General features: G+C 70.6%; 46 protein-coding genes and 1 pseudogene (2 of these 47 running past the window's edge). 17 read left to right on the plus strand and 30 right to left on the minus strand.

Annotated elements, in window-relative coordinates:
- The 3 genes from ABEA24_RS33920 to ABEA24_RS33930 all read left to right on the plus strand — a co-directional run.
- A protein-coding gene (locus ABEA24_RS33920) for an SDR family NAD(P)-dependent oxidoreductase (RefSeq protein ID WP_345435965.1) crosses the window boundary here: on the plus strand, positions 1 to 4399 show its 3' portion. 2576 nt of this gene lie to the left of the window's left edge; the window shows 4399 of its 6975 coding nt (coding positions 2577-6975); its start codon lies beyond the left edge, outside the window; it ends in the stop codon at positions 4397 to 4399.
- A 3-nt stretch (positions 4400 to 4402) separates the two neighbouring features.
- Positions 4403 to 5716, plus strand: coding sequence for a crotonyl-CoA carboxylase/reductase (ccrA, locus tag ABEA24_RS33925; protein ID WP_345435967.1), 1314 nt, complete (start codon positions 4403 to 4405; stop codon positions 5714 to 5716).
- A gap of 207 nt (positions 5717 to 5923) precedes the next feature.
- Entirely contained in the window at positions 5924 to 6397 is a 474-nt protein-coding gene (locus tag ABEA24_RS33930) for a carboxymuconolactone decarboxylase family protein (protein WP_345435969.1), read from the plus strand.
- A gap of 105 nt (positions 6398 to 6502) precedes the next feature.
- Here ABEA24_RS33930 and ABEA24_RS33935 read toward each other — a convergent pair whose 3' ends face one another.
- The 8 genes from ABEA24_RS33935 to ABEA24_RS33970 all read right to left on the minus strand — a co-directional run bounded on the left by ABEA24_RS33935 (position 6503) and on the right by ABEA24_RS33970 (position 13712).
- Complete coding sequence (locus ABEA24_RS33935; RefSeq protein ID WP_345435971.1) at positions 6503 to 7237, minus strand: NIPSNAP family protein; 735 nt, start codon at positions 7235 to 7237, stop codon at positions 6503 to 6505.
- A gap of 64 nt (positions 7238 to 7301) precedes the next feature.
- A complete protein-coding gene (locus ABEA24_RS33940; protein ID WP_345435973.1) occupies positions 7302 to 7733 on the minus strand; it encodes an Rrf2 family transcriptional regulator in 432 nt (143 codons plus the stop codon).
- 49 nt (positions 7734 to 7782) lie between these two features.
- On the minus strand, positions 7783 to 8622 hold the full coding sequence (locus tag ABEA24_RS33945; RefSeq protein ID WP_345435975.1) for an NAD(P)H-binding protein: 840 nt from the start codon (positions 8620 to 8622) through the stop codon (positions 7783 to 7785).
- Between the two features lie 13 nt (positions 8623 to 8635).
- Entirely contained in the window at positions 8636 to 9262 is a 627-nt protein-coding gene (locus tag ABEA24_RS33950; protein WP_345435977.1) for a TetR/AcrR family transcriptional regulator, read from the minus strand.
- Positions 9263 to 9340: 78 nt separating this feature from the next.
- A complete protein-coding gene (locus ABEA24_RS33955; RefSeq protein WP_345435979.1) occupies positions 9341 to 10924 on the minus strand; it encodes an ATP-binding protein in 1584 nt (527 codons plus the stop codon).
- A 33-nt stretch (positions 10925 to 10957) separates the two neighbouring features.
- On the minus strand, positions 10958 to 11809 hold the full coding sequence (locus tag ABEA24_RS33960; protein WP_345435981.1) for a DUF4097 family beta strand repeat-containing protein: 852 nt from the start codon (positions 11807 to 11809) through the stop codon (positions 10958 to 10960).
- Positions 11806 to 12456 (minus strand): response regulator, encoded by a 651-nt coding sequence (locus ABEA24_RS33965; RefSeq protein WP_345435983.1) that lies wholly within the window; start codon positions 12454 to 12456, stop codon positions 11806 to 11808. Before ABEA24_RS33965 ends, ABEA24_RS33960 begins: the two co-directional genes overlap by 4 nt.
- Positions 12444 to 13712: a sensor histidine kinase gene (locus ABEA24_RS33970; protein ID WP_345435985.1), complete on the minus strand. Its 1269-nt coding sequence runs from the start codon at positions 13710 to 13712 to the stop codon at positions 12444 to 12446. Before ABEA24_RS33970 ends, ABEA24_RS33965 begins: the two co-directional genes overlap by 13 nt.
- Before the next feature lie 112 nt (positions 13713 to 13824).
- On the opposite strand from ABEA24_RS33970, the gene ABEA24_RS33975 reads away from it, so the two are divergent.
- The gene (locus ABEA24_RS33975; RefSeq protein ID WP_345435987.1) at positions 13825 to 14310 is read left to right on the plus strand and encodes a hypothetical protein; all 486 of its coding nucleotides are present in this window, start codon (positions 13825 to 13827) and stop codon (positions 14308 to 14310) included.
- Positions 14311 to 14324: 14 nt separating this feature from the next.
- Here the strand turns inward: ABEA24_RS33975 and ABEA24_RS33980 are convergent, their stop codons facing one another.
- Positions 14325 to 14783 carry a winged helix-turn-helix transcriptional regulator gene (locus ABEA24_RS33980; RefSeq protein WP_345435989.1) on the minus strand — a complete coding sequence of 153 codons (459 nt, stop codon included), beginning with the start codon at positions 14781 to 14783 and terminating at the stop codon, positions 14325 to 14327.
- An 84-nt stretch (positions 14784 to 14867) separates the two neighbouring features.
- Between ABEA24_RS33980 and ABEA24_RS33985 the strand changes: the two genes are divergently transcribed.
- On the plus strand, positions 14868 to 16064 hold the full coding sequence (locus ABEA24_RS33985; protein WP_345435991.1) for an MFS transporter: 1197 nt from the start codon (positions 14868 to 14870) through the stop codon (positions 16062 to 16064).
- Here ABEA24_RS33985 and ABEA24_RS33990 read toward each other — a convergent pair.
- Positions 16048 to 17271, minus strand: coding sequence for a PucR family transcriptional regulator (locus ABEA24_RS33990; RefSeq protein ID WP_345435993.1), 1224 nt, complete (start codon positions 17269 to 17271; stop codon positions 16048 to 16050). The genes ABEA24_RS33985 and ABEA24_RS33990 overlap by 17 nt on opposite strands.
- A 181-nt stretch (positions 17272 to 17452) precedes the next feature.
- Between ABEA24_RS33990 and qcrB the strand changes: the two genes are divergently transcribed.
- A complete protein-coding gene (gene qcrB, locus ABEA24_RS33995; RefSeq protein WP_345435995.1) occupies positions 17453 to 19138 on the plus strand; it encodes a cytochrome bc1 complex cytochrome b subunit in 1686 nt (561 codons plus the stop codon).
- A 15-nt stretch (positions 19139 to 19153) separates the two neighbouring features.
- Here qcrB and ABEA24_RS34000 read toward each other — a convergent pair whose 3' ends face one another.
- Positions 19154 to 21325, minus strand: a complete 2172-nt coding sequence (locus ABEA24_RS34000) for a WD40 repeat domain-containing serine/threonine protein kinase (RefSeq protein WP_345435997.1) — start codon at positions 21323 to 21325, stop codon at positions 19154 to 19156.
- A 124-nt stretch (positions 21326 to 21449) separates the two neighbouring features.
- Here ABEA24_RS34000 and ABEA24_RS34005 point away from each other — a divergent pair, with 124 nt between their 5' ends.
- Positions 21450 to 22175, plus strand: a complete 726-nt coding sequence (locus ABEA24_RS34005) for a SecDF P1 head subdomain-containing protein (RefSeq protein ID WP_345435999.1) — start codon at positions 21450 to 21452, stop codon at positions 22173 to 22175.
- A 33-nt stretch (positions 22176 to 22208) separates the two neighbouring features.
- On the opposite strand, the gene ABEA24_RS34010 is transcribed toward ABEA24_RS34005, so the two are convergent.
- From ABEA24_RS34010 to ABEA24_RS34020, 3 genes are all read right to left on the minus strand, one after another.
- A complete protein-coding gene (locus tag ABEA24_RS34010) occupies positions 22209 to 23603 on the minus strand; it encodes a WD40 repeat domain-containing protein (RefSeq protein ID WP_345436002.1) in 1395 nt (464 codons plus the stop codon).
- Positions 23604 to 23731: 128 nt separating this feature from the next.
- On the minus strand, positions 23732 to 25048 hold the full coding sequence (locus ABEA24_RS34015; protein ID WP_345436004.1) for a dihydrolipoyl dehydrogenase family protein: 1317 nt from the start codon (positions 25046 to 25048) through the stop codon (positions 23732 to 23734).
- Between the two features lie 14 nt (positions 25049 to 25062).
- Complete coding sequence (locus ABEA24_RS34020; protein ID WP_345436006.1) at positions 25063 to 25893, minus strand: trypsin-like serine peptidase; 831 nt, start codon at positions 25891 to 25893, stop codon at positions 25063 to 25065.
- Positions 25894 to 26200: 307 nt separating this feature from the next.
- On the opposite strand from ABEA24_RS34020, the gene ABEA24_RS34025 reads away from it, so the two are divergent.
- The gene (locus ABEA24_RS34025) at positions 26201 to 30208 is read left to right on the plus strand and encodes a choice-of-anchor D domain-containing protein (protein ID WP_345436008.1); all 4008 of its coding nucleotides are present in this window, start codon (positions 26201 to 26203) and stop codon (positions 30206 to 30208) included.
- 8 nt (positions 30209 to 30216) lie between these two features.
- Here ABEA24_RS34025 and ABEA24_RS34030 read toward each other — a convergent pair whose 3' ends face one another.
- Positions 30217 to 30897 carry a C39 family peptidase gene (locus ABEA24_RS34030; protein WP_345436011.1) on the minus strand — a complete coding sequence of 227 codons (681 nt, stop codon included), beginning with the start codon at positions 30895 to 30897 and terminating at the stop codon, positions 30217 to 30219.
- Positions 30898 to 31224: 327 nt separating this feature from the next.
- Here ABEA24_RS34030 and ABEA24_RS34035 point away from each other — a divergent pair, with 327 nt between their 5' ends.
- Positions 31225 to 32127, plus strand: a complete 903-nt coding sequence (locus ABEA24_RS34035) for a S1 family peptidase (RefSeq protein WP_345436013.1) — start codon at positions 31225 to 31227, stop codon at positions 32125 to 32127.
- A gap of 69 nt (positions 32128 to 32196) precedes the next feature.
- On the opposite strand, the gene ABEA24_RS34040 is transcribed toward ABEA24_RS34035, so the two are convergent.
- Complete coding sequence (locus ABEA24_RS34040; protein ID WP_345436015.1) at positions 32197 to 32991, minus strand: alpha/beta fold hydrolase; 795 nt, start codon at positions 32989 to 32991, stop codon at positions 32197 to 32199.
- A 133-nt stretch (positions 32992 to 33124) separates the two neighbouring features.
- Here ABEA24_RS34040 and ABEA24_RS34045 point away from each other — a divergent pair, with 133 nt between their 5' ends.
- The gene (locus tag ABEA24_RS34045) at positions 33125 to 34006 is read left to right on the plus strand and encodes a helix-turn-helix domain-containing protein (RefSeq protein ID WP_345436017.1); all 882 of its coding nucleotides are present in this window, start codon (positions 33125 to 33127) and stop codon (positions 34004 to 34006) included.
- A gap of 1 nt (position 34007) precedes the next feature.
- Here ABEA24_RS34045 and ABEA24_RS34050 read toward each other — a convergent pair whose 3' ends face one another.
- From ABEA24_RS34050 to ABEA24_RS34075, 6 genes are all read right to left on the minus strand, one after another.
- Positions 34008 to 34640 carry a sulfotransferase family protein gene (locus ABEA24_RS34050; protein WP_345436019.1) on the minus strand — a complete coding sequence of 211 codons (633 nt, stop codon included), beginning with the start codon at positions 34638 to 34640 and terminating at the stop codon, positions 34008 to 34010.
- A gap of 172 nt (positions 34641 to 34812) precedes the next feature.
- Positions 34813 to 35736, minus strand: coding sequence for a GNAT family N-acetyltransferase (locus ABEA24_RS34055; RefSeq protein WP_345436021.1), 924 nt, complete (start codon positions 35734 to 35736; stop codon positions 34813 to 34815).
- Between the two features lie 303 nt (positions 35737 to 36039).
- The gene (locus ABEA24_RS34060) at positions 36040 to 36894 is read right to left on the minus strand and encodes an SDR family NAD(P)-dependent oxidoreductase (RefSeq protein ID WP_345436023.1); all 855 of its coding nucleotides are present in this window, start codon (positions 36892 to 36894) and stop codon (positions 36040 to 36042) included.
- Positions 36891 to 37634, minus strand: a complete 744-nt coding sequence (locus tag ABEA24_RS34065; RefSeq protein WP_345436025.1) for an SDR family oxidoreductase — start codon at positions 37632 to 37634, stop codon at positions 36891 to 36893. Before ABEA24_RS34065 ends, ABEA24_RS34060 begins: the two co-directional genes overlap by 4 nt.
- A 26-nt stretch (positions 37635 to 37660) precedes the next feature.
- Positions 37661 to 38023: a nuclear transport factor 2 family protein gene (locus tag ABEA24_RS34070; protein WP_345436027.1), complete on the minus strand. Its 363-nt coding sequence runs from the start codon at positions 38021 to 38023 to the stop codon at positions 37661 to 37663.
- Between the two features lie 28 nt (positions 38024 to 38051).
- Positions 38052 to 39248: an MFS transporter gene (locus ABEA24_RS34075; protein ID WP_345436029.1), complete on the minus strand. Its 1197-nt coding sequence runs from the start codon at positions 39246 to 39248 to the stop codon at positions 38052 to 38054.
- A gap of 313 nt (positions 39249 to 39561) precedes the next feature.
- Between ABEA24_RS34075 and ABEA24_RS34080 the strand changes: the two genes are divergently transcribed.
- The gene (locus ABEA24_RS34080) at positions 39562 to 40167 is read left to right on the plus strand and encodes a response regulator transcription factor (RefSeq protein ID WP_345436031.1); all 606 of its coding nucleotides are present in this window, start codon (positions 39562 to 39564) and stop codon (positions 40165 to 40167) included.
- Here ABEA24_RS34080 and ABEA24_RS34085 read toward each other — a convergent pair.
- The 7 genes and pseudogenes from ABEA24_RS34085 to ABEA24_RS53770 form a co-directional block, all read right to left on the minus strand.
- Positions 40093 to 42030, minus strand: a complete 1938-nt coding sequence (locus tag ABEA24_RS34085) for a sensor histidine kinase (RefSeq protein WP_345436033.1) — start codon at positions 42028 to 42030, stop codon at positions 40093 to 40095. The two genes, ABEA24_RS34080 and ABEA24_RS34085, sit on opposite strands and share 75 nt — an antisense overlap.
- Before the next feature lie 117 nt (positions 42031 to 42147).
- Positions 42148 to 42894 carry a poly-gamma-glutamate hydrolase family protein gene (locus tag ABEA24_RS34090; RefSeq protein ID WP_345436035.1) on the minus strand — a complete coding sequence of 249 codons (747 nt, stop codon included), beginning with the start codon at positions 42892 to 42894 and terminating at the stop codon, positions 42148 to 42150.
- 153 nt (positions 42895 to 43047) lie between these two features.
- Positions 43048 to 47097, minus strand: a complete 4050-nt coding sequence (locus tag ABEA24_RS34095; RefSeq protein WP_345436037.1) for a trypsin-like peptidase domain-containing protein — start codon at positions 47095 to 47097, stop codon at positions 43048 to 43050.
- A complete protein-coding gene (locus tag ABEA24_RS34100) occupies positions 47094 to 47414 on the minus strand; it encodes a CU044_2847 family protein (RefSeq protein ID WP_345436039.1) in 321 nt (106 codons plus the stop codon). Before ABEA24_RS34100 ends, ABEA24_RS34095 begins: the two co-directional genes overlap by 4 nt.
- Positions 47415 to 47492: 78 nt before the next feature.
- On the minus strand, positions 47493 to 48215 hold the full coding sequence (locus tag ABEA24_RS34105) for a GNAT family N-acetyltransferase (protein WP_345436041.1): 723 nt from the start codon (positions 48213 to 48215) through the stop codon (positions 47493 to 47495).
- A gap of 151 nt (positions 48216 to 48366) precedes the next feature.
- On the minus strand, positions 48367 to 49020 hold the full coding sequence (locus ABEA24_RS34110) for a sulfotransferase family protein (protein ID WP_345436043.1): 654 nt from the start codon (positions 49018 to 49020) through the stop codon (positions 48367 to 48369).
- 172 nt (positions 49021 to 49192) lie between these two features.
- Positions 49193 to 49786 (minus strand): annotated as a pseudogene (locus ABEA24_RS53770) (DUF6086 family protein); the annotation flags it as partial.
- On the opposite strand from ABEA24_RS53770, the gene ABEA24_RS34115 reads away from it, so the two are divergent.
- The 3 genes from ABEA24_RS34115 to ABEA24_RS34125 all read left to right on the plus strand — a co-directional run bounded on the left by ABEA24_RS34115 (position 49689) and on the right by ABEA24_RS34125 (position 51872).
- Positions 49689 to 49889: a hypothetical protein gene (locus ABEA24_RS34115; protein ID WP_345436045.1), complete on the plus strand. Its 201-nt coding sequence runs from the start codon at positions 49689 to 49691 to the stop codon at positions 49887 to 49889. The pseudogene ABEA24_RS53770 and the gene ABEA24_RS34115 overlap by 98 nt on opposite strands.
- Before the next feature lie 47 nt (positions 49890 to 49936).
- Positions 49937 to 50815: a 2-hydroxyacid dehydrogenase gene (locus ABEA24_RS34120; protein WP_345436233.1), complete on the plus strand. Its 879-nt coding sequence runs from the start codon at positions 49937 to 49939 to the stop codon at positions 50813 to 50815.
- A 94-nt stretch (positions 50816 to 50909) separates the two neighbouring features.
- Positions 50910 to 51872 (plus strand): hypothetical protein, encoded by a 963-nt coding sequence (locus ABEA24_RS34125; RefSeq protein WP_345436047.1) that lies wholly within the window; start codon positions 50910 to 50912, stop codon positions 51870 to 51872.
- A 145-nt stretch (positions 51873 to 52017) separates the two neighbouring features.
- Here ABEA24_RS34125 and ABEA24_RS34130 read toward each other — a convergent pair whose 3' ends face one another.
- Entirely contained in the window at positions 52018 to 52443 is a 426-nt protein-coding gene (locus ABEA24_RS34130; protein ID WP_345436049.1) for a very short patch repair endonuclease, read from the minus strand.
- Between the two features lie 868 nt (positions 52444 to 53311).
- Here ABEA24_RS34130 and ABEA24_RS34135 point away from each other — a divergent pair.
- The 3 genes in view from ABEA24_RS34135 to ABEA24_RS34145 are tightly spaced (at most 29 nt apart) and all read left to right on the plus strand, a layout consistent with a single transcriptional unit that may run on beyond the window.
- Positions 53312 to 55891, plus strand: coding sequence for a Z1 domain-containing protein (locus tag ABEA24_RS34135; RefSeq protein WP_345436051.1), 2580 nt, complete (start codon positions 53312 to 53314; stop codon positions 55889 to 55891).
- The gene (locus ABEA24_RS34140; RefSeq protein ID WP_345436053.1) at positions 55888 to 56901 is read left to right on the plus strand and encodes a PD-(D/E)XK motif protein; all 1014 of its coding nucleotides are present in this window, start codon (positions 55888 to 55890) and stop codon (positions 56899 to 56901) included. Before ABEA24_RS34135 ends, ABEA24_RS34140 begins: the two co-directional genes overlap by 4 nt.
- 29 nt (positions 56902 to 56930) lie before the next feature.
- Positions 56931 to 57671, plus strand: the beginning of a protein-coding gene (locus ABEA24_RS34145; protein WP_345436055.1) for a hypothetical protein. The gene runs 1041 nt beyond the window's last position; 741 of the gene's 1782 nt are visible here — the first part of the coding sequence; the start codon lies at positions 56931 to 56933; its stop codon lies off the right edge, out of view.

The following is a 57671-nucleotide window of genomic DNA, read 5'->3' on the forward strand; positions in this document are numbered from 1 at the left end:
CGTGCCGTTCTACTCAACCGTGCTGGAGAACCCACGCGAGGCCCCGGCGTTCGACGGCGGCTACTGGGCCGCCAACGCCCGCCGGACCGTACGCCTCGCCGACGCGATCGCCGCCGCCGCCGAGGACGGCTTCACGACGTTCGTCGAGGTGAACGCGCATCCTCTGCTCGCCCAGGCGATCGCGGAGACCGCCGACGGCGCGCTCGTCGTCCCGACGCTGCGCCGCCCTCCCCGGCGCTCCAGGCAGGAGCAGCCATCGGAGGTGGACGACACCGTCACCTTCCACGAGGCCCTCGCCACGCTGACCGTCCACGGCCACCTGCCCGCGCCCTCGCCGCCGGGCCGCGTCGTCGACGTTCCCGTCCCGGCGTGGGAGCACCGCCACCACTGGATCGACATCCCGCCGCGCGGCGTGGCCGGCCAGCATCCGCTGCTCGGTGCGCACGTCGAGCTGCCCGGCGAGGACCGGCACGTCTGGAGCGCCGACGTGGGCACGGCGGCGTCGCCGTGGGCGGACCGGCCGTTCGGGCAGCCGCTCCTGCCCGCCGCCGCGTACGCCGAGATCGCGCTGGCCGCGGGTGCCACGACCCTGGGGCCGGACGTGGCCGTCACCGGGCTGCACCTGGACCGGTTCCTGCCGCTCGAGGAGCACACGACCGTAACCACGTCCCTCACGGTCTCCCACGACGAGGCGGAGGTCGTCGACGTGCACGCGCGCACCGCCGCAGGCACCTGGACCCGCCTGGCCTCCGCCACCGTCACGCCGGCCGGCGGCCTTCCGACCGGCGGCCACCCGGCCGAAGCCCGTCCCACCGGCGACGTTCCGATCGGCGGCACTCCGGCAGGGGACATTCCGGCCAACGGACGGTCGGCCGACTCGGCCGAGGACACCGGAGTGGACGCCGAGGTCGAGATCGGACCGGCCGAGGAGGGCAATCGTCACTTCCGGCTCCACCCCGAGGTATTCGGCCGCTGCCTGGCCGCGCTCGCCGACCTGCTGGACCGCGGCGCGTCCGCCACGGACCCGGCCCGGCCCGCCTGGCTGCCGGAGTCGATCGGCACCGTGCGGGTGTACGGGCCGACGCGGCACGGCGGCCGCTGCCTGATCCGGCTCATCTCGACCAGCGACGGCCGTACCGCCGACCTCCGCCTGCTCGGGGAGGCGGGACGGGTCCTGCTCGAGGCCACCGACATCCGGATGCGCCCGTACGGGCGCACCGAGCTGCCCGTACCGCTGACCACGAAGCTGGCCGAGGTCGTCTGGGAGCCCGCCGAAGCGTCACCGACGACGAACGGCGACTCGTTCGCATCGGTCGGCTCGGGTGGCAGAGCCGCCGGTGTACCCCGCGCTGGAGTGTCGCCGGCGTCGCACGGCGTGCCGTTCGCGGGCGCGGCCGGCTCGGGCGATCGGGCCGCTGGCGTACCGCGCGCTGGAGTGTTGCCGGCGTCGGACGGTGTGTCGTTCGCGGACGTGGTCGTGCTGGCTGCCCCGGGCGACCCGGTCGCCGGCGAGCTGCCTGCCGGAGCGGTCCGCGCGATCGACGACTGGACCGCCGCCGAGCAGGTCGCCCGCGACCTCATGGCCTCAGGGGCGGGCGCCCGTACCCTCGGCAACGCGGCCGATGGCGACGGCGCCCCCGGCAGCACGACGGGCGAGGGCACGGCCGGTCATCCGGCGAGAGATGATGCGGCCGGTCACCCGGTGGGTGTGGACGCGATCGAGCGTCCGGTGGGCGATGACGTGAGCGGGGTTCCGGCGCAGGTCGTGGTCCTCGTGCCCGGCGATCTGACCGGTGAGCGGCTCGTGCTCGCGGTGTCCGGTCTGGTCCGCGGGTTGACGAGCGGGTCTGTGCCGCCTCGCCTGTGGCTGGTCACCCGGGGTGCGCTCCGCCCGACGGGCACGGGAGCGGGCGAGCCGGGGCAGGCGTTCGTCGGTGCGATGGTGCGGGTGCTCGGGTTCGAGACGCCGGCCCTGCGCGCCACCCATTTGGACCTCGACGCCACCGGACCGGCGGCCGTGGCCGCCGCGCAGATCGCCGCCGAGCTGCGCGCCCGCCCGGCCGACACCGAGATCGCCCGGCGCGGCGGCGCCCGGTACGTCGCCCGGCTGGCCGCTGCCCACCTCGGCGACGGAGATGCGCGCCCGGTGCAGGCGAGCGCGGGCCGGGCCACCGGGCACCGCCCGCGCAAGGTCGTCCGGCGGGGAGCCGCGTACGTGATCAGCGGTGGCTACGGCGGCCTGGGCCTGGTCACCGCCCGGCTGCTGGCCGAGCGCGGCGCGGGACGGATCGTGTTGTCCGGGCGCAGCGGTCCGCCGCCCGAGGCGGAGAAGGCCATCAGCGAGCTGCGTGAGGGCGGTGTGGAGGTCGAGGTGGTCCTCGGCGACGTCGCCGCGCCCGGCGTGGCCGAGCGGATGGTCGCCGCCGCCGGGGACCGGCTGCGCGGCGTCGTCCACGCCGCGGGCGCGCTCGCCGACCGGATCTTCGCTGACATCGACGCGGCCGACCTGCGCCGGGTCTGGGCCCCGAAGGTCGACGGCGCGTACCGGCTGTACGAGGCGGCGCGCGGGCACGACCTCGACTGGTGGGTCGCCTACTCCTCGGCCGCCGCCCTGCTCGGCTCCCCGGGCCAGGGCGCGTACGCCGCCGCCAACGCCGCGGTCGACGCCTTCGCCGGATTCCTCCGGGAGCAGGGCGTGCTCGCCGTCACGATCAACTGGGGCACCTGGTCGCGGGTCGGCGGAGCGGCGAACCTGACCGGCGGTCCCGCGAGCGGCATCGACCCGATCACCCCGGAGGAGGGCGCGGAGGCCCTCGAAGCGCTGCTCGCCCACGACCGGGCGGCCACCGGCGTGCTCCGTTTCGACCCGGGCCACGCGGTGAGCGCGTTCCCCGAACTCGGCCGCATGCCGTACTTCTCCGCGCTGGTCGGCGCGCTCCCGGAGGTCGCGGACGACTGGCCCGGCCCGGAGGCGCTGCGCGCCCTCGAACCCGATGCCGCCCGCACGCTGGTCCGCGACCGGGTCGCCGAGCGGGTCACCACCGTCCTCGGGTTCCGCCCCGACCCGGCGCAGTCCCTGACCGACCTCGGCCTGGACTCGCTCGTCGCGGTACGCATCAAGAGCGCGCTGGAACACGACTTCGGGCTCACGGTGCCCGCGACGGTGCTGCTGCAGGGCGGCAGCGTCGAGGTGCTGACCACCTGGGCGCTCACCGAGCTCCGCCTCGCCGACCCGGAGCCGCGTCCCGCCCCAGGCGAGCGGGCCTCCGGCACCGCACGACGCCCCGAACGCCCGGCGTTCGCCGAGACCCGCGATGCCTCCGGGCGCCCGGGGTTCGGCGAGACCCGCGACGCTTCCGGGCACCCGGGGTTCGTCGACGCCCGGGACGCCTCCGAGCGGCTCGTCGTCCGCGTCTTCGAACGTGTCCTCGGCGCCGACGGTGTCTCGGCCACCGACGACTTCTTCGCCCTCGGCGGGCGCGAGGACCAGGCACGTACCGTCCTGGAGATCCTCGAACTCGAGGTGGGCCGTCCGATCGACCACGCGGAGCTGTTCACCCGGCCGACGGTCGAACACCTCGCCTCGGTGATCCGTAAGGGCGAGGAGGATGCAGCGCGGCGCATCGTCCGGCCGCTCAGCCCGGCGACACGCGGACGGCCGTTCTTCTGCGCCCACCCGGCCGGCGGGACGACAGGCGTGTACCGGCAGCTGGCCACGCTCGTCGGCGGCCCGTTCTTCGGGCTGGAGCGCTTCGCCGACGCGCCCAGCGTCGAGGAACGCGCGGCCCGCTACGCCGCGCTGATCCGGGAGGCGCAGCCGCAGGGCCCGTACCGGCTCGGCGGCTGGTCGTTCGGCGGTGTGGTGGCGTACGAGACCGCCCGGATCCTCGGCGACGTCGAACTCCTCGCCCTGATCGACGCGGGGATCCCCCGGCGCGTCGACGACACGGCGGAGGCCGCCGCCCGCAGGTACGCCGACTTCGTCGCCTACCTCAACGAGACCTACGGCCTGGGCGTGACGCTCGACCGGGAGGAGCTGCGCCCGCTCGACGAGGAGGCTCAGCTCGCCCTGGTGATGGAGCGCGCCGCGCCGCTCATGGAGACGCTGCCGCCCGCGATCCTGCACCACCAGCTCACCTCGCACGAGGACACGCGGTCCCTGGAGGCGTACCGGCCGGAACCGTACGACGGGCGCGTGGTCCTCTACCGCGCGACCGAGCCGACGCCATGGACCGTACGGGACGCCCGGTACGAGCTCGACGAGACCAACGGCTTCGGCGACCTGTGCCCGCGCCTGGAGGTCGTTCCGATCCGGGGCGCGCACCACCTGAATCTGCTCGACCCACCGGCCGTCCATGCCCTCGCCGGCCATCTGGGGGCGCTCCTCACTGGGAGGTAATCCATGTCCGATCTGCTCGAAGCGGTCCGCGCGGGCGCCGGGCCCGCCGATCTGCTCTCCTGCGAGCTGCCGACGCGGTTCCGCGCCGCGCACACGCTCAAGGACGAGGTGGGCATCTTCGACGGCGAGACGGACAAGGACGTCCGGCGCTCCATCCACGTCGGCGAGGTGGAGATGCCCGAACCGGCCCCGGACGAGGCCGTCGTCGCGGTGATGGCCGCCGCGATCAACTACAACACGATCTGGTCCGCGATCTTCGAGCCGATCCCGACGTTCGCGTTCCTGGAGAAGCTGGGCCGTACGGGCCGGTGGGGCGCGCGGCACGACCAGCCGTACCACGTCCTCGGCTCCGACGCCACCGGCGTCGTCGTCCGGACCGGCGACGGCGTGCACAACTTCAAGGTCGGGGACCGGGTCGTCGTCCACGCCGGCGTCATGGACCACCAGCACCCCGCCAGCCAGGAGGACGCCGTCTCCAGCCCCGCCCTCGCCTGGGGCTTCGAGAACAACTACGGGGCGTTCGGCGAGTTCACCGTCGTCAAGGCCAACCAGCTGATCCGCAAACCCGCCCACCTGACCTGGGAGGAGGCGGCGGCGAACACGCTGTGCGCGGCGACGGCGTACCGGATGCTGGTCGGCGCCCACGGCGCCCGCATGAAGCAGGGCGACGTCGTCCTGGTCTGGGGCGGCACGGGCGGACTCGGCTCGTACGCGGTGCAGCTCGTCAAGAACGGCGGCGGCATCCCGGTCGCCGTGGTCAGCTCCGAGGAGAAGGCCGAACTGGTCCGGCGCCAGGGCTGCGACCACGTCATCAACCGCGCCGAGCTGGGACTCGGCGAGGAGGGGCTGCGCAGCCCGAAGGCGTGGCGGCGGCTCGGCGAGCGGATCCGCGCCCTCACGGGGGAGGACCCGCACATCGTGTTCGAGTACCTGGGCGCGGAGACGTTCGGGGCGTCGGTGTACGTCGCCCGGCGCGGCGGCAAGATCGTCACGTGCGGTTCGTCGACGGGCTATCGGCACGAGTACGACAACCGGTTCCTGTGGATGAACATCAAGAGCATCGTCGGCAGCCACGGGTTCAACTACCACGAGGCCGTCGAGACCAACCGCCTGATCGGCCTCGGCATGATCCACCCGACGCTGTCCACGGTCTACACCTTGGACGGGGCGGGCGAGGCGACCCGCGCGGTGCAGACCAACCAGCACATCGGCAAGGTCGGCCTGCTCGTCAGCGCGGAGAAGGAGGGACTCGGCGTCGAGGATCCGGCCCTGCGCGAGCGCATCGGCGAGGACAAGCTCACCCTCTACCGCCGCTGACCCACCGCCACGCCCCGCCGAGACCCGACTCCGTCTCGGCGGTGGCCGGCTGGCGGCGACGTATGCCCGGCGGCCCGCGGCCGGGCTCTTCTCGACTCGGCCACGTCGGTCGTCTGTTGGTGGCGCAGGTCACACGGGGTGGGATGTCACAAAGAAACGGGTCGGCGTCGTCTCCTGTTCGACAAGTCATCCCAGCAGGAGGCCAGCATGGACGCTCGCTTGAACCTCATCGCCAGCCCGGTCGCGGCCAAGTTCGGGAAGCACATCGTCTCGGCGAGCAAGGCGCTCTCGGACTCGACGCTGCCGGTCGCGACGCAGCACCTGGTGACGCTGCGCGCCAGCCAGATCAACGGCTGCGGCTTCTGCACCGACATGCACACCAAGGACGCCGAGCACGCCGGAGAGACCTCGGTGCGCCTCAACCTGGTCGCGGCCTGGCGGGAGGCCACGGTGTTCACCGATGCCGAGCGCGCCGCGCTGGAGCTGACCGAGCAGGGCACCCGCATCGCGGACGCGGCCGGTGGTGTCACCGACGAGGCCTGGGCGAACGCCGCCAAGCACTTCGACGAGGAGCAGCTCGCCGCCCTGGTGTGCCTCATCGGCCTCATCAACGCGTTCAACCGCATGAACGTCATCGTCAAGCAGCCCGCCGGCGACTACCAGCCCGGCCAGCACGCATAACCCGCGCATAACCAGAGATCTCCTGGCTCCACCTCGAAGAGTCCCAGCAGCCGGCGTGAGGGTTTCTCACGCCGGCGGGGTCTGTCAGCGCGCGGTGGACGGCCGTCAGCGCAGGAGGGAGCGGGCGGTCGGGGTCAGTGTCAGCCGCTGTGGCTCACCCGTGATCGCCGCCGATAGGTGTGGTAGCAGCTGATCGTTCCAGACCCCGGACTGCTCCAGGTGGCGAAGGTGGGCGGTGAGATCGGCACGGTCGGCGAACCGGGCGAACCACACGAAGACGTTCTCGCCGACGCGTACGGGCAGGGCGGTGTAGGTGTTCTCGGCATGCTCGGTCTGCAGGCACGCGAGCGGTGTCGCTCCGGCCTCGGCCAGCACCGGCCGCACGCGGTCCCGGAAGAAGTCCGCGAACTCCTGATCGAACGGCCGGTCGCGGTGGTAGATCGTCGCGACGACGAGCGACGACGGCGTCTCCGTTTGCCCGATCGGGGACCGGGAGACGGCGGGCATCGGAAAGCCGGACTGCTCGTCCACCGGCCGTAGCAGCAGCGCGTCCGACGTGTCGACCATCGTGGCCCTGGCCGCGTCCCGGTGGGCCGCCCACACAGGCCCACCGTAGAAGGCGCGGAGGGCCGCCTCTCGCCTTCGCATGTCCGGGAAACCGCGCAGCCAGACGAATCGATCGGCGGCGTCCACGTCGCGGAACTGGCCCATCAGTTCCATGCCGGTCGCCTCTTGCGATTCGACGAACTCCCGCTCGAAGAGGTCGATCAGGACATCGCGCTTCCCGTCGTGCAACGTGTACTGCCGCAGTTCCACGACGTTGGATCGGGTGCCGTTCATCGGGCTCCATCTGTAACTGGCTTTATTACATTTCGGCCGTGCCGGATCCGGGCGGCGACGACGCTCACGTCACCTGCAAGGTCTCGCGGAGCACGTCGGCGATCGACGTACGGCCGAGCTCGCGTCGCAGGGCCTGCTCGGCGTCCCCGTAGACCGACCCGAGTGCCGGCCGGATGCCCTTGCCGACCGGGCACTCCAGGTTCGGCTCGGTGTGGTGCATTCCGAAGAGCGGCTCCCGCTCGACCGCGTCGTACACCTCGACGAGAGTGATCTCCTCGGGCGGCCGGGCGAGGCTCCATCCGGCCCCGGCGCCGTGGCGTACGCTCACGAGCCCCGCCCTGCGAAGATCCCCCAGGCTGCGCCGGATGACCACCGGATTGGTGTTGACGCTCGCGGCCACCTGGTCCGAGGTCAGCTCATCGCGCCCCTGCCGCTGGGCCAGTGCCATCCACGCCAGAGCGTGAACGGCGATCGTGAGCCTGCTGTTCGCCGCCATCCCACCTCCTGTAATAAGGAAGGTTACAGAAGGGGCGCCGCGTCGGCGATCACCGGAAGTCGTCGGCGTGGTCGCGGGCCCACTGGGCGAAGGTGCGCGCAGGGCGGCCGGTGATCTCCTCGACGATGGTCGAGGTCTGGGCCGGTGTGCCGTTGCAGGCCGCCCACAGGCGCAGGAACGTCTCGACGCCGATCGCGGGCATGGTCTTCCCCATCTCCGCCCGCGCCTCCTCGACGGAGATCACTTCGAAGCGGACGCTACGGCCGATCGCGTCGCCGATCTGTTCGACCTGCCGCCGCAGGGTGAGCGACTCCACGCCGTGCATGGTGTAGGCCCGCTGCCGGTGGCCCGGTTCGGTCAACGCGGTGACGGCGAGAGCGGCCATGTCCTTCTCGTGGATCGGGGCGGTCTGGGCGTCCGGGTACGGGGTGCGTACGACGGCCTGCTCTCGGATCGACCGCTGCCACCACCACAGGGTGTTGGTGGCGAACATCCCCGGGCGGATGAACGTCCAGGCGATGCCCGACCGTTCGAGGGCCTCCTCGACGGTGCGGTGCTGCCGGGCGATCGGGTTCTGCTCGGCGCCGGGGGCCACGACCGACCCCGACGACAGCAGCACCACGTGCCGGACGCCGGCGGCTTGAGCGGCCTCGACGAATCCCTCGATGCCGTCCGGCTTGGTGTAGAGGAACACCTTGTCCACGCCCTCAAGGGCGGCGGGCAGTGTCTCGGGCCGTTCCAGGTCGGCCGCCACGACCTTCATCCGCGGCGGCAGGCCCGCGACGTCGGGGGTCCGGCTCGTCCCGCGTACCTGCTCGCCGGCGGCGAGCAGACCGTCGGCGACGTACCGGCCCACGTTTCCCCGGGCACCGAAGACGACCGTGACCATGTCGAGGACCTTCCTATTCTCCGGCTCCGCCGAGGAGCCTGATCAGTTGACGGTGGAGCCTCTGCCGGGTCTCGGGCGCCATCGGATCGTCGCCCAGGATGTCCCGGACGAACTGCGGCATCGCGATCGGCGCGAAGACCAGGGCGTAGGCGACCAGGAGCGCGAACTCCGGCTCGATCGCGTCGGTGACCTCCCCGGACCGCTGGCGCAGGCGCATCTTCTCCACCGCCCCGGCCAGCTTGGACCGCTGGGCCTCCGCGTAGCGCTCGCCCTCCTCGGCGTCGGTGAACGGGCAGTCGCCCAGCGCCTGCCAGATCACCAGCCGGGCCCAGTCGGGACGGTCGAGCGTCGCGTCGAGGTACGCGGCGATCGACTCCTCGAAGGACGCGTCGGGGGCCGCGATCGACGACTCGACCCGCTGCCACCGGCGGCGCAACTCCTCCAGCAGGCCCTGCTTACCGCCGAAGTAGTACGAGATCAACTGCTGGTTGACGCCCGCCCGCGCGGCGATCCCGGCGGTGCGCGCGCCCGCGTACCCCTTGGCCCCGAACTCGGCCACGGCGGCGTCGAGGATCCGCTCGCGGGTCTGCTCGGCGGCCTTGCCGCGATCCTCCGGCCGCGGCGCCCTCCGTGTCGGCATGATCGAGACGATAGTCAATCAAGTAAATGAATGACAACTCTCAATCGGATGCCTGACGTCGCCCGCACCCTGGCTCACTCAGGCGCGAAGGAGGGTTATATGACGTCCCGTCGGAGTACGCGCGGTGCTGAGGGCGGTGCGATCCGGCAGGGGCGAGGCGTTCGGCCGGCGATCGAAGATGACGAGGGTGCCGGTGTCCAGCCCCAGGCGGTTGAGGTAGCCGTCCAGCTGAGTCAGGCCCACGGGTAGCGGGTCGGGGCGGCCGGGGTGATGGACCTTCAGTTCGACGGCCTCCCACTGCGACGTGGGTTCGCCGTTCGCCTCGATGCAGGGCCAGCGGACGACGACGTCGATACGGCCGCGTCCGACGCCGTACTCGCGGTCGATGCAGCCGCCGCCGTTCACGACGCGGTGGAGGAAACCCAGGAAGACCAGCTGGCAGGCGGCCTCGTGGTAGGTCTCCCGGTTGGACAGGATCTCTCCGTGCAGCTTCCAGAAGACCACGAACTCCTCCAGGAGCCTGTGGAAGTCCAGGCGGCCCTCGCGGGTGACGAAGCTGCGGGGTTCGGCCGTGACGACCGATTCGGTGCTCCCGGCCAGGACCCGGAGGATCACTTCCTGGTAGATGGGATTGGCCACCTGCACGGGTTGGGCCCGTGAGATCAGGCCGAGATCTCGTGCGTAGGACAGGTCTTCGTCGTACGTGGCCTCCAGGTCAGGAAGCTCGCCCGCGATGAGAGGTTCGATGATGCGCTGTATGCGCGGCTCGTGTAGCCGGGCCACCAGGGAGTCCAGGTGCGTGGCCCTGGTGATGATCAGCCGCTCGACCGCCTGGTCCATGTGCGCATCAGTGATCGGTTCCGGCGGCGCGATCCCCATCGCCCGTGTCGTCTCGTCGGCCAGCGCGTTCACCAGCCAAGGCTGGCCCTGGCTCGCCTCGAACGCGCGCTGCACCGCGGTCGGGGTGAACTTCTGCCCGGTGGCCGACGTGTGCTGTTCGTAGAGCTCGGCCACTTCGTCGGCGGTGAAGTCGTCGAGGCGCAGGGACGCGGCCTTGATGTTGAACGGGCTCGAGGTGCCCAGCCGGTTCGGATCGCCGCCCGAAGCGGCCTTGTAGTCGCGTACATCCCGCAACCCGCACAGTACGACCGAATGCGGGAAGGGAGCGGGCCGGGCGGTGTAGCCGTCGCGCAGCTGGCTCAGCACACTGATCAGGCTGTCGCCCCGGAGCGCGTCGATCTCATCGAAGAACAGCACCAGCGGCAGCGGGCACCGGCTGGCCCAGGCGGTCAGGCCGCGCCGCAGCATCGATCCCGGGGAGGTCTCCGGCCACGGATCCGGCGGCATCTGGTCCGCCGGCACGCTGCCGGCGATCACCTCTTCCCGGATCGCCTGCAGCACCATCCGCTCGGCCGCCGCGTAGTCGTCGCCCGCCGCCCTGGCCCGCTCGCACGAGAAGCGCACCGCGAGGTGACGGCCCTCGCGGGTGAGCTGACCGGCCAGCGCCGCGAGAGTGGTCGTCTTCCCCGTCTGACGGGGCGCGTGCACCACGAAGAACCGGCCCTCGTCGATGAGCGCCCGAGCCTGCGGCAATCGCGGCTGCGGCGGCAGCAGGTAGTGCCGGTCAGCCAGGCACGGCCCCGTGGTGTTGAAGTACTTCACGCAGCGTAGGCTATCGGCCACGCTGTGCTGGGTTTAGTGGTTCGTGTAACGCACTTCGGCCGATCCCGAAGAGGTGTGGATCTCGATGCGGCGGTCGGAGGTGTTGTCCTGCAGGCCCGCGGCGATGTCCGGCTTGGCGAACGACGACTCTCCCTCCACCCGGTAGCGCTGCCCCGGCGGCACGCCGATCGAGATGGAGCCGGAGCTCGTTCGCGCCGTGACGTCCCGCGGCGCGGTCCGGAACTCCAGCGTCGTGGCTCCGGACGACAGCCCGACGTCCACCTGGGACGAGTCGAGGGCCGTTCCGTTGATCACCCCCGAGCTGGCACGCGCCCACACGGGCCCCGCCAACCGCTCCATCGACACGACGCCGGAGCTGGTCTGCAGCCGTACGGCGCCCGTGAGCCCCGTGGCGGAGACCGTTCCGGATGAGGACCTCGCCTGCAGCGCGACCTCGGCCGGGACCTGGATGCGGAGCCCGACGCCGCACTCCAGGCTGCTGAACAGGACGCTTCCCTGCCCGCACACGGCCTTGAGCCGGAGGGTGGTGCCGTCCCACGACCGCTCGACGTGCGGCTTGTTCAGCGCCCACTTCAGCGTCTGGTCCACGGTCACCTGCCCGGCGGGCCCGGCGGTGACCTCGACCTCGCCGGCGCCCACTTCCACCTCCAGCGCCGTGATCGGATGAGGACCGGACATGATCCGGCTGTCGTGGGTCTGGCGGATCAGCCGCCCCCACATCTGCACGCCGTTCGGCACGACCACCACGAACGCGGTCAGCGCCGCGACGGTCAGCCAGAGGCCCTTGCGGCGCGGGCGCTGCGGGGGTGCCTCGGCGGCGGGTTCCCGGGTCGGGGTCTCCGCGAGACCAGGGGACGCGCTCATGATCCACCCTCCAAGAACCGGAGTACGGCGAGGACCCGGCGGTGGTCGGCGCTTGCGCCGCCCACGAGGCCGAGCTTGGCGAAGATGTTGTTGATGTGCTTGGCGACGGCGCTCTCGCTGACGACGAGGGCCTCGGCGATGCCGCTGTTCGAGCGCCCTTCGGCCATCAGCGCCAGGACGTCCCGCTCGCGCGGGGTGAGCCCCTCGAGCGGGTCGTTCTGCCGCCGGACGAGCAGCTGGGCGACGACCTCCGGGTCGAGGGCGGTGCCGCCGGAGGCGACACGGCGCAGCGAGTCGAGGAAGGACGAGACGTCGGCGACCCGGTCCTTGAGCAGGTAGCCGATGCCGCTGGTGTTGGCGGCGAGGAGATCCGCGGCGTACCGCTCCTCGACGTACTGCGACAGCAGCAGCACGGCGACGTCCGGCCACTGCCGGCGGATGACCAGGGCCGCCCGTACGCCTTCGTCGGAGTAGCCCGGGGGCATCCGCACGTCCGTGATCACCGCGTCGGGCCGGTGCTTCTCGACCGCTGCGAGCAGGCCGTCGGCATCCCCCGAGGCGTCGGCCACCTCGAACCCCGACGTCTCGAGCAGCTTGATCAACCCGGCCCGGAGCAGGACGGAATCCTCAGCGATCACAATGCGCACGGCAACTCCACGGTGATGACGGTCGGCCCACCGGCCGGACTGGTGATCCGGAACGTACCGTCGACCGACGCGATGCGCTGCCGCAGCCCGTTGATGCCCGTGCCGCCGGCAGGGTCGGCGCCGCCGATCCCGTCGTCGGTGATGGTCATCCGCAGGATGTCCCCCTGGCGGGCCAGCGCCATCTCGACGTGAGAGGCGCGGGCGTGCTTGGTGACGTTGGTGAGGGCCTCGGAGGCCACGAAGTACGCGACGGCCTCCACGGTCGGCGCGGGGCGTACGGGCACGTCGACGCGCAGCTTCACGGGGAGTGGCGCGCGGGCGGCGATGCCCGACAGCGCGGCGTCCAGGCCCCGGTCGTCGAGGACGGCCGGGTGCAGGCCCCGGACGACGTTCCGCAGTTCGGTGAGGGCCTCCTTGGCCTCCGTGTGCGCCTCGGTGATCACCTGCATGGCGTCGTCGGGCACACCGGTGAGGGTCTCCCGGGCCAGCCCGAGGTTCATCGCGAGCGAGACGAGCCGCTGCTGTACGCCGTCGTGCAGGTCGCGCTCGATGCGGCGGCGTTCGGCGTCCGCCGCGTCGACGACGCCGGCCCGCTTCTCGGCGAGATCCTCGACCTGGCGTTCGAGCTCTTCGGCGCGGCTCGGCCCGAGCAGGGCCCGCGCGGCGCGGGCGTCCAGCCGTGTGACCAGCGTGGCCACGGCGGGCGTGACGAGCAGGATCAGGACACCGGACAGGGTCAGGTTGGTGTACAGCCTGTACTGCCCAGGCATCGCGAGCGGGCTGTGCAGCGGCAGGGCCCACCCGTACGCGTAGAGCAGCGCCAGCCCGAAGCCGGCCGCCCACATCACGATGACCAGCAGCCCGCCCAGGACGAGGACCGGACCCACCAGCGCGTGGTAGGCCACCTGCCGCCACGTCGCCGGGGAGCGCAGGAAGGCCCGGACATCGCGCCCGACTGAGGGAGGCGCCGGGAGGTCGACGCCGAGCAGCCCCCAGAACCGGCTCCGCTGGACGGCCGTCAACGGCTTCAGCAGGACGAGCGGCAGCAGGAGGGAGATCCCGAGGCTGATCAGGACCTCTCCCACCGACTCGATGTCGCCCATTACCGTCCAGGACGCCACGACCATCGAGAGCGCCACGGCGTGGACGGGAACGCCGGCCGTGACGAAGGCCGTGTTCCGCCACGCGCCGCGCGACAACGGAAGGTAGTCGGTCCATCGAGGGGAGGCGCGGTGCTGTGAGACCGCTTGTGTCATGAGAGGACCCTATTCGGGCCGGTCTCCGGCACACCATGAAGCAGACTCCCGATCGAGGGTGAAGCCAGTACCACCCCCAAGTCGGAAAGCGGCGTGACTGACGGTGACGTCGTTGATCGCCAAGCTGTTGACCATGGTCACCAGCACGATCAGCCCGCCCGTCGCCCCGGCGAAGCGTCCTCTCCCGAAGCGCCCCACGGCATCCCCGATCCGGACCCGCCCGCGATGGCCGGCCCGGCTGGGGCTCCTGCTCATCGGCGCCGGCCTGGCGTTGGTGCCCTGGCTGTTCGTACTGGCCTCCAGCCTCCCCGCCACCGCGACCGCCGCGCACTGGCCGATCGCCTGGGTGGGGCTGGACACGCTGGAGGCGCTCGCCCTGATCACGACGGGTGTGCTCGTCACCCGGCGTGACTCCCGGGGGTGCCTGACCGCGATGGTCACCGCGACCCTGCTGGCCGTGGACGCGTGGTTCGACGTGTCCACCGCCGCGCCCGGCGCGGACCAGGTCACGGCGGTGGCGATGGCGGCCTGCCTGGAGATCCCACTGGCCGTCCTGTGCACCGTCCTGGCGCTCCGCGTCCTGCCCCGCCACTCGTGACGGCCACACGGTGATCAGGTGTGCCGTCGCACCGAGGTCGTATCGCTTGTCAGTGGCGATCCATTCGCTGCCACGGGCAGGAGGTCGGGCACGCGGGCGCCGTTGCCGTCGACCAGGACCGAGTGCGTCTCGCCCGCCTTGAAGGCGTGGCGTTCGCCCCACTGTCGCAGCGTGACGATCACGGGGAAGAGGTCTTTGCCCGCCTCGGTGAGCGCGTACAGCCTGCGTCTGCCCGAAGGGGCGTCGACCTGGGTGAGCAGGCCGTGGGCGGTGAGCTTGCGGAGTCGGTCGGTGAGGATGTTGCGGGCGATGCCGGTGCGCTGCTGGAAGTCGGTGAACGAGCGGGCGCCGTCCATCGCGTCGCGGATGATGAGCAGGCTCCACCGGTCGCCGACCAGATCGACCGTGCGGGCGACCGGGCAGCTCGGGTCCGTCCACGCGGGGCTCTGTCCGTCGGTTTCGTCGCGCGCCATCACCCCTCCAATGAGTTGCGTAATGAAACCATTCTTGCCTACCCTCCAATCAGTTGCAAACTGCAACCAAATGGAGGTGTGTCCGTGAACTGGAGGACGAGGCTGCTCCTGGCGGTGGTGTGCGGGGTCGCGGTGGCGAGCGTCTACGCCGGGCAGCCGGTACTGGGCCCGATGGGGCGCGACCTGGGCGTTCCGGCCGACTCGCTCGGCTGGTTCGTGGCCACCGGCCAGCTCGGCTATCTGGCGGGACTGGTGCTGCTGGTGCCGTTGGGCGACGTGCTCGACCGCAGGCGCTTGATCGCCGCGCACCTCGTCCTGGTGGCCGCGGGAATGGCGATCACTGCGGCCGCCCCGGTCGCCTGGGTGGCATTCTCCGGACTGGCCGCGGCGGGCGTGTTCGCGGTGGTGGTGCAGACCACCGTCGCGTACGCGGCATCGATCTCTCCGTCTGCCGAGCGCGGGCGCAACCTCGGCATCGTGACCTCAGGCGTGGTGATCGGCATCCTGGGCGCGCGCGTCATCTCGGGAGTCCTCGCAGACCTGTGGGGATGGCGGAGCATCTACCTGACCCTGGCGATCCTCGCCGCCGTCCTCGCGCTGCTCGCCCTCACCCTGCTGCCTGCGGATGTTCGCCCGAACACGGCACGGTACGGGCAGGTCCTTCGGTCCTTCGGCGGGCTGTTCGCCCAGCCGGTGTTCCTCAGCCGCGGGCTGATCGCGTTCTTCCTGTTCGCCTCGTTCGGCACCCTGTGGAGCGGGATTGCCCTGCCGCTGGCCGATGCGCCGTGGCACCTCAGCGAAGCGCGGATCGGGCTTTTCGGCGTCGCCGGGCTGGCCGGAGCTCTCGGTGCCGCCCGGTCCGGAAACTGGGGGGATGCCGGGCACGCGCGCCGGGTCACCGGCATCGCACTCGCACTTCTGCTCGCCTCCTGGGTCGCGATCGGACAGCTCCCGTGGTCGCTGCCGCTGCTGATCCTCGGCGTGATCCTGCTCGACTTCGCCGTTCAAGCCGTGCACGTGAGCAACCAGCACACTCTCACCGCCGCCTACCCCGACCGCACCAGCACCACCATCGGCGCCTACATGGTCTTCTACTCCCTCGGTTCCGCCCTGGGAGCAGCCGCGACCACGGCCCTGTTCGACGCCGCCGGCTGGATCGGCCCCACCATCCTCGGCGCGACGCTCGCGCTCTGCGCACTCGCTCCCTGGGCGTTCAGCGCTCTCATACCGGCTCCCGCGTACTGCCCCGCCACTTGTGATGGCGTCAGCGGCGGAGGGTGATCACCTGGCCTTCGGGTGTTTCGCTCGCTCGCCCGCTGCCGGACAGCAGGGCCCGGGCGCGGAGCACGATCTCCAGCTCGAACCGCAGGTCGGGGTCCTGTAGCCGCTCGCCGAACAGGTCGTCGAGCTGGCGCAGCCGGTAGCGCACCGTCTGCGGGTGGACGTGCAGCCGGACGGCGACCTCGTTGGCGTTGCGTCCCGCCTGCAGCCATGCCAGCAGCGTCTCCGCCAGCCGGTCCTGCTGGCTCTGCCGCAGGTGGGCCAGTGGGGCGAGCTGTCGGGTGGACAGGGCCGCGAGCAGTTCCTCGTCCCGGAAGAGGATCAGGGTGGACATGTGCTCGGCGCACCGTACGACGCTGTCGTCGGCGATGACGCCGCCGCGTACGAGGTCGAGGCCCTGCCGGGCCCAGCGCATCGACCGGGACACCTCCGACAGCCGTACGGTCGGGCCGACGACGGCGACCCAGTCGGTCAGGGCGGCGTCGAGCTGGCGGGCGCGGCCCGGTCCGTCGGGGTCGGGGACGATCAGGCAGGGCTTCGAGCGGCTGAGGTCGGCCAGGATGTCTGGCGGCAGTGCCGGCCGGCCGACGCCCTGCCGGCGTTCGTAGAGGGCGACGGCGGCGACCGTGCGGGGCACGGGCCAGCGGGCGACGCGGGCGAGTTCGATGATGTCCTCGGCGGAGGCGGGCGGCCGGGCGAGGAGCAGGTTGACGAGGCGGCTGCGGCGGCGGGTGAGCTCGCCGGCGACGGCGGCCTCCGCCTGGGCGTAGCCCTCGGCGGCCGCGGCGGCGACCTCGTCCTGGATGAGCATGACGGTCTCGCCGAGTGCGCACAGCAACTGCGCGGACAGCTTGAGGGACTCGGCGTCGGCGGAGATCCGGCGCCAGACGGTCAGCCCGGCGACGCGGATGGCCGTCTGGAGCGTGTCGAGAGGGCGTCCTTCGCGCGCCACGCTGTGGCCGATCCCCCGGAAGAACTCGGCGACGGGTTCGGCGGACGTCTCCTGGTCGGTGACGCGTCTTAACACCTCATCGATGACCCGGTCGACGGCCGAATGGATGACCGCAGCGAAGGCGTCATCCCAGCGGCGGGCGTATTCGGGGATCCGGCGGTGGATCTCCTCGGTCATCTCGTCGGCCAGCCCTCGTCTGACCTCGGCGGCGAGTCGGGGTGGGATGGATGCCCACGGCCGCCCCTCATTCGTCACACGGAACCCTCCCCCCCAGCCCATGGCTGAGATCGAAAGTTACCGTCGCAAGTGACGATTTGCACTAATTGTGCCAAAAGTGGCCAAGCCAACTCCGTTGCGTTACGTACGGGGAAGTACTACAAGTGGTAGAGGACTGATGGCCGAGGCGGTCGGGGGGCCGCCAGAGCGGAGTACGGCGATGGCGACAGCGCCCAGACAACTGTCCAGCGCGGGCCGAGCGGCCGACGAACGCTTCGGCGGCGCGCGTTTCTTGTCCAAAGCGATGCGGAAGGTCTTTCCGGATCACTGGACCTTCCTGCTCGGCGAGATCGCGATGTACTGCTTCTTCATCATCATCGCGACCGGCATCTTCCTGACCTTCTTTTTCAAACCGAGCATGCACGACGTCGTCTACAACGGCCGGTACATGCCGCTGCGCGGCATCACGATGAGCGAGGCGTACGAGTCGACCCTCCGCATCAGCTTCGACGTGCGCGGCGGACTGCTCATGCGGCAGATCCACCACTGGGCGACGATCGTGTTCCTCGCCGCGATCGTCGCGCACATGCTGCGCAACTTCTTCACCGGCGCTTTCCGTAAGCCGCGCGAGGTCAACTGGCTGATCGGCGTGACGCTGTTCATCCTCGTCCTCCTGAACGGCCTGTTCGGCTACTCCCTCCCGGACGACCTGCTGTCCGGCACCGGCATCCGCATCCTCGAAGGCGTCCTGCTGTCCCTGCCGATCGTCGGCACGTACCTGTCGATGTGGATGTTCGGCGGCGAGTTCCCGGGCAACGAGATCATCCCCAGGCTGTTCACGATCCACGTCCTGCTCATCCCGGGCATCCTGCTGGCGCTGCTCCCGCTGCACGCGGTGGTCCTTACCTGGCGGCAGACGCACACGCAGTTCCCCGCCAAGGGCCGGACGAACCGGACCGTCGAGGGCAAGCCGTTCTGGCCGGTCTTCATCGTCAAGACCACGGCGTTCTTCATGTGGGTGTTCGGGTTCGTCGCGCTGCTGTCGACGTTCTTCCAGATCAACCCGATCTGGCTGTTCGGCCCGTACGAACCGGGCAGCATCAGCGCCGGCTCACAGCCCGACTGGTACATGGGATTCCTCGAGGGCTCACTGCGGATCATGCCGGCCTGGGAGATCAACGCTTTCGGGCACACGCTGCCGATGAACGTCATCGTCCCGGCGCTCGTCGTACCGGGCGTCCTGTTCACCGGCCTGGCCATCTACCCGTTCCTCGAACGCTGGATCACCGGCGACCACGAGATCCACCATCTCCTCGACCGGCCCCGCGACGTCCCGGCGCGCGTCGGCATCGGCATGGCCGGCGTCGTCTTCTACGGCGTCCTGTGGCTGGCCGGCGGCAACGACATCATCGCCAAGACGTTCGAGATCCCGCTGTTCACCACCACATGGATCTTCCGGATCGCCGTGATCGTCGGGCCGGTGCTCGCGTTCGTCGTCTCCCGGCGGATCGCCCTCGGCCTGCAGCACCGCGACCGCCACATGCTCGAGCACGGCGTCGAGACCGGCGTCATCAAACGGCTGCCCAACGGCGCGTACGTCGAGGTCGAGCGCCCGGTCGACGAGGAGGAGGCCGCGGTGGCCCTCGCCCGCCGCGTGCCGCCCGCCCGGCAGCTGCGCGAACTGCAAGCCGACGAGCACGGCGTGCTGTCCAAGCAGGCCCGCCGCCCGACCGTCCGCGTCAAGGTCAAGCTCAACCACGTCTTCCGCGACGTCGTCGACCTGCCGGACACCGTGCGGATCCGTACGGACGGCCAGGAGGAGCACCTGGAGATCACTTCGGGCGACGGTCAGCGCGCGGTGGCGCGGCCCACCGCCGGAGAGGGCGGTGCCGGACGCGCGCACTGAAGCCGCCGCGGCGGGTCATTCGCGCCAGGACGCCAGCTTCTTGCCGGATCGGATCTTCCAGAGCACGCCGTCGTCAGTGTTGTCCGCGCCGGCCAGCATGGCGCCGTCCGGGCTGAACGCCAGGTCGTACAGGTCCTGGGTGCCGTCGAACGTCGCGACCTTCTTCTCGGCCGAGACATCCCAGATCTGGATGACAGGGACGCTCGGGGTCCGGTATACGTCGACGGTCGGGACGGCGAGCGTGTCACCGTCCGGGCCGAACGTCAGCGGATCCCCGGACGCGATCACCCGGACGGGCAGCACGTGCTTCTCCCGATGTGAGGCGATGTCCCAGACCTGCAGGCTGTCGTCGAACCTCCGGTCGTCGAACGCGAGGGTCCTGCCGTCCGGGCTGAGCGCGATGGCGTTCGCCTCGGCGCCGGGCCAGGAGGCGACCTGCCTGCCCTTCTCGGTGTCCCACACGAGGACGCCGTTGCTCCTGTCGCCGCCATACCCGCAGGCCACGTAGCCGTTCGGGCTGATGGCCATGCCGAGGCAGCCGTCGTTCCCGTCGGGGACACTGATGGAACCGCCCCGGTAGGCGGAGGTCCGCATGGTCCACCTGCCGATGGTGCCCTTCGAGCCGCCCGCGATCAGCGTCCGGCCGTCGGAGCTGAACCGCAGCACCTTCAGCACGTCGGAGAACCCGGAGAGCGCGTACTTCTCGCCCTTGGCGAAGTCCCAGACCTGCACCTCGTCGGCGTATTGGCGTCCGATCGCGATGCGCCGGCCGTCCGGGCTGAACGCCAGCGCGGAGATCTCCTCCCCCGAGTCCTCAGGCGGACGGAGGGAACGCAGCAGCTTGTGCGACGTGGTTCCGTACAGCCGGACCACCCCGGAGCTTCCACCGAAGGCGATGGTGTCCCCGTCCGGGCTGATCGCCACCGCGTGGAAGCCGGTCGGTGTGTCCGGTGTCGTCGGCGTGGGTTCCGGCGACGTGGCCGGCGGAGAGGCCGGCGCGCTCGGGAGACCGCCGAACGAGTCGGACGCGCTGGGGCCGATACCGCTCGGGCTGCCGCTCGACGAGAAATACGCGCAGGAGTACAGCAGGGCGAAGCCGAGCACGGCGACGACCATCCCGGCCAGGACGCGGCCCGCTCCCTGCGACGGAGCCAGGGCGGGCACGGAGTGGGGCCGTGGACCGTCCGGGCGCACGTAGTGCGGGCGGTTCGGCAGCGCCCCCGGCGGTGCGGCGGGCTTTGGCAGCGGAGCCGGGGCGGGTGCGGGCGTGCTCGAAGCCGTCGCGCCACCGCTTTTGACCTTCCCGGGGCCCGGCGGGAGGATCGCCCGCTTCTCGGACGCCGGTGACGCGCCGTCGTCGTCCTCGCGCAGGATCGCCGCCAGCCGCTCCGCCGTGTCCTCGGCGGTCGGGCGACGGTCCGGATCCTTGATCAGGAGTGCGGCGATCAGTGGTTTGAGCGGCCCGCCGTTGACCAGAGCCGGCGCCTCCTGGGTGAGGAGGGTGAGCAGGACCGTGGCGTGGTCGGGGCCCTGGAAGGGCGGCCTGCCCTCGACGGCGTTGAACAGCACGGCACCGAGCGACCACAGGTCGGCGGCGGGGCTGGCGGCGGCGTTCTCGGCCTGTTCGGGGGCCATGAACGCCGGCGTGCCCAGGACGTCGTCGAAGTCCTCGGCGCGTTCGCCGACCCGCTGGGCGACGCCGAAGTCGGTGAGGACGATCCGCCGGTCCGAGATGAGGATGTTGGCGGGTTTGAGATCCCGGTGCACGATGCCGGCGGCGTGGGCCTCCCGGAGCGCCTCCAGCACGGCCGCGCCGATCTCGGCGACCCGCTGGTACGGCAGGCGCACCTCTTCACGGAGGATGTCGGCGAGCGAACGGCCCTCGAGCAGTTCCATGACGATGGTCGGGGCGCCGTCGGCGTCGATGACGTCGAAGATCGTGACGATGCCGGGATGGTTCAGCCGGGCGGTGGCCCGTGCCTCCCGCAGCGCCAGCGCGCTGAGCTCCGCCCGCTCCCCATCGTCGAGATCGGATGGGAAAAGCACCTGCTTGATGGCGATCTCGCGGTCGAGCAGCTCATCGTGGCCGCGCCAGACCGTGCCCATACCGCCCTGGCCGATGGTCTCGATCAGCCGGTATCGCCCGTTGACGAGCTCCTGCCCACCGTCCGGTGTTCCCTCCACCATGATCGTCAGACGTGCACGGCCTCCATACGGTTCCGTAGGGAAATGCTCTCGCGGTCGGCGGCTCGACCCGCGGTGCTCCGTGGTGTAGGACAAGGGCGAGATCGCATCGTGTCCGGAGGAGACATTGGCCGAGCATCCCGGACCACCGCCGTACGGTACCCCCGAGAACCAGGGCGCCGGGCCGTACGGGCCTCCAGGCCCGGAACCGTACGGGCCACCCGGGTATCCGGGCCCGCAGCCCTACGCTCCGCCGCCGTACGGACCCGGCCCGGGGCAAGGCTTCGCGCCGGGCCCGACCCGGCGCGGCCGTGGTCCGCTCATCGCGGTCGTCGCCGTCGCGGCGCTGGTGCTGCTGATCGGGGCGGGGACGGCGATCCTGCTCCTCACCGGGAACAACAACGACGCGACCCGGGCCTCGGGCGCGCTGAAGACGCCGATCCGGTTCCAGCAGGTGACCGCGGAGTCGCCGGCCCCATGCTCGGGCGGCGGCGTTCCGGACGCCGACGGGCGGACGTGTTACCGGCTCTCTGCCGACGGCACCATGACCGTGACTCGGGTGAAGGTCATCAGGGTGCAGCCCCCGGACGTCGCGCACGGCAGGACGTCATGGGCGCTTCAGCTGGACCTGGAGGGCGCGGACGCCCAGGCGTTCGCGGCGCTGAGCGCCAAGGCCGCCGCGGCGGGGTCGCAGCAGCCCGGCAACAGGATCGCCATCGTGGTCGGGGACAAGGTCGTCTCCGCGCCGGCGGTCGCCCAGGCCATCACCGGCGGCAGCATCGAGATCAGCGGAAGCTTCGACGAACAGGCCGCCAAGAGCCTCTTCCGCCGGCTTACCGGCCGGACGGGCTGAGCCCCGCTCAGGACGGCGCCGCCCACCACCGACTCACCCGTCGGCGGGGCCCATGCCGAAGACGACGAGGCCGGTTCGGCCGCGGCTGAAGCTTCCCTCGTCGACCGGCTCGACGGCGGCGGCCAGCCATCGCCCGTCCGGCGACCAGGCGAGGTCATTGACGTAGGTCGTCAGCTGCCGACCCTTGATGATCTTCTTGTCGGCCATTCGCCACACGCACAGTTCGTGCGGTCGCCCGTCACTGAAATCCTGGTAGGACAGCTTCCGGCTGGCACTTCCCACCGCCAGGTAGGCCCCATCGGGATTCGACGCGATCCGGAACAGGCGTTCGGACGCCTTCATGACCTCGTCGACGACCTCGCCCGTCGCCGGGTCGACGACGTAGAGGTTCTCCTGTGCTCCGAGGAACAGCCGGGATCCGTCCGGGGCGAAGTCCTTGCACTGGATCGGATCCCAGCGACCGGCATGGGAGATCCGCCGGTTCGGTGAGAACTCCGTGGCGTGCAGGTCGTAGCCGCCTTCGCCCGCGTCGTTCGGGCTGATCCGGTAGGCGCCGTCCCGCGATCGGATGTGCCCGTGCTGGAAGGGTGCCTCGACCTCCGTGCGGGTGTCGACGTCGAAGGCCCACTGCGGCAGGTCCTCAGGGTCGTCGATTCGGCTGTACGTCTTGACCGTGAGGATGTGCTCGCCCGGCACCCACATCGTCATGGGCACGAGCCAGTCGGCGCCCGCAGAGGTGTGCACGACCTCGGTCCAGCCGGCGGTGTCGTACACCCAGACCCGCCCCTTGTCGCTGCAGGCCGCCAGGTACTTGCCGTCGTCGGAGAACTCCAGCTGAGTGAGGTGGTCGTACTTCAGGTCGCCGGTGGCCGTCGCGAACGGCTGCACCGTGACCGCGGGTTCGGCCAGGTCGGGGATGTGCGGCGCGTCCTCCGCCGTCCAGGTGTCGGCGTTGAGCCGGAAGAACGCCGTCCCCCAGGCGTCACCCGCGCGGAGCGGCTCCAGCCAGCGCCGATCGGTGACCTGCACGTCGTACTCGAACTGGACCAGCAGGTCTTCGTCCTTCCAGCCCCCGGCGCGTTCGTAGTAGAAGTCGTGCAGCCGTTCCCACTGCGCGGCCGTGGGCGGATGGTTACGGGTGGCGACGCGCTCGGCCCGGGACACGAAGCGGCGTGCGTTGGCGTCGACCCAGCCGAAGTCCAGCACGGTGTCGAGGTCCACCAGTTCGCTGAGCGGTCCGTACCGGTCCGATCCTCGGTGGCCGGACGCCGCCTCCCAGAGCAGGTGGAAGAAGAAGCCGACATCGTCCGGCGCGGGAAGGTACGTCCGAGAGCCCGTGTCGTAATAGACGACGAAGACCTCGAATGTCGCCTGAAGGCGCTCCGCGTCGACGGACAGCACCCGCACGCCGTACATGTCGGTGGACATCGTCGTCTTCCCTCTCAGCGATCGGCGCCCACGGCCGTGAGCGGGGAGGCTACCGCCGGCATCCGGGAACGAGCCAGAGGCCGGCGGTTCAACCGCGGTTGAGCCCGTGGACCCACCCGTACCGGGCGCTACAGGAGCGCCGCTTCGATGGCGCGGTGGAAGGTCGGGTAGGCGTAGATCATGTGCCGGAGGCGCTCGACCGGGACTTCGCCGTGGACCGCGACCGCGAGCGCGCCGAGCACCTCGCCGCCGACCGGTCCGGCCGACGTCGCGCCGACCAGGACGCCGTCGTGCTCGATGAGCTTGAGGAAGCCCTCGGCCTTGTGGATCCAGCCGCGGGTGTTCACGGAGATGTCGGTGTGGTGGACGCGCACGTCCATCCCCTGGTCGCGGGCCTGCTGCTCGGTCAGGCCGACCGCGCCGATCTCCGGGTCGGTGAACGTCACGCGCGGCACGGCGCGGTAGTCGGCGGGCGGCCCGTCCTGGCCGAGGATGTCCCGTACGACGATCCGCGCCTGGTACACCGACATGTGCGTGAACGCGCCCTTGCCGGTGACGTCGCCGAGGGCCCACACGCCGTCGGCGGCGCGCATCCGCCCGTCCGTGTCGACGAACCGGGCGTTCTCGTCCAGGCCGGCGGCCGCGACGCCCAGGGCCTTCAGGTCCGTACGGCGGCCGGTGGCGACGAGTAGCCGCTGGGCCCGCAGGTCGCCGTTGACGACGAACGCGTCGCCGTCGTGGCGGACGTGCTCGACCTTCGCGCCCGTACGGACCTCGATGCCCTCGTTCTCGAAGATCTTCTGCAGCAGTTCGCTGGACTCGGGCTCCTCGAGGGCGAGGAGCCGGGGCAGTGCCTCGACCACGGTCACCCGACTGCCGAAGCGGGAGAACACCTGGGCCAGCTCCACGCCGATCGCCCCGCCGCCCAGCACGATCAGCGACTCGGGGACCTCGGTGGTCTCGATCGCCTCCCGGTTGGTCCAGTACGGGGTGTCGCGCAGGCCGTCGATCGGCGGGATCGCCGGCGCGGTGCCGTTGGAGATGACGATGCCCCTGCGGGCGCGGAACACCTGGTCGCCGACGGTGACCTCGTTCGGGCCGGTGATCCGGCCCTTCCCGCGGACGAGCGTGCCGCCCTTCCCGGTGAACCGGTCGGCCGCGACCTGGTCGTCCCAGTTGTCGGTGGCCTCCCGCACCCGGCGCGCGACCGGCGCCCAGGACGGCCGGACCTCCGCGTCCCCGGCCATGCCCGGGATGCGGCGGCCCTCGGCCAGCAGGTCGGCCGCACGGATCATCATCTTGCTGGGGATGCACCCCCAGTAGGGGCACTCGCCACCGACGAGACGGTCTTCGATGCCCACCACCGCGAGCCCCGCCTCGGCCAGGCTGCCCGCTGCCTCTTCTCCGCCCGGGCCGAGCCCGATGACGATGACGTCGACGTCCATGACCCCATCTTTGCCTACTGGGGTGCGCTCTCCCGGACCGCCTCGTCGTAGAGGTGCTTGACGTCCTCGTCGAAGTAGGAGCTGTAGGAGATGTTGTCCTCCATGCCGCCCTCGTCGCGGCCGCCGATCACGCCGACGACCTTGCCCACCCGGGTGTTCGGGTCGTAGCCGGTGAGCCAGGGGCTGCCGCTGGTGCCGGGGAAGTACCCGTTGCAGGCGAAGCGCAGCTGGTAGGTGTCCTCCTTGGTCGTGGAGTTCACGCAGGTGATCGGCTTGTCGGACCGCATCGGGTAGCCGGTGACCCGTACGACGTTGCGGAAGCCGGCGTCGACGGCGAGCGTGTTGGCGCCGACGACGTCGGCGATGTTCTTGCCGCCGAGGGGTTCGAGCACCGCGAAGCCGACGTCGAGGTCCTCGTCGGAGCCGTTCGCCCAGCGGGTGTCGACGAGCTCCGTCTTGACCTTCCAGATCCCGTACGGGGCCTTGCCGTCGCGGTAGCCGGGGACGAAGACCAGGTCGCTGACGTAGTCGTCGTCCTTACCGCCGTGCAGGCAGTGCGCGGCCGTGATGATCATGTTGTGGTTCGGGCTGTCGACCGTGCTGGCCGTGCAGAAGTGGGTTCCCGAGGTGTCGTGGGAGAACAGCGCTCCGACCCGGCGGCCGTACACCGCGGTCTGGGCGGTCGGCGTGCCCTTCGGCAAGGGCGTCGCCGGTGCCTTGGTGGTCGGCGTTGCGCTGCTGGTCGGGTACGGGCGATCGGCCGGGACCTTGGATGTCGTCCCGCGGGCCGTGCCACAGCCGGCGAGCAGAACGGTCGAGATGACCAACCAGAACAATCTGTGCATCGCACCCCCTGCCGCTTTCTTTCCTTAGGGATAACTCCCGAAACTCTCCGCATCCTGGGCGGTGGCTGTGAGGACCCTGGGTACGGTCCGGCCGCCCGTGCCGATGCCGGACCGTGCCGTGACCCGATCGTTATAGAGGCTATCCGCGCCGATGAACACCCTGGTCCGCGCCTTGGGTGACGGTCACCACACTCGTGCCGTGTCCCAGTCGTGCCCTTTAGTCCGTAACGCCGGTTAAATCTGCTTCGAAGTTGGTTTGTCGAATTATGTGAGGAATGTGCGGGCCGGTAGGGCGTCGCCTCGGGGGATGGGGTTCGGGATGCGGCTCGCCGGTTCACGGGCGGCGCGTACGCTGCTCGCCGCGGTGGTGGCGACGGCCGTGGCCGTCGCGACGGGAACGGCCGTTCCTGCGGCCGGCGACGTGACCACCGTCTCGCGTGATCCACTGCGCACGGGATGGGACTCCGGCGAGCCCGGCCTCGGCCCGGCCGCCGTGGGCTCGTCCGACTTCGGACAGCTGTTCGCGACGCAGCTGGACGGCCAGGTGTACGCCCAGCCGCTGTCGGTCGGCGGCACGCTCATCGCCACCACCGAGCACAACAACGTCTACGGCCTGGATCCCGCGACCGGCGCGATCACGTGGCAGCGCGCCCTCGGGCCGTCGTGGCCCGCGTCGGCCATCACCTGCGGGGACCTGGCCCCGGACCTCGGCAGCACCTCCGCGCCGGTCTACGACCCGGCGACCAAGGCCGTCTACCTCACCACCAAGGTCAACGACGGCCCCGACGTGCAGCACCCGCACTGGTACATGCACGCCCTCGACCCGGCCGACGGCGAGGAGCGGCCCGGCTGGCCCGTGACGATCGCCGGGACCGCGACCAACGACCCGACCGTGGCGTTCGACCCGATGGTCGAGATGCAGCGGCCGGGACTGCTGCTCCTCGACGGCGCGGTGTACGCCGGGTTCGGCGCGCACTGCGACCACGGGCAGTACCGCGGCTACGTCGTCGGCGTGAGCACCGCAGCCGCCAAGGTGACCTCGATGTGGGCGAGCGAGGTGAAGTCCTCGAACAAGGGCGCCGGCATCTGGCAGGCCGGCGGCGGCCTGGTCTCCGACGGGCCCGGGCGCGTGTTCCTCAGCACCGGCAACGGCGTCATGGCCCCGGCCGGCCCGGGGAACCGGCCGCCCGGCACGCTCTCGGAGTCGGTCGTCCGCCTCGACGTCGGCGCGGGCGGCGACCTGTCGGCCGCCGACTTCTTCAGCCCGGCGAACGCCCCCAAGCTCGACACGAACGACACCGACTTCGGCTCCGGCGGCCCGCTCGCCCTGCCCGACTCCTTCGGCACGAGCGCGCACCCGCACGTCCTCGTCCAGCAGGGCAAGGACGGCCGGGTGTTCCTCCTCGACCGCGACGCCCTGGGCGGCCGGTCCCAGGGCCCCGGCGGCACCGACGCGGTCCTCGGCGTCGTCGGCCCGTACCAGGGACAGTGGGGCCACCCGGCCGCCTGGACCGGCGACGACGGCGGATACGTCTACCTGATCGGCAACGGCGGGCCGCTGCGCGCGCTGAAGGCCGGGGCGAGCGGCGACCTGCCCGCCCTCACCCAGGTCGGCACCAGCGCGGAGACCTTCCCGTACACCTCCGGCTCTCCGGTGGTCACCTCGGACGGCGGGAGGGCGGACACCGCGGTCGTCTGGGCGGTGTGGGCCGACGGCCCGAAGGGCGGCAACGCCCAGCTGCGGGCGTACTCGGCCGTGCCCGACGCGCAGGGCCGGCTCAGGCCGCTGTGGTCCGCGCCGATCGGCACGGCGGTGAAGTTCACCGTCCCGGCCACCGACGGCGGCCGGGTCTTCGTCGGCACCCGGGACGGCAAGGTCATCGGGTTCGGCCGCCCGGCCGCCTCCGCGCTCACCGGCAGCCCGGTCGACTTCGGCGCCACCGACGTGGGCGCCGCCGGGGCACGCACGCTCACGCTGACGGCGACCCGCGACCTGACCATCACCGGCGTCTCCACCTCGGCGCCGTTCGGCGTCGCCGCCCCGACGCTGCCGCTGCCGGTGGCCAAGGACGCGACCGTCGACCTGCCCGTGACGTTCGCGCCCACCGGCCCCGGCGCGGCGGGCGGCGTCCTGTGGGCCACCACCGACGCCGGCACGGTCGGCGTCGCGCTGGGCGGCCTGGGCACCCGGCCGGGGCTGAACGCCACCCCGGCCGCCGCGACCTTCAACGACCAGCCCGTCGGCTCCACCGCCACCGTGAACGTCCAGGTCACCAACACCGGCACCGCCGACGAGACGATCTCCTCGGTGACCGGTACGACCGGGCCGTTCACGGCGACCGGCCTGCCCGCGGCGGACACCGTCGTCAAGCCGGGCGGCTCGTTCGTCGTGGCGGTGACGTACGCGCCGACGGCTCCCGGGTCGGACGCCTCCTCGGTCACCGTCGCCTCGACCGCCGGCACCCTCACCGTCCCCGTGACCGGCACGGCGGTGACGGGCGCGGGCAGACTGGTGATCACCCCGGGGAGCGTCGACTTCGGTTCGCTGCCCACCGGCTCGTCCCGCACGCTGAGCTTCGACATCACCAACGCGGGCAACCTGCCGGTCACGGTCCCCAAGGCCAAGGCCCCGATCGGCGACTTCACCAGCAGCGCGCCGCTCGCCGAGGGCACCGTCATCAGCCCCGGCGACGTCGTCCACCAGTCGGTCACGTTCACGCCGGCGAAGCCCGGCCTACAGACCGCGACGTACGACCTGACCGGCGACGCCGGGCAGGGGCTCATGTCGGTCAAGCTGACCGGCACCGGCACGGGGAGCCTCCCCGCGCCGGACGCCGCCACGTGGTCGGTCAACAAGGCCGCGAAGCTCACCGGCGGCGACCTCGTGCTCACCCCGGCGGCCAGGCTGAAGGCCGGGTCGGCGTTCTACCGTCGCGCGGTGCCGACCGAGGGCCTGCACGCCCGCTTCACCGCCAAGCTCGGCCCGGGAACCGGCGGTGAGGGACTGACGTTCGCGCTCCTCGACCCGCGCACCCAGACCCCCGCCTCCGTCGGCAGGACCGGCTCGGGCCTCGGCTTCCTCGGCCTGCGCGGCCTCGCCGTCGCCCTCGCCACGCCCCGGACGTCGGCCGGCTTCACCGGCGTCGCGGTCGGCCCCGGCGGTACGACCCTCACCTACCGGGCCACCGCCAAGGTCCCCCGATCACTGCGCAGCGGCACCCACACGGTCGACGTCACCGTGACCGGCGGCCGCCTCACGGTCGCGGTCGACGGCAAACGGCTTCTCAACGTCGCGCTTCCCGCCGGTTCCCTGCCGGCCACCGCCCTGCCCGGCTTCACCGCCGGAACCGGCACCCGCGCCGACGCCCACACCGTACGCGGCGTCACGATCACCACGGTCGCCGCCAAGGGCGCACCGCTCACCGCCGCGCCCGCGTCGCTCGACTTCGGCGAGGTCCAGGTCGGCCGCACCGGCACGGCGACCGTCACGCTCACCAACCGCGGCGCCCAGCCCGAGACCGTCTCGGCCGTCGCGCCGCCCGACGTCCCGTACACCGTGTCCCTGCCCGCGGTACGCACCACGGTCGCCCCGGGCGCGTCGGTGAGCGTGCCGGTGACGTTCAAACCGGCCGTCGGCGGCACCTTCACGGGCAGCCTCACCGTGACCACCACCAGCGGCAGCACGGTCGTGCCGCTCACCGGAAACGGCGACGACGAGCTGCCGGACCTGACCACCTCCACCTGGGGGTACAGCGGCTACACCACCGTCTCGGGCAGCACCGCCACCCTCACCCAGGACGGCCAGAAGTCGGGCGCGGGAACGTTCGTCAACGCGATCCCGGTCCCGCCGCGCGGGCTGCACGTCACGTTCACCGCCCAGATCGGCGGAGCCCACCCCACCGGCGCCGACGGCCTGACCGTCGCCCTCCTCGACGCGAGCACCGCCACGTCGACCTCGATCGGCGCGGCGGGCGCGGGCCTGGGCGTCGCGGGCCTGCCCGCGGTGTTCGCGGCGCTCGACACGTGGCCGAGCGGGCCCGGCAACGTCGCGGGCGTCGGCACGGCGAAGCCGGGCTCGGCCACGCTGACCTACCTCAAGACGACGACCGCCATCCCGCCCCTGCGCACCGGAACGCACGCGGTCGACGTGCGCGTCACCACGGCGAGCCACATGGTCGTCCAGATCGACGGCAGGCAGGTCCTCGACGTCGCCGTCACCCTGCCGCCCAAGGTGCTGGTCGGCTTCACCGGCGCGGTCGGCGGCAGCACCGACACCCACGCCGTCCTCAACCCGCACGTCACGTACGTCGGCTGAGCGGTGTGTCAGAGGATCCGGTGGATGACGTAGTACATGCCGCCCTTCTGGGAGACGGCGGCGAGCTTCTTGGCGCTGATCACGTGCGTGCCGCCGGTCTTCTTGCCGTTGGTCATCTTCCACGGATCCCAGACGGTGATGGTGCCCTTCGACTTGTTGTAGCCGTAGACGACGATCGCGTGCCCGGTGTTGTTCTTCCAGCCCTTGCCGCTCCAGGGCAGGTCGTCGATCCAGACGCCCAGGACGGTGGCCCGGTGCAGGACGCCGACGTCGTTGGCGACGAGGTTCATCAGCTTCGCCCCGCTGCTGATGTCGTCGCCGGTGCGGTAGGTGCTCGTCTTCGACCTGACGTAGGAGTTGAGCACCGGGATGGCGGTCTTGGCCATGGTGCCCTTGCTGGTGGTCCCCATCTTCTTGGCGAGGGTGGTCTGGCTGACCTTGATGCCGAAGGTGCGGAGGCTGATCGAGCTGGACGTCGGCACGCACCAGGAGTTCTTGCTCTGGTACTGCCCGACGATCTTCACGGTGTAGGCGTTGGGCACGACCGCGGTGGTCGTCGTCTGGGCCGGTGTCTGGGCGCCGGTGCGCTCGACGTGGGTCGCCGGCGTGCCGCCTCCGACGGCCAGGGCGACGGCGGAGGCGGTGGCGACGCCTCCAGCGATCAAGAGGGCGGTAGGTACCTTCTTCACCCGGAATGCTCCTAGCGGGGGTATGTAACTGGTGTCTCGAAGGCACCTTAGTTAACGCTAGTTGCAAAATGTCGGGCTACGAGGCAATGCGATGATCTTCCGCCCGGCCGTCGGAGTCGGCTCGCGCTGAGACGATGATCACACCTGTTCCAAGATCAACTACCGCCTGTCCGAAGCCTGTACCGTCCGGCGACGACGGCCAATGTCAAATGTGTCCACATATCGCCTGACTGGCGCTTGGCCTTACCGCGCCGAAGCGGCGATGGATGAGGACGCCATTGGCCGGGTCATTGACGAACGGACAAAAAGGACAGGAGTCAAACCCGCATGACCTCGGCTTCGAATGCCTCCTCTGGCGGCCGGCGACGGCTGTTCGCCCGCGTGGTGGCGACGGCAGCGGTCCTCGCCGGCGCGCTGGCCACCGCCGGCGCCGCGCAGGCGGCCCCCGCGAGCACTGACCCCTCGCCCAAGATCGTCGGCGGGCAGCCGGCGGACCAGACGTACTCGTTCATGGTCTCGCTGGAGTACCTGCGCAACGGCAACCCGGACTCCCACCGGTGCGGCGGTGCCCTGATCAAGCCGCAGTGGGTCGTCATGGCGGCCCACTGCGTGTCCACGGAGGCCTCGGACACGACCCCGACCCAGCCCATGGACCCGACCATCTTCCACCTTCGGATCGGCTCGAAGGACCGGACCACGGGCGGCACGATCGCGAAGTTCGACAAGATCGTCCTGCACCCCGAGTGGGTCAACTACCCGGACCACACTCCCGGCAAGGACGTCGCGCTCCTGCACCTGACCGCGCCGGTCACCGAGAAGACGGTGCCGATGGCCACCGTCCTCCCCGAACCGGGCACCAAGGTCCGGGAGATCGGCTGGGGGTACACCTCCAACAGCGACATCGGCGACCCGAGCAAGCTGCCGACGATCCTTCAGCAGCTGGACACCACGATCCTTCCGGACGACACCACGAAGTGCCACGTCGACGAGAACGGCAGCGACGCGTACGGCATCGCCGTCGGTGACACCTGCGCGGACAACCCGGAGGGCGTCCGCGGCCCGTGCGGCGGCGACTCCGGCTCCCCGCTGCTGTCGCTGGTCGACCAGCGCTGGATCCTCCAGGGCGTCGACAGCCGCGGGGTGAGCGACACCTGCGGTGGAGCGCCGGACATCTACACCGGCATCGGCTTCTACCGGGACTGGATCAACAGTGTGATCTCCGCGGCCTGACCGAGCGTCGGGCCGAATGAGGTCGGTCGGTGGCCGAGACACACCGACCGACTGCCTCCCCGCACGAGGTCAGCGCGCGAGGTCGGCCGCGAAGCCCTCCAGCGCCGCGGCGACGGCCTCCGGCGCCTCCAATGGCAGCAGGTGCCCGACACCGGGGATCACGTCGAACCGCGCGTGGGGGATCCAGGGCAGCAGATGATCGCGCAGGACCTGAGGCGGCTCGACCCGGTCGTGCTCGCCCGCCAGGACAAGGACGGGCACGTCGATGGCTCCGGCGGCGTCCGTGACGTCCGCCGCGATGCCGTGCAGCGGCCACTCCTGGCACGCGGCGGCGTCGGCCGCCATGCTGTCGCGGACGACGGCCTCCCGCACGGCCGGATCCAGCGGGGTGGCGGTCAGCGCCTGGTCGAGCGCCTGCTCGACGGTTTCCGGCGAGTCGTACGCGTGCGCGAGGAACCGCTGGGACTCGGCGGTCACCGTGGCCGGCGGCCGCGGCGGCGCGGGAGCGAGCAGCACCACCCCGGCCAGTCCGGACGGACGCCGGGCGGCGGCGAGCTGGCTCACCTTGCCTCCCATCGAGTGCCCGACCAGCACGTACCGGTCGAGGCCGAGCCCCTCCACGACGTCGATGACGTCGTCGGCGAGCCGATCGAGCCCGTACGGGCCGGGCAGCGCCCTGGACGAGCTCCAGCCGCGCTGGTCGAAGCGGACGACGTCGCGGTCGGCCGGCAGCCGCTCCACCACCGCGTCCCACGTACGGGCGGACCCGCCCCAGTAGTGCGCGAGGACCAGCGCCGGCCCGCCCTGTCCTCGCCTGGACACGCCGACCGCCCCGCCCGTCACCGCGATTGTGGTTTCCGTCATCTCCGTGGTCTCCTCGATATTGGCGGACCGCCCGCGCCGAACCGTCCCGGCTCGGGCCGACCCGGCTGCTTACTGCAAGATCGCAAGTTCGACGCTACGGTCGTCGTGGGCGGGAAACACGGTCGAAAGGCGCGTGAGTGCTGTGGAAACCGGTCAGCTCCCCGGAGTGCGGCAGCTCCGCTACTCCCCGGCCCCTGGCGCGGGCTTCGGCGTCGAGGTGCTCGGCTTCGAACGCCTGCGCCAGATGGACCCAGGCCGTCGGCGGACCCGCCCGCAGCGCCCGGACTTCCACGTCCTGGCCCTCGTACGGTCGGGCGCGGGACGCCACACCGCCGACTTCATCGACCACGCCCTGCACGAGGGGAGCGTCGTGTGGATCCGGCCCGGCGTCGTCCACCGCTGGACCGACGTCGACGACCTCGACGGCCCGCTGGTGCTGTTCGAGCAGGGCTTCATGCCCGCCGGCCCCGCGGCCCAGGCGGCGGCGGACGTCTTCGCCCCGGCGTGCTGGCAGTTGGACGGGAGCGCCTGGGACCTGAGCGTACGAGCGGCGGACCACCTGGCGTACGAGCACGCTTCAGCCGTGGCCGACCCGCGCCTGGGATCGTCTCCCGTGCTCGCCCACCTGCTCGCGGCGCTCGCGCTGCGCGTGCTCCCCGCCCGGCCGGGCACCTCCGCCGCGGCCGAGGACCGCACGGTCTTCCGCCGCTACCGCGCCGCCGTGGAGCGGCACTTCACCCGGTGGCACCACGTCGCCGACTACGCCCGCGCGCTCGGCTACGGCGTACGGACCCTGACCCGGGCGACCCGCGAGACCGCGGGCGTGGGTGCCAAGCAGTTCCTCGACCAGCGGATCCTGCTGGAGGCCAAGCGCCTCCTCGCCCACACCGACCTGTCCGTCGCGCGCTGCGCCGAGCGCCTCGGCTTCGATGACGCCGCGAACTTCAGCACGTTCTTCCAGCGCCAGGAGGGTCTGTCTCCCAGCCGCTGGCGCTCCGCCCGCAGCGGCCGCTGACCTACTCTTCCTTGCGCAGGCGGTCGGCGATCCGGTCGGCGAACTCCTGCCGGTCGTTGCTGCGGGGGAACGGCTCATCGGGCACCGGCACGCCGAGGAAGTCGCACAGCGGCCCCCAGCCCTGCTTCACCTGGAACTCCAGCAGGCGCTCGGCCGGCACCTCCCGCCGTACCGCGTCGTTGTGCTCGGTGAAGACGGCCATCGCGTGCTCGGCGTCCTCGAACCGGCCACCGAAGGTCCCGTCCCACACCATCCGCCCGACGACGTCCCGGCGCTGAACGCTGAGCGGATCGCCCGCCACGAACGACCGGGCGCGATAGATGCTCTCGTAGGCGCTCTCGTACCAGCTGCGCGGATCGCGGACGGAGAGGATCACCTTCGCCTCGGGATAGTGGCCGACGAGCTGCCGCCAGAACGCCGCCCCCGGCCAGTCGACGGTCGCCCGGAAGTCCCGGTAGACCATGTCCCAGTCCGCGGTGCCGGCCTCCGCGACCCGCGACCACAGATCGAGCTGTTCGGCGTCGTCGATCAGCTCGATCATGTGATGACACGGCCCGTACCCGAGCCGTTCCAGCGCGAGTTTCAACGACATCGTGCCGGTCCGTCCGAATCCGGCCCCGATCACCTCGAGCACGAGCGCGTCCTCTCGTGTGGGAAACCCCCCTTTTTGTGGCAGTAAGGGAGGCGATACGTAAAACGAACGTTCTTCTCCCGATGCTAACCGGATGCGTCGCTTCGTTGATCTTCGGGAGGTGTCTCATTCGTCGGCCGGATCCGGACACTCCGCAAGGACGCGCCGCCGTGGGTCAGTCCCAGGTCATGTTGATCTCACGTTCGAAGTTGACGTATCCGGCGCGCTGGAAGGCGCCGGCCATCGGGGTGTTGCCGAGGTCCGTCGAGGCTCGGATGCGGGGCACGTTCTCCAGGGCGAGGACACGGGTGCCTTCGGCGAGGATGTCGTCGATGTAGCCGTTGCCGCGGTGCTCGGGCAGTACCGCGATGTAGGCGATGATCGGGTTGTAGGCGTTGTGGGCCGGGATCACGAAGCCGACGGGCTCCCCGCCGGGCAGCGTCGCGACGCGCCACCAGTCTCTGGGGCTGGTGTAGCGCGCGAGCTCGTCCTCGTAGTGGCGGGTCGCGGCCTGCTGGGCTGACATGCGGGTCAGGTCGGCGCGGCCGTGAGCGTCCAGCGTCCCTTCCAGGACCGAGACCATGAGGTCGAGCAGCTCCGCGCTGTCGTGAGGGGGCCGGAAGGCCAGGCGGCCGCTCGGCTCGGGAATCGTGGTCCCGGGGCGCCATTCCAGGCGGAACCGCTCGACGAACAACCGGGCGCCGGTGCGCTCCAGGATCGTCATGCGCTCCTGGACGGCCTGGCGGGTGGCGGCGCCGTCGCGCCAGTCGGGCGGGAGGAAGCGGCTGTACTCCGGCTTGGGCGAACCGTCCGGGACGACGGCGGCCATCGCCGTACGCAGGAGCCGCTCGCCGACCTCGACGCGGGAGCGAGCGGGGAGGCCGTCGTCGATGTCCAGGATGTCCAGCAGGAGCGGGGTGTCGCGTCCCGGCCGAGCCCACCAGGCGGTCCTGGCCAGCAGCCGGTCCCCGTCCAGGGCGACCCACATCCACTCGGCCTGTCTGCGGCCGTCGGCGAGGTCGTCCGGCAGTTCCTCGTTGAGGACGTAGGGGAACCGGGAGAAGAGGTCGAGTTCTTCGCGCCCGGTGATCGGGCGCATGGTCACATTGTTCAGTTCCACGGTCGAAGCACGCTCCGGTGAAGGCGCTCGCCCGTCTCCGGGGTCAGAGGTGGTCCGCGCCCCGGGAGGAGGCAAGCGCGGCGATGATGGGGTTCACGGGCTCACGCCTCCTTTCGCTGCCGTATCCCGCGAGCCCTGGTGGCCCGGGATCCAGCGATCACATCTATCGGACCGTGATCCGTGCCTGCAATCCCTTTTCGACGTGCGGCAAGCGGGCGGCCCTGTGGCGTGGCGCGTACAAGGCCGCCCGGCCGGGTGGCCGACCGGGCGGGGCCGGAGAGGTCAGGAAACGGGCAGCGGGAGCGCCGGGAACGGAACACCGGTGAGCCGTTCGCTGACCTCCAGCAGGCGGGCACGAGCCGCCGGATCGTAGGCCTGTGCGTGGGCGCGGGCCTCGCGCTCTCGGTTGAAGTACACCCCGGTGACGTCGGCGAGCGCCGGGTCGGTCACCAGCCGCGCGGTGTTCGCCACGCCCTCCTCGAGCGTGCTCTGCACCGTGAAGAGGTGCGTCACGATCTTGGTGGGCATGTACGACGCGGGGTGCAGCGCGTTGACCGTGACGCCGGTGCCGCGCAGCAGCTCGGCGTGGTCCATGGTGAGCATGACCTGCGCCAGTTTGGCCTGGCAGTAGGCCTGGACCCCGTCCCAGCCGCGTTCGAGCAGGACGTCGTCGAAGTCGAGCGGGGCCTGGCCGGCCGAGCTGACGTTGACGACGCGCGCGGGCGCGGACCGGACCAGCAACGGGGTGAGCAGGCAGCTGACCATGTAGGTGGCCAGGTAGTCGACCTGGAAGGTCAGCTCGTATCCCTCGACGCTCTCGCGGCGGGCCAGCTCGACGCCCATCCCGGCGTTGTTGACCAGGACGTCGAGCCGGCCGCGGGCCGCCACCCGCTCGGCCAGCGACCGCACCTCGGCCAGCGAGGAGAAGTCAGCCTTCTCAAAGGTGAACCGGTCGCCGTTCCCGTCGCCCGTCTCGGCACGCAGCTCGGCCAGGAGCGCGGCGCCCTTGCCCGCGTCGCGGCCGTGCAGGATCAGGGTCGCGCCCTGCGCGGCGAGTTCCCGGGCCAGGGCGCGACCAAGACCGTCGGTGGCACCGGTGACGAGGATGGTCTGCTCACTGAGGCGAGTGGGCGTCATACGACTCCTCCGTTGACGCGGATGTTCTGGCCGGTCACCCAGCTTGCTGCGGGGGAGGCGAGGAAGGCGACGACCTCGGCTATCTCGCCGGGCCTGCCGATACGTCCCATCGCGGTCATCTTCTCGAGGCTCGCGATGAACTCGGCGGGACGGCTGCGGAACTGAGGGGTGTCCGTGGGGCCGGGGGACACGACGTTCACGGTGATGCCCCGGTCCCCGATCTCCTTCGAGAAGACCCGCGAGAACTGCTCCAGCGCGCCCTTCGCGCCGTCGTACAGGCCGTAGCGCGGGAAGAACAGCCCGGTGGTGTGCGAGGAGATGTTGATGACGCGCCCGTCGTCACGCATGTGCCGCGCGGCGAGCCGCATCGCGAAGAACGGCGCCCGGGCGTTGACCCGGAAACTGCGGTCGAACTCGTCCTCGGTGACCTCCGCCATCGGTTTGAGGACGGCGAGGACGGCGTTGTTCACCAGGATGTCGACCCCGCCGAAGCGTTCGGCGGCGATCCGGTAGAGGAGCGCGATCTGCTCGGTGTCGGCGATGTCGGCCGCGACCGCGATCGCCTTGCCGCCCGCCGCCTCGGCGCGCGCGACGACGTCCGCGGCCTCCTCGGCCTGGTGGGGGAGGTGGTCGACGACGACCGAGGCGCCCTCGGCCGCCAGCCGGACGGCGATCGTCGCGCCGAGGCCGGTGGCCGCGCCGGTGATGACGGCGACCTTGCCGTCGAGCGTGGTGCTCATGTGCCGTACTCCGATTCCAATCGAGGTCAGACGACGGGATTGCCGCTGGCCGTGGTCTCCGGGACGTCCTCGCGCAGGTCCCAGTGCTCGACGATCAGCCCGTCGGCGACGCGGAACACATCGATCACGGCGATTCCGCGGTGACCGGGCTGGGCGGTGAACAGGCTGTGGACGAAGACCAGGTCGCCTTCGGCGGCCGTCCGGCGGATGTCGAAGCGCGACTCGGGGAGCTGCTCGTGCAGTCCGCCGATGAAGTCGACCAGCGGCTTGCGGCCGTTCGGCAGGTTCGGGTTGTGCTGGATCAGATCCTCGGCGAGAAACCGCTCGGCCTCCTCGGTGCGGCCCTGGTTCCAGACGAGCTCGATGTAGTCGCGGATCAGCTGTGACATTTCGGTCTTCCTTCGGCGATTCGGTGATTCAGTGGCGGGCGAGCACGGGGATCTCCGTGCCGCTCTTCGGGCGGGTGCCGCGCCGTACGGACGCGACGTGCGCCGCCGCCGCGAGCGCGAGCGGCAGCAGGGCGAGGGCGGACAGCGGCCGGGCGCCGACCTCCGGGAGGAGCCGGCTGCCGAGCAGGCTGCCGAGGCTCATGCCGAGGTAGAGGGCGGAGGCGTTCAGGGCGAGCAGGATGCCGCGCTGCTCGGGGAGCAACTCGACCAGGCGGGCCTGCTGCGGGGCCATGAAGGACGCACTGAAGAACGCCCAGACCCCGAACACCGCAACCGCGACGGCGATCGAGCGGGGCGCGACCGTGAGGCCCGCGAAGGCGACCGCGAACCCGATCAGGGCCACGGCGATCGCCCGGGCGCCGCCGATGCGTTCGTAGATCCGGGAACTGGCGGTGTTGCCGAGCATTCCGACGGCGCCGAAGACGAACAGGACGAGCGAGACCACGGTCTGGCCGGCCCCGAACCGGGCCGCCAGGTACGCGCCGGCCACGCCGTACACGACGAACTGCGCGGTCATGACCAGCAGCGTCGTGGACACGATCGGCAGGGCACCGGCGGTGCGCAGGACCGCGCCGAACACCCGCGCGGTGGGCGCTGGGCCCGCCTCGACGGAGGGGAGCAGCCAGAGCAGCAGCGCCATCGCGACGGCGGTGAGCGCCGCGACCCCGGCGAAGGCCCAGCGCCAGCCGATCGTCCCGCCCGCCGCCGACGCCAGCGGCACGCCGAGCACCGTGGCGGCGGTCATCCCGGCGAAGACCGTGGCCAGAGCCCGGGGCCGTTGTTCCTCGGGAACGACCATCGATCCGGCGGCGGACGCGGCCGGGCCGAAGATCGCGCCGCCGAGGCCGGCGGCCACCCGGGCGGCGGCGAGCACCGTGAAGCTCGGGGCGGCGGCGCTGCCGAGGTCGCCCACGACCAGCAGGGCCAGCCCGAGGAGCAGCGCCCGGCGTCGGCACATCCGGCCCAGCACGATCGAGGCCGCCGGTGCGGCCAGCGCGAACACCAGCGCGAACACGGTGACCAGGGTGCCGACCGTGGCCGACTGGACGTGCAGGTCGGTGGCGATCGGGGCGCTCAGGCCGATGACCGCCAGCGACGCGGTGCCGAGGGCGAAGTACCCGAGCGACAGGGCGAGCAGCGCGGGGGTCGAGGAACGGGTTCGCACAACACTCTCCTTCCAATACGGTGCGGTGCGTATCGCAGCGCGGCATCAACGGAGTCCTGAACCGGGCACTGGCGGCCGAGGCGCTCCAGGACGAGGACTTCACGAAGCCGGTCACCGGGGCCCACATCGCCCGGCGGCGCGACGCGGTCCGCGAGATGCTCGGCCGCGCGGGAACGCGGCGAGATCTCCCATCCCGATCACCGATCCGACGTGCACGATGCTCGCCGACCCGGCAGATGCGGGGACAGTGCGACAGTCACCGGGTTCCTATGCATTTCGCATACCGGTGGATCATTGAGGTGGAGGGAGGCGGATGATCCGAGTACTGATCGCGGAGGACATGCACCTGCTGCGCGAGGCGCTGGTCGAGTTGCTCCGCCTGGAGGACGACATCGACGTCGTGGCGCAGGTCGTCGCCGGCACCCAGATCGTGCCCGCGGCGGAGCAGCACCGGCCCGACGTGGCACTGATCGACATCGACCTGCCCGGGGTGGACGGCGTCACGGCGGCCGCCGCGCTGCGCGAACGCGTGCCCGGCTGCCGGGTCGTGATCGTCACCGCGCTGAGCAAGCCGGGGGAGCTGCGCCGGGCGCTGGACACCGGGGTCGCCGGGTTCGTCCCCAAGGACATCCGTCCCGTCGAGCTGGTCGAGGCGATCCGCACGGTCGCCGCGGGCGGTCAGGCGATCGACCCGGCGCTGGCGCTGGCCGCGCTGCGCGCCCCGGCGAACCCGCTCACCCAGCGGGAGACCGAGGTGCTGCGCCTCTCGGCGACCGGGGCACAGCCCATGGAGATCGCCGAGCGGCTCTTCCTGACGTACGGGACGGTCCGCAACTACCTGACGTCAGCGGTCGCCAAGCTGGGCGCCCGCAACCGTGTGGACGCCGTCCGCATCGCCTCCGAGGCCGGCTGGATCTGATCGGAACTCGGCCACCACCTCGAACGTCCCACCGGGCCCGCGCACCGCGGTCAGTCGGCCGCCGGTGCGCTCGGCCAGCCCGGCCAGCCCCGATCCCCCGCCCCGGCCCCGCTCCGGCCGTGCCCCGTCGTTGACGACCCGCAGCCGTACGACGCCGTTCGCGCAGGCGACGGAGATCGTGCACGTACGGGCGTCGCTGTGCCGCAGGACGTTGGTGACGCTCTCGCGGAGCACGGCGGCCAGCGCGGTGTCGAGGGAGTCCGGAAGCCGCTCCGTCTCCACCCGGGCATCGGTTGCCACGCCCGCGGCCGCCAGCACCTCCAGCGCGGTGTCGATCTCACGGCGCAGCCGCAGCCGGATCCGCCCGTCCGCGATCGAGGCCAGCTCGCCGCGCGCCCTGCCGACGAGCGCGCGGAGTGCCGCCAGCTCGGACCCGGCCTGGGCCGGGTCACGCTCCAGCAGCCGGATCACCAGCTCGCCCCGCAGCGCCACCGCCGACAGGCTGAACCCGAGGACGTCATGCAGGTCACGGGCGATCCGGACGCGTTCCCTGGCGACCGCCTCCCGTGTCAGGTCATGCTTCGCCCGGTCGAGCAGCACCACCAGATCGGCCAGCCGGGTCAGGCTGTAGACCAGCCACGCCAGGATGACGTGCGAGATGACCCCGGTCACGATGGTCGCGTGGGGCGGCACCGGCGGCGGATAGAAGTAGACCGACAGGTGCCCGGCCAGCAGCAATGCGGCGATCGCCCACGAGCGCGGCGGCCGCACGTGGGCCAGGACGGCCCCGGTCGCCAGGCCCCAGACGCCGATGACAGTCCCCAGCCCCAGGTCGAGGTAGGAGCCCGGCAGAGCCGCGGGCACGACCGCCAGCACGATCAGGACCAGCCGGGTCCGGGTCGGCCGCCGCAGCTGCGCCATCTGGAGCGCCACCATCCCGTACAGCAGCGGCACGCCCAAGAGCATCAGCGCGGGATGGCCGTACGCCCCGAAGCCCAGTTCGAACAGCACCTTCGTCGCCTGGAGAAGCAGCACGGCGAGCAGGACGCGGCGGGCGAGCCGCGGTGACTCGATCGGCGTCACCCCCGGCCCACCCGAGGTGCGGTACTCGCTCGCGGTGGCACGGATACCGGCCAGCGTGCCGCGGGCGGCGTCGACGGCCTCTCGCAGGTCGGTCAGTACGGCCTCGGGCTGGCCGGTCCGTACGGGCTCAGGCTGGCCGGTTCGCACGGCCTCGGGCTCGTGCCCGACGGAGCGCGCCGCCCGCTCCAGCCGCTCCGCGATGGACCGCAGATCGCCGCCCACCACCTCGCGCAGTTCGCCGTCCAGCCGCAGCCGTTCGCGCAGCGTCGCCAGCCGGGCCTGCTCGTCGCGGGCGGCGTGCAGACCGCTCACCATGTCCGCGAGCGCGTACAGGCTGAAGAGGATGAGCCCGTCAGTGGCCGTGGCGGCCACCCGCGACTGCGTTATCAGGAGCGATTCGTCCATGAGCAGGCCGCCGACCGCCGTGACGGCCAGGACGAGGATGAACGACGGCCAGGCCGCGCGGGCGGGCAGGAGACAGAGCACCGCGACGGCGACCGGCCACGGCAGCCAGGCCCAGTCCGCGCCGAGGACGAGGAACGGCGCCGCGTAGCTCGCCGCCACGGCCGCGAGCAGGACGTACCGGACCCGAGGCCCCGGGCCGCGCCGGGCCAGCACCGCCACGAGCGCGGGATACGGGGCCATCGTGAGCAGCAGGTTCGGCCACGGGACGCCCTCAGACCTGCCGCTCATCAGGCGGATGGCGAAGAGTAGACCGAGCGCGGTCCACATCATGCCGCGGGCGAGTCTGGGGGGAAGGTCCTCCGGATCCGAGGCCACGCATGCTCCCGAGCCGTACCGGGCGCGTCCGCGCCGGGATCGCAAGCCTAATCGCCGCGATCGCCGGCTCACCTCATGGGCGACTCACAGGCGACGAGGTGGCCTTCCCGGAAAGGCTCAGAGGCCGGCCAGGACGCCGTCGACCGCCTTCACGTAGGCGTAGAACGCCTGCGTCCGGTGTGCCGGATTCGCGATCCAGTCCCGGTCCAGCCGCCCGCCCTTGAAGAACGCCTTCCGCTGCGCCGCGCTGATCTCCAGCTGCACGCCCTTGCCGCGCTGGTTCCGGTTGCAGATGTTCTTCGGGTTCTGGCCCTCGATCTTCGACGCCGGCACCGCCGTCTTGAACCCCTTGGCCTTCAGCGCCTTGATGATCTTGTTGACCAGCGCGGTGTCCCGCCCGCCCACGTACGTCACCGCCTTGTCGCCCTTGGCGGCGTGCCAGGACACGGTGTACTTGGAGGCCTTCACGAGCTTCACCGCCCGCGGCTCGTCGAAGTGGGTCGAGGTGATGTGCAGCTTCGTGTTGCCCGACTTCTTGATCCCCATGAACGAGTAGTAGGCGTCGTGCCCGTAACTCGCGGCGTAGTCGGCGAGCTGTGACGTCGGCGCCTCGATCAGCCCACCGTGGATCGCGATCTGCGCCACCTTCGCCCCGCGCGGCGTCCGCTGCACCCGCGTGTAGTCCCGCCCCTCCTTCTCATGCCGGGCCAGGTCGGCGTAGTTCCGGTACGTGTCGGCCGTGGCCTGCACCGTGCCGGCGACCGGAACCGCATGCGCGACCTTGCCCGCCGCCGCCGGGCCCGAGCCGCACGCCGTCAGCGCCAGCAGACCGGCGGTGCCGAGAACGAGCTGCGTCTTCTTCACTGCTACCTCACTCCACTGGGGGACGAGGCAGCCAAGCGCAGTAAACGATCTTGCGTCAAGCGGGCCAGGTCACCGAGGCCGATCACCGCGCCGAAGCCGCCGGCCGGCCGTGTCCGGTCCGCGGGCCCGATCACGCACTGCGGAGCGGCGGGGTCACGGCCGCCCGACCTTCCCGTCGACGGTTCGGGCGAGGTCGATGGCGAGCAGCCCGGCGGACAACCCCGCCACCAGGAGCCCGGCCGCCTCGGTGACGACGACGGGCAGCTGATGCACCGGGATGACGTGGATGGGCTCCCCGGTCGCCGGATCCCACACCCGGATCACCGCGTCGTCGCCGGAGGAGACGAGCAGCGGCGGTCCACCGTGTACGGCGAGCTCGCACACCGACCAGACCCCGCCGGCGTGCCCCGACAGCGTCCTTACGATTGTGCCGGTCTCCGGGTCCCAGATCCGGACCGCCGCGTCCGCGCCCCCGGACACCAGCACCGGGCGACCGCCCACCCGCAGCGCGCACACCGACCAGGCGCCGCCCCGGTGAGCGGACAGCACCCGGCGCCGCTCGCCCGTACCGGGATCCCACAGGATGAGGGCTCCGTCATTGCCCACCGAGGCGAGCGTCGCACGATCGTCCTGGACGAACGCGCACATCCACCAGACCGTGCTCGTATGGCCGTGCAGTGAGCGGAGCACTTCGCCGGTCGCCGGGTCCCAGAGCCGGATGACCCCCTCGGTCCCGCCGGCGGCGAGCACCATGCGTCCGCCGACGGTGAGCGCGCACGTCGCCCAGAGGGTTCCCGTGCCGCTCCGCAGCTCGCGGAGCCGCTGTCCGGTCGCCGGATCCCAGATCTGGAGACTCGCGTGCGCCCCGGCGGAGGCCACGAGTGCGCGCCCGTCCTCAGCGGGGAACGCGCAGACCGACCAGACCGGCCCCGTGCCGGTCTCCAGCGTCCGTAGCCGGTCCCCGGTGAGCGGATCCCAGAGCTCGACCACGGCCCCGGCCCCTCCGGACGAGGCCAGCAGCGTACGGCCGTCGGGTGCGCGGTACGTGCTCATTGACCACGCCGTGTTGGTGCCGAGCGGGAGTGCGGGCTGTGGCTCCCCGGTGGAGGGGTCGAGCACCTGCAGCGCCGCGGCTCCCGCGCAGGCGAGCAGCGTACGGTCGCCCAGCCTGAAGGGACACACCGCGTAGCCGCCACCGGTGTTGCCGTCGACCACCCGGACCTGCCGCCCCGTCGCCGGATCCCAGATCCGCACCGTCTCGTCGTCCCCGCAGGAGACCAGTAGGGGCGAGCCGTCGGCGGCGGTGAAGACGCACGACGACCACGTCGCTCCGATGTGTCCGGACAGCACCCGCAGCCGCCGCCCACTCGCGGCGTCCCAGATCCGGATGAGGTTCTCGCCCGTGACGGCGAGCATCGTACGGCCGTCGGGCCCGGGGAACGCGCAGACCGACCAGCCCTCCGCCGCGCCGTCCTCCACGGCCGGACCCTGCCGCCCGGTCCAGGGATCCCAGGTCCGCACGCCGTCCGAGCCGCAGGACGTCAGCCGGGGCCGGCCCGCCACGGTGTACGCGCAGACGCCATGGACCGGCCCGGTGTGCCCCTCGAGGACGCGCTCCTGGTCGCCGGTCGCCGGGTCCCAGATCCGTACGGTGGCGTCGGCCCCGGCGGAGGCCAGCAGGGTCCGCCCGTCCTCCGCGGCGTACGAGCACAACTGGTAGACCGAGCCGGCATGCCCTTCCAGCACGCGCTCCTGCCGGCGGGTCGCCGGGTCCCACACGCGCACCAGCTCGTCGGCCCCGGCCGAGGCCAGTAGCGTCCGCCCGTCCGCCGCGGTGAACACCCACAGGTCGAACACGCACCCCGGGTGGCCGTCCAGCACCAGGATCTGCCGGCCGTCGACGGGATCCCAGATCCGGATCACCTCGTCCTCGCCGGCCGAGGCCAGCACGGTCCGGCCGCCCAGGGGCAGCGCGCACACCGACCAGACCCCGCCCGTGTGTCCCTCCCGGGCGGCCCGCTCCCGATGAGTGAGGGTGGCCGCCCACCGGGCCAGATACGGCGCGGGGCCGGAACGGTAGCTGCCGCCCAGCTTCTCCAGCGCCTCCGTGACACTGAACATCGCCGTACGGACGGGCGCCGGGGCGGAGGTGGCGTACGGCGTGCGGGACAGCAGCAGCGCGCGATCGCGGCCGGCCGGCGTACGGGCCTGGTCGGCGAGCGGCGTCAGCCGCCGCAGATCCGCGTGCAGCAGGTAGGCGTCATCGGTGAGCAGCGCGTCGAGCATCCGCGCCTGCGCCGCGTGGTGGGACAGGGAGCGCTGCAGGTAGGGGTGTGCCGAGGCCCAGCCGGTCCGGCGACCGTGTTCGAGGAACGCCCGGGTCAGCTCCCGCTGGTCCTCGACGGCCGGGACGGCCTGCGACCGTTCCTCCTGTAAGGCGGTGTTGAGCGCCTCGTGAAACAGCTGGAAGACGCGGCCGGAGTCCTGGTCGTAGGACTGGATCAGGAAGTCGGCGGCGGACCGAGCGACGAATCCGGACAGTTCTCGCACCGTCGGCAGTACTCCGAACAGCACCTCGACGGCCACGCTCCACAGATCCAGCGGCAGACCCGGGCTCTCCGCGAACGCCAGCGCCGTCAGCAACTGCGCGGCCGTCGCCTCGCCCGCACCGGGCAGCGGCTCCACATAGTCGCGCAGCGCGTCGGCGACGGTACGGGTGTACGTGAGCGCCGCCGGGTCGACGGGGGACCGGTCGTACAGCCCGTGGCTGACGGCCGTCATGCCCGCGATGAGGAAGTTACGCCCGGACAGCTCGGCGATCCGGGCGGCGACCGGACGGGCCACCCGCTCGTCCCGGTACGGGCTGTCGAGGCGGTCACCGGAGCCCAGCAGCCGCAGCGTCGCCAGCGCGTACTCCTCCAGATCCTCCGGTGCGAAGTAGGCCGGGTCGTCCAGGTCGATCAGGGTCACCGCCTCGCCGAGCAGGTAGAGGACGTCGACGTCGCCGACCCGGTGGCGCGAGCCGATGATCACCTGGACGCCCGCTCCCGCGCAGTGCCGCAGCAGCGGGAGCACGACCTGCCGGATGATCGCCTTGGCCTCCGAGGGGCTCGTCGCCTCGTCGACCGCATCGATGATCACGTTGAAGCGACCGGCGCGCTCACCGGCCAGAGCCTCGCGCATCGCGGGGACGAGATCGTGCAGCTGTTCGGGCGGCTCGGCCGACGCCGCCTGGGCGATCTCGACGGCGACCTCCAGCGCGGTCTTGCCCTTGGCGTGCACCGCGCACGCGACCGACCCGACCGCGGCCCGCACCGCGCGGTCGTCCGCGGGCAGCAGCGTCCGGGCGACGGGATCGGCCGTGGTCACGATGCGGGCGAGCACCGCCGACTTCCCCACCCCGGGCGTACCGGTGACCACCAGCACCCGGTGGTCCGTACGCTCCCGGTCCAGCCAGGCGACGATCTCCCGGAGCGCCGCCGTACGGCCCCGGAACCGGTGGGCGCTGTCGTCGTCGACCATCACTCCCCGAGCCCGGGGATGCCAGTGCGCGGTGGTCGCGGGGTCTTCCTCGAGGCTCCACCGGGCGGCGGACGCCGGCCCGTCGCCGGTCGGCGCACGGAGCTTCTCCGCGGGAAAGCACAGGTCCGCCTGGTGCAAAGTGATCGCCTGCCCATCGCCGTCCGGCGAGGCCTTCACAATGATCGCCACGACGCCGCCGCGCTCGGCGGACCACAGGCCCCCGCCGCTGAACCCGGGCCGCAACCGGTAGCGCGACTGGGCGTCCAGCCGGACGAACCCGAACCCCAGAGCAGCGCCGATCACTCCGTCGGCCCAGCCACCGAGCGGGTCGCCGTCGGAGAACCCGAACGCTCCCCAGCTCTTCCCGCACAACGCGTCCGGCTCGGTGAAGTCCAAGGGCGCCGCCGTCACCTCCGGGGGCACGGCCTCGGCGAGCGAAAGGACGGCCAGGTCGTACGTTGGGGCGGACCGGCGGACCTCGGCGACCCGGCGCATCGGCGCTCCGACGGCCTTCGGGAACTCCACCCACAGCGGCCCGTCCGTGACGACATGGGCGCAGGTGAGCAGCCGCCTTTCGTCGATGAGGACCGCCGACCCCAGGACGGTACGGTCCTCCCTGTCGGAGTCGAGGACCGCGCCGACCCACGTCTGCCGAGGGGGATACCGGTCGCCACCGGTCATGCCGAAGTGCCCTCTGGGCCCTTGCTCCGGCTCCACGTCATCTTGACCTGGAAGTTGGACTCACCGGCCGATTTGGCGATCAGCCAGTCCATCGTGCCGCTCACCTTGACGCCGAACGTCACCTCGACCTCATCGGGCCCGCACTCCCGCGCCTTCTCGACCACGACCCGCGCCGCCTCGAAAGCCGGCCGTACCGCGTCCTTCATCTTGCCGACGACGGCGTCGGCGCGGGCGGGCTGGAACCCGTCCGGGGGATCGATCTCGTAGTAAACGATCGTGGAATCGTCCAGCCGATACTTGGCAATTCGCGATGACATCTCTACCGCCGCCTCTTTCGTTCAGGACAGCGTAGAGCGAAGCGTGGCGATTCCACCATCGGAAATGCGGTTAATGGCTCAGTATTCCGGTAGTTCGTGCGCGCGCAGCAATGGAAGGCCGTTCGGTTTCCGGCAGGCGGTGAGCATGGCCCGAAGCTCCGCGTCATCGGAGCGCAGCGGGCCTTCCGTCGACTCGAAGTATTCGACGAGGAACCGCTCGACGATCGACCCGTCGATCGTCCCCTCGGGGCGCCGCGCCGCCTCGTCCGCCGCGAACACCATCAGCATCAGATGCGGGACCCGGCCGAGATCCGGGCTCAGCGCCGGCTGCGCGTACGGCACGGGCAGCGACCGCACGCCCAGCCGTTCGTAGAACCGCACCCGGGCCTCCGGGTCGCCGAGACCGACATCCTTGAAACAGCGGGGATCCTCGACCTCGCCGACGACCAACAGGGGCCGCAGTTCGTCGATCCACTGCCGCAGCGCCGCCTGCAGCACCCGAGATCCCGCCCCCAGGCCCCGGGCCTCGGGGCTGACGACGAGGTAGGTGAGCAGCTGCACGTGACTGCCCGCGAACCACTCGCCGACCGCACCGGCCACCAGCGTCCCATCGCCCGTTAAGCCCGCGAGGACGCGTGCCTTCCCCTTGTGAACACCGTCGACCAGAGTGTCGGCGGAGAACAGCTCTTCCGGGGCGAAGTTGGGTGCGAGCAGCGTCTCGTGGAATTCTCGGAGCGTCCGCTCGTCGCCGATGTTCCGCAGTTCGAGCGATACCCTCGCCGGGGATGCCGAGTCGACCATGGACGCCACCTCCGCCCTCGAACGCTACGCCATCCCGCGATCGTCTGCCGACGGGTCATTAAAAGTCAACACGATGCCCTTTTCTGGTCGCGCCAGATCGGCCCTACTCGCTGCTTATTTAATGACCTCATCGGTGAGGGCAAGGGGCTCCTCACCGTCCCTGCCGCTGGGCGACCCGCTCGGCGAACTCCTGCCGGTCGTTCGTACGGGGGAACGGCTCATCGGGTACGGGCACGCCGAGGAAGCCGCACAACGGCCCCCAGCCCTGACGCACGCGGAACTCCAGCAGACGCTCGCCCGGGACCTCACGCCGTACCGCGTCGTTGTGCTCGATGAACACGGCCTTCGCGTACGCGGCGTCCTCGAACCGCCCACCGAACTCCCCGTCCCACACCACCCGCTGTACGAACCGCCGCCGGTGCACACCGAGCGGATCGTTCGGCCAGAACGACGTGGCACGGTAAATGCTCTCGCGGGCGCTCTCGTACCAGCCCTTCGGGCTGCGGACGGTGAGGATCACCTTGGCCGCGGGGTAGTAGTCGACGAGCCGCCGCCAGTACGCCACCCCCGGCCAGTCGACCGTGGCCCGATAGCCGCGGTAGACCTCGTCCCAGTCCGCGTCGCCATCCTCGACCGCCCGGGACCACCGGTCCAGCTGCTCCGGATTGTCGATGAGCTCGATCATGTGGTGGCACGGCCCGAACCCGAGCCGCTCCAGCGCCAGCTTCAACGACAACGTGCCGGTCCGCCCGAACCCGGCCCCGATCACCTCGAGCACGATGCCCTCCCCCGAGAACCCGCCCAAGCGACTCCCTCTGGGTCATGCCCCACCGAAACTCCCCGAATCGGGCGCCGGCGGCGTCAGCGTGGCATTGCCTGAGCGTGCTGATCGACAAGAGCCGCCCAGCGCTCGATGCCCGGTACCCGGCCACTCGGGACGCTTCGGCGTGGAGCCTCACCTGGATGTCTCGCAGACTCTCGTCTCTCCCGCCGGATACAGATGGTGTCGCGCCACCACGCTGGACGAGCACCAGAGCCGTCGCTATGAAACCCTCCATGAGCGAATGCAGGATCGGATGGTCGGACCGCTCGTAGCGGTGGAGAAGCGCGCTCACGAACGCGGCGAAGGCCGCCAAGTCGATCTCGCACTCGTCGTTCACCATGGGACCGAGTCCGGTCGGCAGCCCTGTCTCCGGCGCGAGTGCCTCCGCCGTCCGTATGAAGAGCTGAGCGACTCCACTCGACGGATTCCAAAGAACGCGATCGTCGACCTGGAAATACTGGCTCATCGCTCTTCCTCGCATTCCCGGCTCCAGCAGAGGAGCGCCGTCTCCAGACGCCACTGGTCGTCTGCGGGCCATCGACCGAAAACAACACCTCACCGCCCATGTCGGCGCGTCGGCCGGATGGGCCGAGCGTACGCAGTGATCGAGGGCGCCGACAGCTGGAGTTCCTCGAGGACCTTCCGGCGGTATGCGGTGCTTCCTCGGCCTCGGCCATGCCATGGGACAGATCGCCGCCCTGGGCGGGGTCGCCGGGACCGAAGTCGTAGGCTGGCTGGACGAAGGCATGGGCCGGAAGGAGGCGGATTTCCTGGTGATGGCCGTGTCGCTCGCCGCCGCCGCGCTGATGCCGTTGCTTCGCGCCAGGCCCGCCCGGGAGGTGACCGCGTGAGCGTCCCACCCGACACGCTCGTGCCCTGGCCGCACGTCGCCGACCTGATGGGCGGCTGGCCGGACGCCCTGACCGTCGAGATCTACGACGGTACGGGCCCGGCCCCGGCGGACGTGTCCGAAGTACGGTTCTACGTGCTGCCGTACGCGAAGGGGTCCGCGACGTTCGAGCCGCTGGGCCGGATGCCGAAGCTCGAGGCGGTGCAGAGTCTCAGCGCCGGCGTCGACAACCTGCTGCCACACGTGCCGCCGGGCGTCACCTTGTGCAACGGCCGGGGCCTGCACGACGCGAGCGTCGCCGAACACGTCCTCGGCCTCATCCTCGCCGCGCAACGCGAACTGCCCCGCTGGGCCCGCGACCAGGACGCGCAGCGCTGGCAGCCGCACTTCACCCGCTCGCTCGCCGGCTCACGGGTACTCCTCCTCGGCTATGGCTCGATCGCCGTCGCCATCGAGGCCCGGCTGCTGCCCTTCGAGACGGAGATACGCCGGGTCGCCAGCCGCGCCCGCCCCGCCGAGTCGGTGCACGGAGTCGACGAACTTCCGGACCTGCTTCCGTACGCGGACATCGTCGTGTCCACCCTGCCGCTGACCGCCGAGACCACCGGCCTCCTCGACGCCCGCCTGCTCGCAGCCCTCCCCGACGACGCGCTCGTCGTGAACGTCGGCCGCGGCGGCACCATCGACACCGCCGCCCTACTGGCCGAGACGAGGTCAGGCCGGCTACGCGCGGCCCTCGACGTCATGGACCCCGAGCCGCCTCCGGCCGGGCATCCCCTGTGGTCGACACCGAACGTACTGATCACCCCGCACGTGGGCGGCGGCTCCGCGACGTTCTATCCGCGCGCCGAACGGCTGATCGCCGAGCAGTTGAGAAGGTTCGCCGCCGGAGAGCCGCTGCTTAACCAGGTCCCCCGGCCGGCCTGACCGCGCGGGTGCCATGGGGACCTTTCGGTCACCGGTCCTCGTGCCATCTGCCATGATCAGGGCCCGTCTGGAATCCATCGAGAGGGCCGCGACTTTGTCGGCATCCGCTGAGTCCCTGATCGCTGACATTCCCGCGTTCGCACCCCACGCCCGCCCGGCCATCCTGCTGAGGCCGACAGAGGGCACGCCCGGTGTCCGGGACAGCTCCGTCGGCGGGCCACTGCTGTGGCCGGAGGACGAGCCGTGGCCGGTATGCCGTGCTCCCCATCTGATGGAGGTGCGGGAGAAGCTCTCGGACGAGGAGCGAGAAGCCTGGCAGCGGATCGACCGCGATATGAAGGAACGGCACCGCCAGAATCCGGGCCGGGCGTACGAGGTCACGGCCGAGGAGGCCCGGATCCAAGACCAGATCATGGCGGGCGCGTCGTCGCTCGACATGATCACCTGGCAGAGGTCCCGCTGGGTGCAGGACACCTCGGGCCCGGGCGTGCCGATGGTGCCCGTTGTTCAGCTGTACTCGCGAGACGTACCAGGAGACCACTGGCCGGCCGGGATGGACGTTCTGCAGGTGCTGTGGTGCCCGAACGACCACAGCGAACTCACCGACCAGGCGTACTACTCCGGCCCTACAGTCGAACTCCGGTATCGGTCATCGTCCGTGGTGGAGACGGCGTTGAACCCTCCCCGGCCGGAACAAGCCGATAATGGCTACCTTCCCGAACCTTGTGCCGTCGGCCCGGTGGAGATCGTCGATCTGCCGGCCGTGGACGAGCTACCCGAAGATCTCTACGGCGAGGGCTGCCGCTGGGCGGACGCACGCGGCATCGAGTTCGACCGCGGCCTGGCCTGTCGCCCTGGCTGGAAAGTCGGAGGCTGGCCCAGCTGGCACCTCACCGACCTCATCCCCATCGACTGCTCCTGCGGCGCACGCATGCGATTGTTCCTGACCATGGACAGCGGTGGCGACCCAGACATCGTCGTCGGCCGCTTCGGCGAACTCCGCATCTTCACCTGCCCAACGGACCCTTCCCACCCGATCCGGCTGAACATCCAGTAACCGGCTTACGCTCTCGCGGGTCTCCTGTTTGCGCGGCGTGTGGGCGATCGACGCTGTCCCCGGCCTGCTCACGCCTCTGTCAGGACTTCTGGCGTCCAATCCCATACCCGGGATCAGACTTCGAGTGCCTCCGTGATCCTTCGGCTTACTGCGAGCCCCGGACGAGTTCCGCGATACGAGCGGCTGCCTCGGTCGGGTCCTCGTGCTCCCACACGCGGAGCACCCGCCAGCCGGCCTCGGCGAGACGCCGATCGGTATCACGATCGCGTTCCCGGTTACCGAGTAGCTTCTCGGCCCAGTAGTCGGCGTTCGTCTTGGCCACGGTGTGGTGCGCAGGACACCCGTGCCAGAAACAGCCGTCGAGGAAGACGGCCACCTTGGCCTTCGTGAACACCAGGTCGGCGGTACGACGCACTGAAGGAATCGGCCGGACGGACACCCTGTACCGCAGACCGAGTGCGTGGGCGGCTCTGCGAAGGGCGAGCTCGGGTCCGGTATCACGTCCCTTGTTGGACTGCATGCTCTTGCGGACGCCGGCGCTGGACGCTTTGGTCGGTCTTGAGGCTCCCACACGTCCAACCGTAGGGAATCGCCGCGGTCGATGAGACGGCTCCCGGCCGGTCGAAGGTACACATGGTGTCATCGGCAGAATCACCGGCGTCGACACCCTGGCCGACGAACCTCCAGACGGGTAGGGACGGACTCCCGAGGGTGACCGTCGACCCGGTCGCCCTGTTCTAGGGCTTTCGCAGCGACCGGGAATTCATCCAAAGCAAGCCCGCGCGCCACTGACAGGTGGCCCAGACCTTGCCGTCAAAGGTCGCCGAGGCCGTCGGCCGATGGATTGCGGAAGCGCTCGGCTACTGAGCAGATGCCCCAGGAGTGGGCCGATCGGCTGACGCATCGCCTCCGGTTCTCGGGCTGCAGGCAGCCCTGCGGCTCGGGATCGCGTTGTCCTCGACAGCGGGGTGCGGTTGACGGCAACGACGGAAGTCATGGACAGCCACCGGTACACGTCCATCGCCATGTACCTCGGTCCTGGCACCACGAGCGGGGTGGTTGCTATTCCTGAAAAGTGGACGGCAAGCGGCTCGACTATGCCATTGACTATCTATGACCTGCAGGAACAGCCTCAAGGACAGTCGTGTCGGGGTTTTTCGTGCGATGACAACCGCGAAGCAAGCGACCATCCGTTTCTGGCATTTCGGTCGCGACATAGCATGGCTGCCTGATCAGGCCAGCGCGCCGATGCCACGCCCTCTGGTCAAGGCCCTCGCGTCTGACGTTCTGGCCTTGGCGTCCATGACTCCTTCCGGATCGGACGGCACCTGCCGATCACCAGTAGTCGACTCCGCGTCATCCAGACCGGTGAGCATGGAAACTCGCCGGATCCGGCCGGACACTGTCCGCTTGTCGGTATGTGTCGTTAAAGTTCGGTCATGGACCAGTTCGCTGCGGTCTTCATCGATTGGGTGGAGCGTTTCGGGCTCGCGGAAGCGCTGCGCCGCTTTCGTGGAGCGTTCACGGACGAGCAGATCGATGAGTGGGTTGAGGAATACGAGCGCCTCGTCGAGGGCGTGAAGATCGGCTATCCGCCGAAGATGCTCTCGGCCCCCGGGCTCAGACCCTGGTACCCCGGCCCCTTGCCCCATCACGAGCGCTGGCCTGCCTTCCGCGACTCGCTGACGCGGTTGTCGGCGGATGCGGTTGAGAGACTGGATCAGTCGACTTCAAAGATCATCGCCTATACCCACAGTCCTGACACCTCGGAGTATCTGACGAAGGGTCTCGTCGTCGGCTACGTCCAGTCTGGCAAGACCACCAGTTTCACCGGGGTCGCGGCCAAGGCCGCTGACATCGGTTACAAGTTGGTGATCGTGCTGTCGGGCATTCACAACGGTCTGCGTCGGCAGACTCAGGAACGGCTGTTGGCCGAGCTCGTGGATACCGCGGGCGACGGGGCCTGGTTCCCGTTGACAGATGTAACCAAGGACTTCCACAAGCCGTCGGCAACGTTCGCCGCCCATCAAGGGGGCGACCGCACGATCTTGATCGTAGCGAAGAAGCAGAAGGATGTCCTCGCCAGGCTCCTGAGCTGGCTGACGAACGCGGCAAAGAATGGTTCGCTGACCAATATTCCGGCATTGATCATTGACGACGAGGCGGACCAAGCGAGCGTCGAGACTCCGAAGATCAACCCTCAGATACGGGCACTACTCAAGCTGTTCTCGCGCCGCGCCTACATCGGCTATACCGCTACCCCGTTTGCCAACGTCCTGATCGATCCGTCAGTCCCCGATGAGCTGTATCCAGAGACGTTCATTCTCAACCTTCCCGAACCCGACGGCTACTTCGGTGCCGAGAAGATCTTCGGACGGGACGCAGTCGAGGGCGAGTACGCCGGCCCCCAGCTTGACGGCTACGACATGGTTCGCATTGTGCCCAGTAACACCCTTGAGCTGATTCGTCCGATGGGCCGCGGGTCGGAGAATGGGTTCGCCCCAACCATTACCGACGAACTCGCGGAGGCGCTGCGTTATTTCGTCCTCGCCACCGCTGCCCGACGGTATCGCGGCGACAAGAGTCATTCCACAATGCTAGTGCACACCGGTATGAAGACCGTCATTCACGATGCCTATCGAGAACCGCTGCGTCATTTCCTGAGTGAGCTTGCCGCCGCGGTTGAACGCCAGGAGGCCAGCACGCTCACTGAGCTGAAGATGCAGTGGGAGAAGGAGACCGACCGGGTGCCGGCATCGTTGTTCGATGGCCTCTCTACGGTTTCCTTCGACGAACTGGCGGGTCTTCTTCACGAGGTCCTCAGTGACGTGACGGTGGTCGTCGACAACTTCCGCAGTCGCGATCGGCTGGACTACTCCGGTCCACGCCCGGTGGTCGCCGTGGCGGTCGGCGGCAACACGCTGTCGCGCGGTCTGACTCTGGAGGGCCTGGTGGTCAGCTTCTTCGTTCGCACAGCCAAGACGTACGACACGCTGCTGCAGATGGGCCGATGGTTCGGCTTTCGAGGTGGCTACGAGGATCTGCCCCGTATTTGGATGACCAGCGGCTTGAAATCGGATTTTCGCCACCTGGCGACCGTCGAGGCCGAGATCCGCTTGGACATTGCCCGTTATGAGGAGCAGAATATGTCCCCGCGAGAGGTCGGGGTGCGGATTAGGACGCATCCGGTCCTCAACGTGACGGCAAAGATGGGTGCTGCACGCATCGCTTACGCCTCCTACGGCGGCCGGCGGGTGCAGGCCCGATACTTCCGCGAGAATGATGCCGACTGGCTCCGCGCCAACCGCGTCGCAGCGAAAACGATGGTGACCGCTGCCGTATCCGACGGTGTCAAGGTCGATGATCACGGAGACGGCACCATGATCCTGCGTGATGTCGACGTCGCGCAGGTACTCTCCTTCCTCAATGCCTATGGCGTCCACGAGGACTCTCCGGACCTGGACCCGCGTCTAGTGACCGCGTACATCGAAAAGGAGAATCGACGCACCGATCCCTCGCTCCTGACCTGGAATGTGGCGCTGATGGGTGCCCCCGTCCGCGATGAGGACCACGTTGTCGATTTCGGCGGTGGGATCCGGCTTGGCACGATCGAGCGGTCGCTGATGAAGGACACCGGCGGCGATAAGGCGGACATCAAGACGCTGATGTCGAAGGAGCACCGAGTCGTCGACATGGACATCAGCGCGTCGGCGGCACGCGGGAAGTCCGAGGGCGCGCTGGTTGACCTGCGTAACGCCAGCGTCGAGCACGCTACGACCGGGTTGCTGCTGCTTTATCCCATCGCCCGCGACTCTAAGCCCGAGCCAGCCAACATCGACTCGCGTGTGCCGTTCAACGCGGCCGGCCACGTGATTGGCATGGCGCTTGTCTTCCCCGGCAACGCTGAAGACAAGGTGAGGAACAAGTACGTGCAGGTTGATACCAGCGGCGTTGACACTTCTGAATATGACGAGATACCGGACGCTCTCGAAGACGATCAGGACTCGGAGAGCGCATGACCGCGAGTGACCGGATCTGGCAAGCGCAACTGCGAGCACACTGGGCCGTGCTGAGCGCGCGCCGCGATACCGCAGGTGTGGCGACCAGCGGCCTGGGCATCCTGGTCGGCGACGAAGCAGAGATACTGGCTGGCGTCGACGCACGCGGTGACCATCACCTGCTGGTCCCGGCTGGTGGCGGCGCGCTCGTTGTCGAAGATTCGCAAGCCGCGTACATCAGGATACAGCGATGCGTGCTGACCATCGGCGGACGCGGCCGGACCTTCGTCGACATCGTCTGCCACCGGGCCGACCTATCCGAGCTATTCGACGACGTCATCTCCTCCATGCTCACCGAGCTTGCCACCGACTCCAGAGAGCAGCCTGCGGTTGTATGCAAGCGGGTTCTGGACGAGTGGCGCGAACTCCTGCGCCGCCGCGGCGGCCTGCTCGGAGAAGACGCGCTGCGGGGCCTATTCGGAGAACTCGTCGTCCTCGAACGGATCCTGGCCGCAAGCGACACGTACGACCTGTCGGTTTGGCACGGACCGGACCGTGAACCCCACGACTTCCGCCTCCTAGGCGGCGACTTGGAGGTCAAGACCCTCGGCATGGCCGGGTCGATGGTGCGCGTTCACGGCATCGAGCAGCTTGAGCCGCCTGACAAGGGCGACCTGCATCTGATCGTCGTAAGACTAGTCGCCGACCACGACGGGCTCGCGCTGCCCGACCTCGTTGAACGGATTCGCCCAAAGACCAATGACCGTCGGGCGTTCGCCGCCGCCTTGGCCCGGGCCGGCTATAGCGAAACCGACGCCGAGCACTACCGTGACCGTCGGTTCATGATCGCGCAGGTCGCCGCGCTTCCCATCGGCGACGACTTTCCGCGGATTGCCCCGTCTTCACTGGTCGACACGCTCCCCGATGAGGTCAGCGCCCTGTCGTACAACCTGGACCTGTCGCTATTGCTGCCAAAGGCACTGACCGACGCTGCCATCACACCGCTCTTCACGAAGGGAACCCTGTCTTGAGGCCGGAACCACGCTGGTGGTCCGAACCGGTGGCCGCAACCGGCTCGGCCAAGGCCGAGGGCATTCGTAAGCAACTCGGCACTCCTCGGATGGACCCGCTGACCGTCCTGGTCCGGGAGAGCGCGCAGAACAGTTGGGACGCAGCGGACACTGGCAGCGGCAGCGTCCGCTATGCCATCGACCTGGCCCGGTTGACATCCGAACAGTTGCTGCGCTGGCGATCCCGGCTGTGTCCCGGGCCGGACGGTGGCGACCTCGGCATCGAAGAACTTTTCACTTCGGGCGACCCGGTGATGGCAGTGATCAGCGACCGCGGTACTCAAGGATTGGGTGGTCCGCTGCGCGCCGACGTGGCCCTTTCACCTAAGTCGGATTTCGTCCGCCTCCTCCGTAACATCGGCGAGCCCCGCGACCGGCAGTTCGGTGGAGGCACCTACGGGTTCGGCAAGGGCATCCTCTTCGCCACCAGCAGCGTCGGCACAATCCTTGTCCGTACCCGCTGCCACTGGCAGGGCCGCCTGCAGACCCGGCTGATCGCCGCGGCGTTGGGTACGGGATTCCAACGCGACGGCCGCATCTACACCGGTAGGCATTGGTGGGGCAAGATCGTTGAAGGGGTCCCCGACCCAGTGCTGGACGCCGAGGCCGAGGAACTGGCTGGCTATCTCGGTCTGCCGCCAATGCAGCCGGACGAATTGGGCACCGACATCGTCATCGTCGGGGCGACCCTTGGAGCCGTAGCCGTGGACGGTGCCGAAGATGAGGAACGT

Origin of the sequence: Actinoallomurus vinaceus (assembly GCF_039542055.1) — a bacterium.
Taxonomy (GTDB): domain Bacteria; phylum Actinomycetota; class Actinomycetes; order Streptosporangiales; family Streptosporangiaceae; genus Actinoallomurus; species Actinoallomurus vinaceus.

What these genes read in the sequence shown, in the direction of transcription:
- ABEA24_RS33935 (WP_345435971.1), bottom strand. Translation starts at nt 7,237, where the DNA reads ATGAACGGCACCCGATCCAACGTCGTGGAACTGCGGCAGTACACGTTG.
- ABEA24_RS33930 (WP_345435969.1), top strand. Translation starts at nt 5,924, where the DNA reads ATGGACGCTCGCTTGAACCTCATCGCCAGCCCGGTCGCGGCCAAGTTC.
- ABEA24_RS33960 (WP_345435981.1), bottom strand. Translation starts at nt 11,809, where the DNA reads ATGAGCGCGTCCCCTGGTCTCGCGGAGACCCCGACCCGGGAACCCGCC.
- ccrA (WP_345435967.1), top strand. Translation starts at nt 4,403, where the DNA reads ATGTCCGATCTGCTCGAAGCGGTCCGCGCGGGCGCCGGGCCCGCCGAT.
- ABEA24_RS34035 (WP_345436013.1), top strand. Translation starts at nt 31,225, where the DNA reads ATGACCTCGGCTTCGAATGCCTCCTCTGGCGGCCGGCGACGGCTGTTC.
- ABEA24_RS34135 (WP_345436051.1), top strand. Translation starts at nt 53,312, where the DNA reads ATGGACCAGTTCGCTGCGGTCTTCATCGATTGGGTGGAGCGTTTCGGG.
- ABEA24_RS34020 (WP_345436006.1), bottom strand. Translation starts at nt 25,893, where the DNA reads ATGCACAGATTGTTCTGGTTGGTCATCTCGACCGTTCTGCTCGCCGGC.
- ABEA24_RS34065 (WP_345436025.1), bottom strand. Translation starts at nt 37,634, where the DNA reads ATGAGCACCACGCTCGACGGCAAGGTCGCCGTCATCACCGGCGCGGCC.
- ABEA24_RS34025 (WP_345436008.1), top strand. Translation starts at nt 26,201, where the DNA reads ATGGGGTTCGGGATGCGGCTCGCCGGTTCACGGGCGGCGCGTACGCTG.
- ABEA24_RS34115 (WP_345436045.1), top strand. Translation starts at nt 49,689, where the DNA reads ATGCGGTGCTTCCTCGGCCTCGGCCATGCCATGGGACAGATCGCCGCC.
- ABEA24_RS33950 (WP_345435977.1), bottom strand. Translation starts at nt 9,262, where the DNA reads ATGCCGACACGGAGGGCGCCGCGGCCGGAGGATCGCGGCAAGGCCGCC.
- ABEA24_RS34120 (WP_345436233.1), top strand. Translation starts at nt 49,937, where the DNA reads ATGGGCGGCTGGCCGGACGCCCTGACCGTCGAGATCTACGACGGTACG.
- ABEA24_RS34015 (WP_345436004.1), bottom strand. Translation starts at nt 25,048, where the DNA reads ATGGACGTCGACGTCATCGTCATCGGGCTCGGCCCGGGCGGAGAAGAG.
- ABEA24_RS34070 (WP_345436027.1), bottom strand. Translation starts at nt 38,023, where the DNA reads ATGTCACAGCTGATCCGCGACTACATCGAGCTCGTCTGGAACCAGGGC.
- ABEA24_RS34140 (WP_345436053.1), top strand. Translation starts at nt 55,888, where the DNA reads ATGACCGCGAGTGACCGGATCTGGCAAGCGCAACTGCGAGCACACTGG.
- ABEA24_RS33970 (WP_345435985.1), bottom strand. Translation starts at nt 13,712, where the DNA reads ATGACACAAGCGGTCTCACAGCACCGCGCCTCCCCTCGATGGACCGAC.
- qcrB (WP_345435995.1), top strand. Translation starts at nt 17,453, where the DNA reads ATGGCGACAGCGCCCAGACAACTGTCCAGCGCGGGCCGAGCGGCCGAC.
- ABEA24_RS33945 (WP_345435975.1), bottom strand. Translation starts at nt 8,622, where the DNA reads ATGGTCACGGTCGTCTTCGGTGCCCGGGGAAACGTGGGCCGGTACGTC.
- ABEA24_RS33980 (WP_345435989.1), bottom strand. Translation starts at nt 14,783, where the DNA reads ATGGCGCGCGACGAAACCGACGGACAGAGCCCCGCGTGGACGGACCCG.
- ABEA24_RS33940 (WP_345435973.1), bottom strand. Translation starts at nt 7,733, where the DNA reads ATGGCGGCGAACAGCAGGCTCACGATCGCCGTTCACGCTCTGGCGTGG.
- ABEA24_RS34095 (WP_345436037.1), bottom strand. Translation starts at nt 47,097, where the DNA reads ATGACCGGTGGCGACCGGTATCCCCCTCGGCAGACGTGGGTCGGCGCG.
- ABEA24_RS34055 (WP_345436021.1), bottom strand. Translation starts at nt 35,736, where the DNA reads ATGCGCCCGATCACCGGGCGCGAAGAACTCGACCTCTTCTCCCGGTTC.
- ABEA24_RS34010 (WP_345436002.1), bottom strand. Translation starts at nt 23,603, where the DNA reads ATGTCCACCGACATGTACGGCGTGCGGGTGCTGTCCGTCGACGCGGAG.
- ABEA24_RS34000 (WP_345435997.1), bottom strand. Translation starts at nt 21,325, where the DNA reads ATGGTGGAGGGAACACCGGACGGTGGGCAGGAGCTCGTCAACGGGCGA.
- ABEA24_RS34100 (WP_345436039.1), bottom strand. Translation starts at nt 47,414, where the DNA reads ATGTCATCGCGAATTGCCAAGTATCGGCTGGACGATTCCACGATCGTT.
- ABEA24_RS34040 (WP_345436015.1), bottom strand. Translation starts at nt 32,991, where the DNA reads ATGACGGAAACCACAATCGCGGTGACGGGCGGGGCGGTCGGCGTGTCC.
- ABEA24_RS34060 (WP_345436023.1), bottom strand. Translation starts at nt 36,894, where the DNA reads ATGACGCCCACTCGCCTCAGTGAGCAGACCATCCTCGTCACCGGTGCC.
- ABEA24_RS34105 (WP_345436041.1), bottom strand. Translation starts at nt 48,215, where the DNA reads ATGGTCGACTCGGCATCCCCGGCGAGGGTATCGCTCGAACTGCGGAAC.
- ABEA24_RS34080 (WP_345436031.1), top strand. Translation starts at nt 39,562, where the DNA reads ATGATCCGAGTACTGATCGCGGAGGACATGCACCTGCTGCGCGAGGCG.